General features: G+C 54.1%; 53 protein-coding genes and 1 pseudogene (1 of these 54 running past the window's edge). 38 read left to right on the top strand and 16 right to left on the bottom strand.

The window, feature by feature from the left end; genetic code table 11:
* A protein-coding gene (locus ACN0V1_RS14155) for an ATP-binding protein (RefSeq protein WP_417545609.1) crosses the window boundary here: on the bottom strand, window positions 1-420 show its 5' end (the start). It extends 915 nt beyond the left edge of the window; only the first 420 of its 1,335 coding nucleotides appear in the window; it begins with the start codon at window positions 418-420; its stop codon lies off the left edge, out of view.
* Entirely contained in the window at window positions 407-1,072 is a 666-nt protein-coding gene (locus ACN0V1_RS14150) for a response regulator transcription factor (RefSeq protein WP_417545608.1), read from the bottom strand. The genes ACN0V1_RS14155 and ACN0V1_RS14150 overlap by 14 nt, the downstream gene beginning before the upstream one ends.
* A 207-nt stretch (window positions 1,073-1,279) precedes the next feature.
* On the opposite strand from ACN0V1_RS14150, the gene ACN0V1_RS14145 reads away from it, so the two are divergent.
* From ACN0V1_RS14145 to ACN0V1_RS14090, 12 genes are all read left to right on the top strand, one after another.
* Window positions 1,280-1,873, top strand: a complete 594-nt coding sequence (locus tag ACN0V1_RS14145) for a cupredoxin domain-containing protein (protein ID WP_417545607.1) — start codon at window positions 1,280-1,282, stop codon at window positions 1,871-1,873.
* Between the two features lie 17 nt (window positions 1,874-1,890).
* Complete coding sequence (locus ACN0V1_RS14140) at window positions 1,891-3,606, top strand: copper resistance system multicopper oxidase (RefSeq protein WP_417545606.1); 1,716 nt, start codon at window positions 1,891-1,893, stop codon at window positions 3,604-3,606.
* On the top strand, window positions 3,603-4,352 hold the full coding sequence (locus tag ACN0V1_RS14135) for a copper resistance protein B (RefSeq protein ID WP_417545605.1): 750 nt from the start codon (window positions 3,603-3,605) through the stop codon (window positions 4,350-4,352). Before ACN0V1_RS14140 ends, ACN0V1_RS14135 begins: the two co-directional genes overlap by 4 nt.
* Before the next feature lie 157 nt (window positions 4,353-4,509).
* Window positions 4,510-5,649: a M14 family zinc carboxypeptidase gene (locus tag ACN0V1_RS14130; protein WP_417545604.1), complete on the top strand. Its 1,140-nt coding sequence runs from the start codon at window positions 4,510-4,512 to the stop codon at window positions 5,647-5,649.
* A 202-nt stretch (window positions 5,650-5,851) separates the two neighbouring features.
* A complete protein-coding gene (locus ACN0V1_RS14125) occupies window positions 5,852-6,205 on the top strand; it encodes a hypothetical protein (protein ID WP_417545603.1) in 354 nt (117 codons plus the stop codon).
* 11 nt (window positions 6,206-6,216) lie between these two features.
* Window positions 6,217-7,569, top strand: a complete 1,353-nt coding sequence (locus tag ACN0V1_RS14120; RefSeq protein ID WP_417545602.1) for an APC family permease — start codon at window positions 6,217-6,219, stop codon at window positions 7,567-7,569.
* Between the two features lie 30 nt (window positions 7,570-7,599).
* Window positions 7,600-7,827: a hypothetical protein gene (locus tag ACN0V1_RS14115; RefSeq protein ID WP_417545601.1), complete on the top strand. Its 228-nt coding sequence runs from the start codon at window positions 7,600-7,602 to the stop codon at window positions 7,825-7,827.
* A complete protein-coding gene (locus ACN0V1_RS14110; RefSeq protein ID WP_417545600.1) occupies window positions 7,820-10,171 on the top strand; it encodes a heavy metal translocating P-type ATPase in 2,352 nt (783 codons plus the stop codon). The genes ACN0V1_RS14115 and ACN0V1_RS14110 overlap by 8 nt, the downstream gene beginning before the upstream one ends.
* Before the next feature lie 36 nt (window positions 10,172-10,207).
* Window positions 10,208-10,594, top strand: coding sequence for a DUF302 domain-containing protein (locus tag ACN0V1_RS14105; protein ID WP_417545599.1), 387 nt, complete (start codon window positions 10,208-10,210; stop codon window positions 10,592-10,594).
* A 134-nt stretch (window positions 10,595-10,728) separates the two neighbouring features.
* Window positions 10,729-11,220 (top strand): hypothetical protein, encoded by a 492-nt coding sequence (locus tag ACN0V1_RS14100; protein ID WP_417545598.1) that lies wholly within the window; start codon window positions 10,729-10,731, stop codon window positions 11,218-11,220.
* Window positions 11,221-11,349: 129 nt separating this feature from the next.
* Complete coding sequence (locus ACN0V1_RS14095) at window positions 11,350-11,769, top strand: c-type cytochrome (protein ID WP_417545597.1); 420 nt, start codon at window positions 11,350-11,352, stop codon at window positions 11,767-11,769.
* Window positions 11,770-11,904: 135 nt separating this feature from the next.
* Complete coding sequence (locus ACN0V1_RS14090; protein ID WP_417545596.1) at window positions 11,905-12,363, top strand: ATPase; 459 nt, start codon at window positions 11,905-11,907, stop codon at window positions 12,361-12,363.
* Between the two features lie 265 nt (window positions 12,364-12,628).
* Here the strand turns inward: ACN0V1_RS14090 and ACN0V1_RS14085 are convergent, their stop codons facing one another.
* From ACN0V1_RS14085 to ACN0V1_RS14070, 4 genes and pseudogenes are all read right to left on the bottom strand, one after another.
* Window positions 12,629-13,069 (bottom strand): ion channel, encoded by a 441-nt coding sequence (locus ACN0V1_RS14085; RefSeq protein WP_417545595.1) that lies wholly within the window; start codon window positions 13,067-13,069, stop codon window positions 12,629-12,631.
* A complete protein-coding gene (locus tag ACN0V1_RS14080; RefSeq protein WP_417545594.1) occupies window positions 13,066-13,320 on the bottom strand; it encodes a hypothetical protein in 255 nt (84 codons plus the stop codon). The genes ACN0V1_RS14085 and ACN0V1_RS14080 overlap by 4 nt, the downstream gene beginning before the upstream one ends.
* A gap of 11 nt (window positions 13,321-13,331) precedes the next feature.
* A complete protein-coding gene (locus ACN0V1_RS14075; RefSeq protein ID WP_417545593.1) occupies window positions 13,332-13,766 on the bottom strand; it encodes a hypothetical protein in 435 nt (144 codons plus the stop codon).
* A gap of 25 nt (window positions 13,767-13,791) precedes the next feature.
* Window positions 13,792-14,025: pseudogene (locus ACN0V1_RS14070) on the bottom strand (DUF305 domain-containing protein); the annotation flags it as partial.
* A 655-nt stretch (window positions 14,026-14,680) separates the two neighbouring features.
* Between ACN0V1_RS14070 and ACN0V1_RS14065 the strand changes: the two are divergent.
* Genes ACN0V1_RS14065 through ACN0V1_RS14040 form a run of 6 tightly spaced genes read left to right on the top strand, consistent with a single transcriptional unit; the run spans window position 14,681 to window position 21,093 of the window.
* Window positions 14,681-15,751: a YncE family protein gene (locus tag ACN0V1_RS14065; protein WP_417545592.1), complete on the top strand. Its 1,071-nt coding sequence runs from the start codon at window positions 14,681-14,683 to the stop codon at window positions 15,749-15,751.
* Window positions 15,752-15,797: 46 nt separating this feature from the next.
* Window positions 15,798-15,995: a DUF2933 domain-containing protein gene (locus tag ACN0V1_RS14060; RefSeq protein ID WP_417545591.1), complete on the top strand. Its 198-nt coding sequence runs from the start codon at window positions 15,798-15,800 to the stop codon at window positions 15,993-15,995.
* A 16-nt stretch (window positions 15,996-16,011) separates the two neighbouring features.
* Complete coding sequence (locus ACN0V1_RS14055) at window positions 16,012-16,758, top strand: outer membrane lipoprotein-sorting protein (RefSeq protein ID WP_417545590.1); 747 nt, start codon at window positions 16,012-16,014, stop codon at window positions 16,756-16,758.
* A 9-nt stretch (window positions 16,759-16,767) separates the two neighbouring features.
* Window positions 16,768-17,454, top strand: coding sequence for an ABC transporter ATP-binding protein (locus ACN0V1_RS14050; RefSeq protein WP_417545589.1), 687 nt, complete (start codon window positions 16,768-16,770; stop codon window positions 17,452-17,454).
* Window positions 17,451-19,958, top strand: coding sequence for an FtsX-like permease family protein (locus tag ACN0V1_RS14045; RefSeq protein ID WP_417545588.1), 2,508 nt, complete (start codon window positions 17,451-17,453; stop codon window positions 19,956-19,958). Before ACN0V1_RS14050 ends, ACN0V1_RS14045 begins: the two co-directional genes overlap by 4 nt.
* Window positions 19,951-21,093: a hypothetical protein gene (locus tag ACN0V1_RS14040; protein ID WP_417545587.1), complete on the top strand. Its 1,143-nt coding sequence runs from the start codon at window positions 19,951-19,953 to the stop codon at window positions 21,091-21,093. The genes ACN0V1_RS14045 and ACN0V1_RS14040 overlap by 8 nt, the downstream gene beginning before the upstream one ends.
* Before the next feature lie 168 nt (window positions 21,094-21,261).
* Here ACN0V1_RS14040 and ACN0V1_RS14035 read toward each other — a convergent pair whose 3' ends face one another.
* Together ACN0V1_RS14035 and ACN0V1_RS14030 are read right to left on the bottom strand one after the other, a co-directional pair.
* A complete protein-coding gene (locus ACN0V1_RS14035; protein WP_417545586.1) occupies window positions 21,262-21,477 on the bottom strand; it encodes a hypothetical protein in 216 nt (71 codons plus the stop codon).
* Window positions 21,478-21,630: 153 nt separating this feature from the next.
* Window positions 21,631-21,963, bottom strand: coding sequence for a hypothetical protein (locus ACN0V1_RS14030; protein WP_417545585.1), 333 nt, complete (start codon window positions 21,961-21,963; stop codon window positions 21,631-21,633).
* Between the two features lie 256 nt (window positions 21,964-22,219).
* Here ACN0V1_RS14030 and ACN0V1_RS14025 point away from each other — a divergent pair, with 256 nt between their 5' ends.
* The 6 genes from ACN0V1_RS14025 to ACN0V1_RS14000 all read left to right on the top strand — a co-directional run bounded on the left by ACN0V1_RS14025 (window position 22,220) and on the right by ACN0V1_RS14000 (window position 30,618).
* Window positions 22,220-23,503, top strand: a complete 1,284-nt coding sequence (locus ACN0V1_RS14025) for a TolC family protein (protein ID WP_417545584.1) — start codon at window positions 22,220-22,222, stop codon at window positions 23,501-23,503.
* 5 nt (window positions 23,504-23,508) lie between these two features.
* Window positions 23,509-24,792 carry an efflux RND transporter periplasmic adaptor subunit gene (locus ACN0V1_RS14020; protein WP_417545583.1) on the top strand — a complete coding sequence of 428 codons (1,284 nt, stop codon included), beginning with the start codon at window positions 23,509-23,511 and terminating at the stop codon, window positions 24,790-24,792.
* Window positions 24,792-27,914, top strand: coding sequence for an efflux RND transporter permease subunit (locus ACN0V1_RS14015; RefSeq protein ID WP_417545582.1), 3,123 nt, complete (start codon window positions 24,792-24,794; stop codon window positions 27,912-27,914). Before ACN0V1_RS14020 ends, ACN0V1_RS14015 begins: the two co-directional genes overlap by 1 nt.
* Window positions 27,915-28,014: 100 nt before the next feature.
* Window positions 28,015-28,680, top strand: a complete 666-nt coding sequence (locus ACN0V1_RS14010) for a response regulator (RefSeq protein ID WP_417545581.1) — start codon at window positions 28,015-28,017, stop codon at window positions 28,678-28,680.
* On the top strand, window positions 28,677-30,005 hold the full coding sequence (locus ACN0V1_RS14005; RefSeq protein WP_417545580.1) for an ATP-binding protein: 1,329 nt from the start codon (window positions 28,677-28,679) through the stop codon (window positions 30,003-30,005). The genes ACN0V1_RS14010 and ACN0V1_RS14005 overlap by 4 nt, the downstream gene beginning before the upstream one ends.
* Before the next feature lie 124 nt (window positions 30,006-30,129).
* Entirely contained in the window at window positions 30,130-30,618 is a 489-nt protein-coding gene (locus ACN0V1_RS14000) for a hypothetical protein (RefSeq protein ID WP_417545579.1), read from the top strand.
* 61 nt (window positions 30,619-30,679) lie between these two features.
* Here the strand turns inward: ACN0V1_RS14000 and ACN0V1_RS13995 are convergent, their stop codons facing one another.
* Genes ACN0V1_RS13995 through ACN0V1_RS13985 form a run of 3 tightly spaced genes read right to left on the bottom strand, consistent with a single transcriptional unit; the run spans window position 30,680 to window position 33,801 of the window.
* Window positions 30,680-32,905: a PepSY domain-containing protein gene (locus ACN0V1_RS13995; protein ID WP_417545578.1), complete on the bottom strand. Its 2,226-nt coding sequence runs from the start codon at window positions 32,903-32,905 to the stop codon at window positions 30,680-30,682.
* A gap of 18 nt (window positions 32,906-32,923) precedes the next feature.
* Window positions 32,924-33,397, bottom strand: coding sequence for a DUF2271 domain-containing protein (locus tag ACN0V1_RS13990; RefSeq protein WP_417545577.1), 474 nt, complete (start codon window positions 33,395-33,397; stop codon window positions 32,924-32,926).
* Window positions 33,398-33,414: 17 nt separating this feature from the next.
* Complete coding sequence (locus ACN0V1_RS13985) at window positions 33,415-33,801, bottom strand: PepSY domain-containing protein (RefSeq protein WP_417545576.1); 387 nt, start codon at window positions 33,799-33,801, stop codon at window positions 33,415-33,417.
* Between the two features lie 173 nt (window positions 33,802-33,974).
* On the opposite strand from ACN0V1_RS13985, the gene ACN0V1_RS13980 reads away from it, so the two are divergent.
* The gene (locus tag ACN0V1_RS13980; protein ID WP_417545575.1) at window positions 33,975-34,640 is read left to right on the top strand and encodes a response regulator; all 666 of its coding nucleotides are present in this window, start codon (window positions 33,975-33,977) and stop codon (window positions 34,638-34,640) included.
* The gene (locus ACN0V1_RS13975) at window positions 34,630-35,967 is read left to right on the top strand and encodes an ATP-binding protein (protein WP_417545574.1); all 1,338 of its coding nucleotides are present in this window, start codon (window positions 34,630-34,632) and stop codon (window positions 35,965-35,967) included. Before ACN0V1_RS13980 ends, ACN0V1_RS13975 begins: the two co-directional genes overlap by 11 nt.
* A gap of 28 nt (window positions 35,968-35,995) precedes the next feature.
* Here ACN0V1_RS13975 and ACN0V1_RS13970 read toward each other — a convergent pair whose 3' ends face one another.
* Both ACN0V1_RS13970 and ACN0V1_RS13965 read right to left on the bottom strand, forming a co-directional pair.
* The gene (locus ACN0V1_RS13970) at window positions 35,996-37,219 is read right to left on the bottom strand and encodes an EAL domain-containing protein (RefSeq protein WP_417545573.1); all 1,224 of its coding nucleotides are present in this window, start codon (window positions 37,217-37,219) and stop codon (window positions 35,996-35,998) included.
* Window positions 37,220-37,235: 16 nt separating this feature from the next.
* Complete coding sequence (locus tag ACN0V1_RS13965; RefSeq protein WP_417545572.1) at window positions 37,236-41,600, bottom strand: CHASE domain-containing protein; 4,365 nt, start codon at window positions 41,598-41,600, stop codon at window positions 37,236-37,238.
* Between the two features lie 266 nt (window positions 41,601-41,866).
* Between ACN0V1_RS13965 and ACN0V1_RS13960 the strand changes: the two genes are divergently transcribed.
* The 12 genes from ACN0V1_RS13960 to ACN0V1_RS13905 all read left to right on the top strand — a co-directional run bounded on the left by ACN0V1_RS13960 (window position 41,867) and on the right by ACN0V1_RS13905 (window position 55,177).
* Window positions 41,867-43,153, top strand: coding sequence for a ferric reductase-like transmembrane domain-containing protein (locus tag ACN0V1_RS13960; protein ID WP_417545571.1), 1,287 nt, complete (start codon window positions 41,867-41,869; stop codon window positions 43,151-43,153).
* A gap of 44 nt (window positions 43,154-43,197) precedes the next feature.
* Window positions 43,198-43,536 carry a BON domain-containing protein gene (locus tag ACN0V1_RS13955; RefSeq protein ID WP_417545570.1) on the top strand — a complete coding sequence of 113 codons (339 nt, stop codon included), beginning with the start codon at window positions 43,198-43,200 and terminating at the stop codon, window positions 43,534-43,536.
* A 58-nt stretch (window positions 43,537-43,594) separates the two neighbouring features.
* Window positions 43,595-44,284, top strand: a complete 690-nt coding sequence (locus ACN0V1_RS13950) for a VIT1/CCC1 transporter family protein (protein ID WP_417545699.1) — start codon at window positions 43,595-43,597, stop codon at window positions 44,282-44,284.
* Between the two features lie 305 nt (window positions 44,285-44,589).
* Complete coding sequence (locus tag ACN0V1_RS13945; protein WP_417545569.1) at window positions 44,590-45,102, top strand: DUF1003 domain-containing protein; 513 nt, start codon at window positions 44,590-44,592, stop codon at window positions 45,100-45,102.
* Window positions 45,089-47,677 (top strand): bifunctional lysylphosphatidylglycerol flippase/synthetase MprF, encoded by a 2,589-nt coding sequence (gene mprF, locus ACN0V1_RS13940; protein ID WP_417545568.1) that lies wholly within the window; start codon window positions 45,089-45,091, stop codon window positions 47,675-47,677. The genes ACN0V1_RS13945 and mprF overlap by 14 nt, the downstream gene beginning before the upstream one ends.
* A gap of 154 nt (window positions 47,678-47,831) precedes the next feature.
* The gene (locus ACN0V1_RS13935) at window positions 47,832-48,221 is read left to right on the top strand and encodes a GtrA family protein (protein ID WP_417545567.1); all 390 of its coding nucleotides are present in this window, start codon (window positions 47,832-47,834) and stop codon (window positions 48,219-48,221) included.
* Window positions 48,205-49,233 carry a glycosyltransferase family 2 protein gene (locus ACN0V1_RS13930; protein ID WP_417545566.1) on the top strand — a complete coding sequence of 343 codons (1,029 nt, stop codon included), beginning with the start codon at window positions 48,205-48,207 and terminating at the stop codon, window positions 49,231-49,233. Before ACN0V1_RS13935 ends, ACN0V1_RS13930 begins: the two co-directional genes overlap by 17 nt.
* Entirely contained in the window at window positions 49,217-50,716 is a 1,500-nt protein-coding gene (locus ACN0V1_RS13925; RefSeq protein ID WP_417545565.1) for an ArnT family glycosyltransferase, read from the top strand. The genes ACN0V1_RS13930 and ACN0V1_RS13925 overlap by 17 nt, the downstream gene beginning before the upstream one ends.
* Window positions 50,706-51,425, top strand: a complete 720-nt coding sequence (locus tag ACN0V1_RS13920) for a response regulator transcription factor (protein WP_417545564.1) — start codon at window positions 50,706-50,708, stop codon at window positions 51,423-51,425. The genes ACN0V1_RS13925 and ACN0V1_RS13920 overlap by 11 nt, the downstream gene beginning before the upstream one ends.
* A complete protein-coding gene (locus tag ACN0V1_RS13915; protein WP_417545563.1) occupies window positions 51,422-52,711 on the top strand; it encodes an ATP-binding protein in 1,290 nt (429 codons plus the stop codon). The genes ACN0V1_RS13920 and ACN0V1_RS13915 overlap by 4 nt, the downstream gene beginning before the upstream one ends.
* Window positions 52,712-52,729: 18 nt before the next feature.
* On the top strand, window positions 52,730-53,014 hold the full coding sequence (locus tag ACN0V1_RS13910; RefSeq protein ID WP_417545562.1) for a hypothetical protein: 285 nt from the start codon (window positions 52,730-52,732) through the stop codon (window positions 53,012-53,014).
* Window positions 53,015-53,044: 30 nt separating this feature from the next.
* On the top strand, window positions 53,045-55,177 hold the full coding sequence (locus ACN0V1_RS13905; protein WP_417545561.1) for an LssY C-terminal domain-containing protein: 2,133 nt from the start codon (window positions 53,045-53,047) through the stop codon (window positions 55,175-55,177).
* A gap of 134 nt (window positions 55,178-55,311) precedes the next feature.
* Here ACN0V1_RS13905 and ACN0V1_RS13900 read toward each other — a convergent pair whose 3' ends face one another.
* From ACN0V1_RS13900 to ACN0V1_RS13890, 3 genes are all read right to left on the bottom strand, one after another.
* Window positions 55,312-56,139, bottom strand: a complete 828-nt coding sequence (locus tag ACN0V1_RS13900) for an LTA synthase family protein (RefSeq protein ID WP_417545560.1) — start codon at window positions 56,137-56,139, stop codon at window positions 55,312-55,314.
* A complete protein-coding gene (locus ACN0V1_RS13895) occupies window positions 56,106-56,486 on the bottom strand; it encodes a hypothetical protein (protein WP_417545559.1) in 381 nt (126 codons plus the stop codon). The genes ACN0V1_RS13900 and ACN0V1_RS13895 overlap by 34 nt, the downstream gene beginning before the upstream one ends.
* 140 nt (window positions 56,487-56,626) lie before the next feature.
* Window positions 56,627-57,671 (bottom strand): ABC transporter permease (locus tag ACN0V1_RS13890; RefSeq protein WP_417545558.1); only part of this gene is annotated, 1,045 nt, incomplete at its 5' end.

Genomic DNA, 57,671 nt, shown 5'->3' with positions numbered 1-57,671 from the left:
ATCCATTACTGAAAAGGATCTTCGATAGGCGAGAAGGTCGGTAGGCGCGCTGGATATCTTCGCATCATTTACTCTGATACTTGCCTGTTCATCAGACTGCAGTAACGGGATCAGCAGCGGGCGCCAGGATTGCGGAGATATGACCGTTTGAGTCGGGGACTGGATAGCAAAAGCATGATGAAAAACTTCCTCAAAATAATCGCCCGTCTCAAGCATGTCTATCTGGCCGCCGGCTTGCCGGATATGGTGTTCCAGAAAGGCCACTTCGTCTTTCAGGCGGCTCTCAACAAACTCCCGGGACATCCTTTCCAGCAGTAACCCGTGGACAAGCCACGCGATAGCCATCAGGCCAATGCCCGCTGGTAACAACAGGAGTAGCAGCCAGCCTTTTACGGATGCGGGCTTTCTAAACAGTGTCATTAAACAGGTATCCCTGGCCGCGCCTTGTTGCAATGGTATCTGGCCCAATCAGCTTTCTCAGGCGCCGGATGTAAGCTTCGATGATATTTTCGTTGGGGCTTTCGTTAAGATTGTAGAGCTGCTCCATGAGCTGCTCCTTGGAAAAAATATGACCAGGCCGGCCCATCAGGCAGCGCAGTAACCGGAACTCTGTGCCGGTCAGGCTGTGTTCTGTGCCATCGTTAACCTTCAGGCACTGCCGGTTCTCGTCCAGCTCAAAACGCCCCGCCTTTACCGAAGAGTTAACTCTGCCTTCACTTCTTCGCAGGATGGCGTTCAATCGGGCAATCAGCTCTTCGGTTTGAAAGGGTTTGGCCAGGTAGTCATCCGCGCCTGCCTTGAGACCGTTTACTTTATCTTGCCAGTCCCCCCTTGCGGTCAGTATCAGTACCGGAAAGGTTGCTTTGCTTGAACGCCATTTTCTTAGCACGTCCAGGCCATTTCCATCTGGTAACCCGAGATCCAGTACACCTGCTTTGTAGTCTTCCTGCTCACCTAAAATAACCGCTTCTTTTGCTGAGCGAGTGATATCCACGCTGAAACCGGCTTTCTCAAGTTGGTTGGTAAGCCCCTCAGCGAGCAGTCGGTCATCTTCTACCAGCAGTAATCTCATGTGTCGCTTCCTTTTTTTGGCCAAAACAGGCTGGAGCAGTGTCGCTTATCAACCTGAATCCAGCCTGAACTCCAAATAGTTCGATATTTTCAGAAAGAGTTCAGGTTCGTGCGCCATGGTAGCAAGCGTTTTAGCACAACACTCACGTTGCAGGACAAACCCATAGGTTTTGAACGCACGTTACGACGCACGACAGGAGAAGGTTTGATGAGTCTAGCAAAGTTCGCAGTTGCAACAGTTGCCATGTCAATTTCCTTAACAGCACTTGGCGCGGGTACCCACGGAGGTGGGCATGGCCACAGCGCCACGAGCGGCGAACCGGGTAAAGCCTCGGACGCCAGTCGCAGTATTACTGTGGAGATGTATGACAATTACTATGAGCCTGAAGCTATCGAGGTCAAACCAGGAGAAACGGTGCGCTTTGTTGTTCAGAACAAAGGGCAACTGGTGCATGAATTCAATATAGGCACCCCCGATATGCACGAAGCGCATCAGAAAGAAATGAAGATGATGGTAGAGCACGGCGTCATCCAGGGAGGCAGGCTCAACCACGACATGATGGAGATGGACATGGGAAACGGCCAGTCCATGAAGCATGACGATCCGAACAGCGTGCTGTTAGAGCCGGGTGAAAGCCAGGAAGTTGTCTGGACATTTTCCGAGAAGGGCAATATCGAATTTGCCTGCAACGTTCCTGGGCACTACCAGGCTGGTATGTATGGCGAAGTGAATTTCAACCAGGGAGACTCTGGCGTTCGCTCACTCGCAGGTGAGTTGAAACCTTTGAATACAACGCAGTAACTCGGGAGAAGTTGATCATGAAGAGAACCCTTGTTGCATGCGCTCTCGGTCTGCTATTGCCGACAATCGGTTTAGCGGGTGAATACAACCTGACAGTGGATCGGGTCGAAATCGATACTGGGGAATTTGTAAAAAAGGGAGTCGGGTACAACGGCAAATCTCCTGGGCCCGTTCTGCGCTTTAACGAAGGCGAAGAGGTTTCTATCAACGTTACGAACAATCTTGATGAGACGACCTCTATTCATTGGCACGGTTTGATTCTTCCGTTCCAGCAGGACGGTGTTCCGGGTATCAGTTTTCCGGGCATCAAACCGGGAGAGACGTTCACCTACAAATTCCCCATTACTCAGTCGGGAACCTACTGGTTTCACAGCCACTCAGGTTTTCAGGAGCCGGAAGGGGCATTTGGCTCCATTATCATCGAACCAGAAGGGCGTGAGCCGTTTCGCTATGATCGGGAATATGTCGTTCAGTTGACCGACAAACATCCGCATTCCAGCGAGCGGGTCATGCGCAACCTCAAGGTGACCCCGGATTACTACAACCGTGAACAGCAAACCGTCGGGGAGTTCTTTTCGGACGCTTCGGAAAATGGCTTTCTGAACACAGTGAAGGATCGGCTGGCCTGGGGCGACATGCGTATGATGAAAGCCGATGTCGAAGATCTGCAGGGCTTCACCGGGATGATTAACGGCAAAGGCCCGAAACAGAATTGGACAGGCATCTTTGAGCCCGGCGAGCGAATTCGGCTACGTTTTATCAACTCATCAGCGATGACCTACTTTGATATTCGGATTCCGGGCCTGAACATGACGGTTGTGCAGGCCGATGGCAATAACGTACAGCCTGTCAACGTGGATGAGTTCCGTATTGGCGTCGCGGAAACCTACGATGTGATCGTTCGACCCAAAGACGAGCAGGCCTATACGATTTTTGCCGAGTCTATGGGACGCTCCGGATATGCGAGAGCAACGCTGGCACCAGAAGAGGGGATGGAAGCTCCTGTTCCAGGATTACGTGAGCCCGCCCGATTGACCATGGCGGACATGGGCGGCATGCCCGGCATGGATCACGGTGATATGCCAGGTATGGCTCACGGCGACATGGACAGCACAAACGAGATGGCCGGAATGTCGGAAATGGATCATTCCCAGATGACGGGTATGGATCATAGCTCGATGATGATGCCCGAGGGCGGTGCAAGTGATCCCTTCTACGCAAAAGGCAGTGGGCTGGTTCCGACAGCAGCCAACGGAGGCAAGTTCCTCTCCTATGCCGATCTGAAAGCACAGAAGCCGCTTTATGAAGAACGGGAGCCAACACGTGAAATCGAGTTGCGCCTTACCGGCAACATGGAACGCTACACTTGGAGCATCAACGGCGTTAAATACGAAGACGCTGACGCCATCCGCCTCAAATATGGCGAACGAGTCCGCTTCAAATTTGTGAATGAAACCATGATGACGCATCCCATGCACCTGCACGGAATGTGGTCAATTCTCGATGTCGGTGCGGGCCAATGGAATCCGATCAAACATACCGTCAGTGTGCAGCCCGGCACCACGGTTTATATGGAAACCGAAGTCGATGCCCCAGGTCAGTGGGCCTTTCATTGCCACCTGACTTATCACATGGCCGCTGGCATGTTCCGCAAGGTGATTGTTGAAGGTGGGCCGGAATCTACTCAAGCCGCTACCAGTGCTCAGGCGGGCGATGTTGGAGGTGACGCATGAAGCGTTGGACGCCGTTGATTGTAAGTGCCGCTGTGAGCCTGAGTGTTATACCGGCGCTGGCATCCGCTCAAGAGCGGATGCCAGACACCACGGAGCGGAAGCAACCGCTAAATGTGTGGGGGGCGCAGTTTGAAGAGCTTGAATATCGTTACAGTGACAACGATGAAGAAATAGGCGTTTGGGACGCTGATTTTTTCTACGGTAGCGATAATTTTAAAGGTCGCTGGCTTACAAGTGGTGAGTATTCCTTCGAAGAGCAGGCCTACGAAAAACTCGAGAATCAGTTGGTGGGCCAGATCCCTGTATCCAAGTTCTTCGATGCAAAAGCCGGGGTACGATTCGATACACCGGAAGGTCCTGATCGTACATACGCAGTCCTCGGCGTCGCAGGCTTGGCACCGCAGTGGTTTGAAATCGATTCGAATCTTTACGTGAGCAAGGATGGCGACACCTCCGCTGATCTCGATGCGGAGTATGAGTTGCTGCTCACCAATTACTGGATACTCACGGCGACTCTGGATGCAACGGTTGCGTTCAGTGAGGACCGTGAAATTGGAGTAGGGAAGGGCCTGGTATCGACAGAAACCGGGTTGCGGCTGAGCTACGACTTGATTGACCGCGCTTTCTCGCCCTACGTTGGTATCGTTCACGAACGTAAATACGGCGACACAGCGGACTTTGCCAGGGCCGATGGCGGCAGCACAGAGGATTGGTTTGCAGTTGTTGGAGCACGGCTCTCCTTCTGAACTGAAGCGATAGACAGGCCCTGGGCATTAACCCTTGGCCTGCTTGACGATTCATCAGTCGTGGGCTTTAGTTCATGCTGAAGGGAGAATGTCATATTCTGTTAAATACGCGAACGATAAGACATCTCCTTGATAACCATTCTTGAGGAGATAGTCCATGGCACTGCGTATTGGAAAGATAGCACTGACTGGATTCGTGGCAGGTGCGTTGCTCTCGGCAACCGCACTGGCGGCGCCGCAAAGCAAACCTAATGGCCCTTGGATAACTGATTCGCAGAATGTATCGCTGGCCGGTCTTCGAAGTTACGAGCAGTTGTGGCATACCCTGGAGCAGATAGAGAGATCCGCTAAAGGTAATGTGACCCTTGGCAGTGCCCCCCGGGTAACCAACACGGGCCGGGAGATACCGGTAGTGACTATAGGTAGTGGACCCAGATCCATCATGATCATCGCACAACAGCACGGCAACGAGTATGTGGTCAGTGAGGCGATGGTAGAACTGGTGCGGAGTCTGTCGAGTAACTCGAAACAAGCCCGTCAGATCAGAGACGCGGTGACGCTGACGGTGGTTCCTCGGGTCAATGTCGACGGATTTGACGCTATCATTGAAGACGCTGATGGTAATACGCCACCTTGGCGTCAAAATTATGATCCCTTCTGCGTGACTGACGAGTGCCCGGCTTTTTACCGGCAAGGCCGAGGCTACGACATCAACCGCTACCATTCTTTTTTAGAGCTCTTCCCGGAAACCGATCCTTATGTAGGAGGGCCGAACCCGGTACCCGAATCTGTTGCCATGAGACTGCTGTTTGACGAGCGACAACCCTCTGTAGTGATAGACTTTCATCATCAGGGCTCATACGTTGATGCCGAGGGCGATCTGATTACCGGCTCTACGTTGTGGCCGAATGCGACGGCGGCAGCTGCGGATCTGGGTGTTGAGGATAAATTCGACCCTGCGGTCATTCTTGCAAAAAAAGTGGTCACTGTGATGGCCCTGGAGTTGGACCCTTACGGTTATGCCAACCTCACACTTTACCCTGGAACAACAACTCCGGGTATCGCCCGTAATGCGTACGGCCTGCTTGGGGCGGGGTCAGTCTTGTTCGAAATGCGTGGTGGTATTGGGGTGAAAAGCAACGGCTATATTACCAAAACTGCCTACAACGCAGCGAAGTCGGTGGTTGCCGCAATGGCCGACGGGTCTTTGTATGACGCAGATATCAGCGTGGCGGAAAATCTTCCCCCCAGAGGGCCAGGGATATCGGCACCAAATGAAGAGGAGGAAGGCGAATAACAGCCAGACCAAAAAAGATCCTCTCCAGTGATTTAGCTGCACGACAGCAGGCCTTGGGCATTAACCCTTGGCCTGTTTCTGCGTAATTTGATGTAACGCAAGTTTCGATGTACCCCAATCATTTGCACTCCAATTTTCAGTTGCAGTTCAGCTTGGGATGTTGTGATAGAGGCTGAGCACACAGGTTGAGAGGTGCAAGACTGTGACTAAAGCCCATAAAGCAACAAACCAGGCGCAATTTCTGCTTCGGCGCAAACTGACTGTCGAAGGCCTTTCTGAGAATCAGTGGGAGGACATCATCCAAGAGCTGAATCATCATCCGTGCGTGGACTTCGCCGAGGGTAAACCGAGAGGCAAACTTATCGTCACGTTCGATGGCACACATTGGTCCACCGACGAACTGGTTGGTCTTATAGAGACTCATGGCGGTCGTTTAAAGGGCGGCTGGTGGCAGCGTCGAAGGCTCGCGTGGTATCAATTTACGGACGACAACGTTCGCGCCAACGCCAAGCATGAACCTTTTTGCTGTTCTAAAATTCCACCCATGAAGAAATAGAAGGAGGTTGAATGAGCAAGGAGCAAGACAGAACCACTCGTTATCAGGAAGGAAGCCTGACGTTACCCGGAACGGTCATGCTGGGCACCGGTGTTATGATTGGCGCCGGTATATTTGCGCTTACCGGGCAAATGGCCCAGATGGCGGGTGCGTTGTTTCCGCTGGCCTTTCTGGCTGCAGCAATCGTTGTATCTTTCAGTTCCTATTCCTATATCAAAATTTCCAACGCATACCCGTCCGCAGGCGGCATTGGCATGTACCTCCATAAGGCTTATGGCGACCGTTTGGCGACGGCCTTTAATGCCTTGCTGATGTATTTCTCGATGGTGATTGCCCAGAGCTTCCTGGCTCGTACGTTCGGGTCATACACTATGCAGTTGTTCGGCGGTGATGAAAGCGGGCGCATGGTGTCTATATTGGGTGTATCGCTAATTTTGGCGGCATTCCTCATCAATCTGCTGGGTAATCGCTGGACTCAGGGCGTCGCTTCTTTTATTGGAATCCTCAAAATTGGCGGCATTCTTGTGTTCGGGCTGGTAGGCGTATGGCTGGCCGACAGCCTTGCGGTTGATTTTTCCAAAAGCGGTGAAACAGGTGCCTTCGGTAACTTCCTGGGCGCAACGGCTCTGGGCATATTGGCTTTCAAGGGGTTTACCACCATTACCAACAGCGGCTCCGAGGTGAAGAACCCGCATCGTAACGTTGGTCGCGCCATTGTCATCTCTATTGCCGCCTGCGTTGTGCTCTACACACTGGTGGGATTCGCTGTTGCGAGTAACCTATCCCTCGCCGAAATCATTGAAACTCAGGACTATTCTCTGGCGGCTGCAGCTCGCCCGGCACTGGGTGACTACGGCCTGTGGTTCACAGTGGTGCTTGCCATGATGGCAACGGCTGGAGGCATTCTCGCCAGTATTTTTGCAGTCTCTCGCATGCTGGCCATGCTAACCGAGATGAAACTGGTGCCCCACAGCCACTTTGGAATGCCTGGCAGCATCCAGAAACACACTCTTGTATACACCGTGGTGCTGGGCCTGGTTCTGACCGCCTTTTTCGACCTCTCAAGAATCGCGGCGCTGGGCATCGTGTTCTATCTGATCATGGATATATCCATTCATTGGGGCGTGTTGCGCTACCTGCATCAGGATGTGAAAGCCACGAGGTGGGTACCAGCGGTGGCGATCATCCTGGATTTGATGGTTCTGGGCGGCTTCGTCTGGGTCAAACTGAACACCGACCCCTTTGTGATTGGTGTGGCCGTTGCCACTATGGTTGTCATTGCCATTGCCGAACAGATATTCCTGAAGTCGTCTGCCAGAAAAGAGGCGGTGAAAAGTGACGAATCTCATGAACACCATCACTGATATTTAACACGTAAATCGGAGGATAACCCCATGATGGAAGGGAATATGTTTGGTAATACAATGTGGGCGGGGCATTGGCTATGGATGCTGGTCATTGCCATTGTCGTGGTCATACCCGCGTGGCGGATCTGTCAGCGTACCGGTTACCCGGGCTGGATGGGAATATTGATCCTTATACCGGTGGTGAACCTGGTTCTTCTTTACTTCATTGCGTTTGCGGAGTGGCCGGTAGACAAAGCAGGGGCCCCTAATGAGTGAGCATCAGCACACACATCACCACGAAAACGACATGCGTGAGCATCACGCTGAGCACGCGGTAAAGGACCCGGTTTGCGGGATGTCTGTAGACCCCCATGCCACAGAACATCGTAGCCGGCATGCGAGTAAGACCTGGTATTTTTGTTCTTCCCGATGCCAGACGAAGTTTGATGAAACTCCGAATAAATACCTCGGGGAGAAACAGGAGCCTGCGGAGCCGGTAGCCTCAGGAACCATGTATACCTGCCCGATGCACCCGGAGATCCGTCAGCAAGGGCCTGGCGATTGCCCGATTTGCGGCATGGGCCTGGAGCCGGAGCAAGTAAGCCTCGAGGATGGGCCCTCGGCAGAACTTACTGATATGACGCGTCGGTTCTGGATCGGCTTGTTTCTCGCTCTCCCTGTATTTCTACTTGAAATGGGGGGCCATCTTACCGGCCTTGATCATATCGTATCGCCACAAGTGTCTAACTGGATTCAGTTAGTCTTGGCAACGCCTGTTGTTGCCTGGTGTGGTTGGCCATTTTTTGTTCGAGGCTGGAAATCGATTATCAGCCGCAACCTGAATATGTTCACGTTGATCTCTATTGGTACCGGCGTTGCGTTGATCTATAGCCTTGTCGCGACCCTGCTTCCGCAGGTTTTCCCCGATGCCTTCCGGCAGGCGGACGGTTCGGTAGCTGTCTATTTCGAGGCCGCTGCCGTCATTGTGGTGTTAGTGTTACTTGGGCAGGTGTTGGAGCTGCGTGCTCGAGAGAAAACTTCAGGTGCGATAAAAGCCCTGCTGGATCTGGCCCCGGCCACGGCAAGAAAGCTGGACGATAAGGGGGGGGAGTCCGACGTCTCTCTGGATCAGGTGAAGGTCGGCGATCGTCTGCGAGTCCGTCCGGGCGATAAAGTACCGTTGGATGGTGAGATCCTGGAGGGCCGCTCCAATATTGATGAGTCCATGGTGACCGGCGAGCCCCTGGCCGTAAGCAAACAGACCGGTGACCAAGTGATCGGTGGCAGCATGAACCAGCAAGGCAGCTTCATCATGCGCGCTGATAAGGTCGGGCGTGACACCATGCTTTCGCAGATTGTGCAGATGGTGGCAAATGCGCAGCGCAGCCGCGCACCGATTCAGGGTCTTGCAGACAAAGTGGCCGGCTGGTTTGTCCCGGTGGTCATCGTCATTGCCGTTATTGCCTTTATTGTCTGGTCCGCCGTCGGGCCAACGCCTCCAATGGCTTATGGCCTTATCGCAGCTGTGAGTGTGCTGATTATTGCCTGCCCATGTGCCCTTGGTCTGGCGACGCCAATGTCTATCATGGTTGGCGTAGGACGGGGCGCCCAGAATGGGGTGCTGATCCGTGATGCAGAAGCTCTTGAGCGTATGGAAAAGGTCGATACGGTGGTGGTCGATAAAACGGGCACACTGACCGAAGGCAAGCCTCAGGTGACGAAGCTGGTTCCAGCAAACGGCTTCAGTGAGGAAGATCTGATGCGGTATGCCGGTGGTCTGGAGAAGGGCAGTGAGCACCCGCTGGCTCATGCGATTCTTGATAAAGCCAAAGCTATGGATCTTACCTTGCCAGATGCTGAAGATTTCGACTCGCCGAATGGTAAAGGGGTTATTGGTAAGGTTGATGGACGCAGAGTCCTGATTGGTAACAGGCTGTTAATGGAGTCAGAAAGTGTCGATACCTCCGCCTTTGAGGAAGAAGCAGACCGGCTTCGCACGGATGGCGCAACGGTAATATTCGCGGCGGTGGAGAACCAGGTGTGTGGTTTAATAGCCATTGCTGATCCGATCAAAGAAAACACCGAAGCAGCGATTACTGCGTTGCAGAAGGACGGTATCCGCGTGGTCATGTTGACAGGGGACAACCGAACCTCTGCCGAAGCCGTTGCCCGCAAACTCCATATTGATGAAGTGGAAGCGGAAGTGCTGCCGGAGGACAAAGGTAACATTGTCCAGCGGCTTAAGGATGAGGGCCGTATTGTGGTGATGGCCGGAGACGGTGTGAACGATGCCCCTGCGCTGGCTACGGCTGACGTAGGCATTGCTATGGGCACAGGCACGGACGTGGCTATTGAAAGCGCGGGCATTACCCTTCTCCGTGGGGATCTGATGGGCATTGTGGAAGCGCGTCATTTATCAATAGCCACCATGCGCAATATACGGCAAAACCTGTTTTTTGCCTTTGTCTATAACACGGCCGGCATACCAATTGCCGCCGGTGTGCTCTATCCATTTGCAGGCATTCTCTTATCTCCGATCTTTGCGGCTGCAGCAATGTCACTGTCTTCTGTGAGCGTCATTGCCAACGCACTGCGTTTGAGAATGATTAAACTGGATTAAGGCTGTTGAAACTCAACGAAACGGGAGGTTTTTTTCATGACTTACACAATTGATCGAGTTATTAAAAACGCAGATTTCGCGGAAGTGGATGAGCGAACACGCCAAGCCCTGGCCGACCGGGGCTTTGGAGTTTTGACGGAGATAGACGTCAAGGCGACGATGAAAAAGAAACTGGACAAGGATATGTCTGCCTACCTGATTCTCGGCGCCTGCAATCCGAACATGGCCTGGGAAGCGATCGGCGTGGAACCTCGGGTAGGTGCCATGCTGCCGTGCAACGTCATTCTTCGCGAGACAACCGAGGGTGTTGAAGTCAGTGCGGTTGATCCCGTTTTATCCATGGCTTCAATTGGTAATGAGCAACTCAAGGAGATTGCGGGCGAAGTGAGGGACATGTTGTCTGAAGTGATCAACGCCATCTGACGGTTGAACCGAGCCGCCGAGAAAATTGACGTAGATCAAACGCGAAGTGAATCGAAACATGAATTCAGTTTCGATTCAGATAAATGCTGTTTACTGAAGGCGTCGCAATTCGACTTCTTTAAAGGAGTTTCGCTATGAAGAGTTTTACCAGAGTAATCGCAATTTCTTTGATTATGGCCACCCCGGTGGTCTGGGCGCAGGGTTCAGGTAACCAGCGAGGACCCGGTGGAATGATGATGTCCACGGAGCAGATGCAGGAAATGCAGCAGAACATGTCCCGCATGCAAGAGATGGCGCCCAAAATGCGCGGGAGTTCCGGACAAAACCGGCAAAAACTCATGCAGGAGCATATGGAACTCATGCAAGAGCAGATGCAGATGATGCGGGGCGGTATGATGGGCAATCAAGGAATGATGAATGGCCAAGGAATGATGGATGGCCAGGGGATGAAGAATGGCAAAGGAATGATGGGTGGCCAGGGGATGGAGGGAGGTTCGAACCAAGGCAATCCTGCGATCAAATCAGAAGACCGTATTCAGTTTATGGAAAAGCGGATGAATCAGATGCAACTGATGATGGAGCAAATGCTGGAGCATCAGCAGGAGCTGCAAGATCGCGCAAAGTGACTCGTTGACCATTCCTGAGGATACCCGATGGGGGACTCCTCAGGTCTGGCATCTGAAGGCCACCTATGGTGTCTCATACCTATCGGCACCGGCTCATGGTGCCTCAGGAAGCCGAGGAACAAAAACACGATGCTTAGGACGAAATCCTCACTCGGCGTTCTTTTGGTTGCGTTGCTCAGCGCCTGCAGCGAAGGAACGGTGGAGGGCCGCTGGTACACTTCAGCCCAGATCGAGCGTGGAAAAACCGTATTCGACGACAACTGCGCAAGCTGCCATGGCACCAACGCTCAAGGTTCCTTCAATTGGAGGAAACGCCTGGGGGATGGCTCTTACCCGCCGCCGCCACTCAATGGAAGGGGGCACGCCTGGCATCATCCATTCAATATGTTGATGGGCACGATCAATCAAGGGGGTGCTCCCATGGGTGGGCAAATGCCGGCCTTTGGAGATGATCTCTCCAAGGACGACCAAAAAGCCGCTATCGCCTACTTCCAGAGCAAATGGGACAAACGGATTTATGATGCCTGGTTTGAAAGGAGTGGGCTTTAACATCTCCGGGTAACCGACTGGCCAAATAGACTCGGATCAGCTGTAATGCCTTTACAGCCTATGGTTTCATCTTGAATTCAGGTCATTATGGGTCACTTGGTTTGAAGCCAAACACGTATCAAAGGTACATCCAACATGGAAATAAAAACATTTAGGGAGTTAATCCATTGGACAAGTGATTTGCATGCACACCTGGCGCGCTGTCTGTCCCATTGTGCGACACGGAATGAGGAGGAACGCGCCCGGGCGCTTCTGGATTACTTGGCAGCTCATGAGTCCGAAATTGAACGTATTGTGAATGAGTTTGAACGACAAGCCGACACCAATGCTCTGGAAACGCGAGTTTATGACTACCTGTCCCACCACCCCATAAAAACGCACCGAACCTGTGATGAGCCCTATGCAAAACTTGATTTCAGCGGCATCTGTCGGGAGGTGTTCGACTTCCACGATCAAATTATTGACCTCTACCAAACACTGATTGGAAAAGCGGAAATTCCGGAGGCCAAAGAACTGCTGGAGTCACTCTTGACGATGGAGAAAAACGAATCCATGCGCCTGGCTCGTCAGGTTGGTCGGATGGATGATCTCTGATACAGCGACTGCTGCTGGCAAATGGCAGCGATCCTCAAACGGTCAAGTAAGCCATGGTGTCATGACTGGGCACACTCGACTTGGGTCACGTAACGCGGCCGCCATTAATCTGATTTTCCACACCAGACCTTTATGCGGCTTCATATCGATGGCCTTAAGGCCTAGGTTAGACAGAGTCAGCGACCCATTGCTTCCCTTACGGTTCGGAATTTGCAAACCGTTTATTTAGCGCTGCGCGGAGACGTATAATCGAGATGGCACTTTGCTAGCTTGCGAACGGTTTTTTGCCGCCCATGATCTGCAGAACGAAGGCCCCGGATGCCGTGATCAGCAGAAAGCCGTGAAAGGCCTCCATCGCGGTTAAGAATCGTAAGTGTCCAGCCGGGGTGAGATCGCCCCGCCCGAGCGTCGTGAAATTGACCAGCGAGAAGTAAAAGTAATCCATAAAGGTGAGGGGGGTGCCGTCGCTAGATGCAGACGACACGAGGTCGCCGACGTGCAGGTCATGCGCGGCAACCCAGAAGGCGGCCGCATAGAGCAGTGCCTCGGACGTGTGGGCAAGCACGATCGCGGCGACCGCCACGGCAAGACAGTGTCCCGGATGGCGGGATGGCGTCACGAACTGTGAGGCGAACCGCAGTGCGCCGTAATGTATTGCAGTGCAGACGGCGATCAGAATCGCCGCCAGCACAATCGCCAAAATCATCGGTTGCTCGCGTCCTGATGACGGCGCCACGGCCGGAGGAGCGGCACTAGGTGAAAATCACGATGGTCATCACTACCGCCATGCTCGCCCATGAATGCGTCGGTATCTCCGCGAGTCTCCAAAGCGTGATCTTCAACCTCAAAGCCCTCACGCTCCAGCAAGTCCTTGGATTTCAGGCCATAAGGGCAGGTGTGTCCGGGCATATCCATCCGGTACAAGACGGCGTTCTTTGTTTGAGTATCGCTGGGCATCACAGCCTCCTTTAATTGCAGGTCCAGTAGCCGTCGAAGCCTACGCGCAACGGCGGTTCGGTCATCAGATCAAAGATGAGATCGACGCCTTCGCCCGCATCGGTTTCCGGGGGCGTCAGCGTCATACGGACACCTTCAGTCTCCATCATCGACCTGTCGCCTTCCAGCATGATCAGCGAGCCGGAAATCTTGGCAACGCCACGTCCGTCCACCGTCGCCAGAATTGGGTCGGCGTCAACAGCTCGCTGGAAGCGGCAAGTCGCATCTCTGCCAAGAGTTCGGGTGATTTCGGCCTCGGTCAGCGGAGCTGGGCGAATGCCAGCAATAACAGGTGTCGCCAGCGCATCCGCTACTGTCTCCACCCGAGCTTGTTCGTTCGATTTCCCAAGGGCAGCGTCGGCACCGGCTTTGCCATTGCGTTCGATGTCTTCAATCAGGAACCGCATCTCGGAAATCTCGCGATCCTGCGCCAGCGAATAGAAGAGCGCTCCCCGCAAAAATGGCGATGTTAACAATCTTGTTTGAATACATGCTCAGCATGAAGGAAAGCATGATGACGGCCATTGCGGCGCCCATATAGAACGCCATGTAGACACGGCTCTCGCTGTAGTACAGGTGCTCCCATGCATAGGAATTTGCGTACATCAGACCGAACATTACGATTGTGGAGGTGGCGATCATGCCGAAAAAGCGCCAATATGACATGCAGACTCTCCTTTGATTGCATTCGCAAACAATGTTCCCGCGCCGGAAGTTCCGTCCGGTTTGAGTTTAGAAAGTATAGGCGGCCTTTTTCATAGATCAACCACCTGATGTGATAGATAAGAGGCAAACAATTACAGCTGAAACACCGGCCGGAAACCACCACCAGGCGTACGAAAGTTGGTGGTCTGGCCCTGGTACACACGGGCAGCGGAGAGCAAATTTTTTTGCGTAGGTGTAAAGGCGTTTTCCGTTAGGCTTTGAAAGGGTTGGGTGTAGATGACGCGACGCTTATTCCGGAGATCGACCCGGTAGATAATAGGTTTGTCTCGGCCATCGGCCATCGGATGCAGGGGTACGCGGTTGTCCGAATCCCTTAAACAAAAAATCGGTTGTTGCTCTGCGAGATGAAGTTCACCTAGAGATCCGCTCGTCAAGATTGATCGCCTAAAAGGTATGGTCGTGAGCAATTTCTGCTCGATAACCTTTCCTATCTTTGGCCTTGATTCCGGTCAAGTAAATACATGTTTAACGGCTGTGTTCAGGCCCGTTTCAGTTTTGTGTGTTGGACTGCCAGGTAATGACCACGCACGGGCGAAACCCTTGTCAGCCGGATCGGAAAACTGTACTGAAGCCCTCGTACTAAAAAGGTGACGCAATGAAACATCCGTTTTGCAAACATTGGCTTGTTGGACTGACCATCAGCGTTACGATGAGTTTGCCGCCGATGGCGGCCGCGGATACTAGCCGGGCATATGTTCCCATGGGAATGGCCGATTCCGTGGACGTTATTGATTTGGAAAGTCGTCAGGTGACGGCGTCAATTACCGGAACAGTGAATACTCACGGTTCCGCACTGACCCCGGAAGGGAGGTATCTGGTTGCAGGCAGTCTGTCTGCTCATGAAGGCCAGGAACCGGTAAGCCGCCCCGAAGGCGTAACAGAAGACGAACACGCGGCCCATCATGGCGGCGGCACCACTGCAGTATCGGAAGACTCGAATACCGGGCTGCTCTATGTGGTGGATACTGCGACGAATGAAATTGTTCGAAAACTGGAGGTTCCAGGGCCGGTACATCATGTTGTGGTGACCTCGGACGGTCGCTATGCCGTTTCGACTCATCCCATGGGAGGCGGTATCAGTATTGTTGATCTGGATTCCGGAAAACTGGTTAAAAGCGTGGCGACGGGACCTGCTCCCAATTACGTGGTGGAAACGGAGGGCGGGAAGTCTCTTCTGGTCAGCAATAGTGGCAATGGCACTATCAGTGAAGTGGACACCGGGCACTGGTTCGTCAAACGCAACCTGCGGGTTGGTGGTGGCCCCGAACATATGGTGCTCGCTCCCGACAACAAACGGCTCTATGTCAATGACGTTGCGTCTGGCCAGGTTGCTGTCGTTGAGCTTTCCGGTGGCACCGTGGCAGCAACGTACGAAGTCGGGTACGAGCCCCACGGCGTTGGGTTGAGCGAGGACGGCCAGATACTTTACGCAACCAGTAAGGGCAGCAACCGGATTGTCCGCATTGAGCTCGCCAGCGGAGCCCGACGCAGCGTAACGCTGGCCCCGGCACCCTATCACCTGGCTGTATCGCCGCATGATGGCCAGCTATTGGTTACCAGCCGTGCAGAGAGCAAGCTTTGGATACTCGACCCGGAATCCCTCGACATAATTGTTGAGATTCCGCTGAAAGGCATAGGCCACCAAATATCGCTTGGGTCCCATTAATATCGTGTTTTTGCCGCTGTTGCCTTTTCCCTAAAAGGAATTACTCATGGATCGACGTTTCGAGATCACTTTGGCAATTTTTGCCGGGATCGCGATGGTTTTGCTCTGGAGTGACCACAAAAATCACCTGCTTGGCGCGCTGCCCTGGCTGATACTTCTTGCCTGCCCTTTGCTCCATAAGTTTATGCATGGGGGGCATGGTAAGCATGACCATGGACGTCAATCTGACGAAGGTGACAAGTAGCGCAAGGAAACAGTGTATGAAATGCTTACCAATGATTACTTTTCTTGGTGTTTTTCCGAGCATTGCGCTTGGTGCTGCCCCCTCGGCCGAATCATTGATTGAAGGGATGGAAAACACCCTGTGGTCGGACAGCAACCACGGTCGATTTACCATGCGCATCGAAACCGAATATTGGGCCCGGGAGTTGAACCTGGAAGCCTGGATGGATCGACCCGAAAAGGCACTGATCCGCATTCATGCTCCCAAAAAGGAAGCCGGGATTGGTTCGCTGCGCATTGGCGACGCCATGTGGAACTACCTGCCCAAGGTGGATCGCACCATCAAGATTCCCCCCTCCATGATGCTCCAGCCCTGGATGGGGTCCAACTTCAGCAACGATGATCTGGTCAAGGAAAGCTCCTTTGTCGACGACTATATCCACGAAGTGACCGGTAGTGAAGAGGCCGGCGGGGTGACGGTGTATCGCGTGGTTTCAACCCCGAAACCCGACGCGCCTGTGGTCTGGAGTCGCCTGGAGTTTCAGATCCGTGAGGATCATATTCCGGTCGCAATGATCTATTACGGAGAGCGAGATAAGGCGGTCAAGACAATGGCCTACAGCGCCATCGACTCCCTGGGCGGTCGGCAAATCCCCACACGCTGGACCATGGTGGACGCGGACAACCCTGAATCCCGTACCGTGATCGAGATCGATTCTATCGAGTTTGATCTTCCGCTGGACGACGACCTGTTCAGCCTGCGCCGCCTGCGCAACCCACAGTAAGGCATCCTCATGACACTCGTGAATGTCGAACACACCTCCCGCGTCTACCGACAGAACAGTATGGCGGTGAAAGCCCTGGACGATGTGTCCGTGACCGTCGGGGCAGGGGAGTTCACCACGCTGGTGGGGCCGTCCGGCTCCGGCAAGACCACTCTGCTTAATCAGATCGGCGCCCTGGACGAGCCGTCCTCCGGTCGCATCGAGATCGACGGCCAGGAAATCACCGGCCTGAGCCGCAAAAAACGTACCGTTTTGCGGCTTTGGAAGATAGGTTTCGTGTTTCAGGAATACAACCTGATCGGCGTGCTCTCGGCCCAGGAGAACGTGGAGTACGTGCTGATGCTGCGCGGTGTCCCGTTTCGCGAACGCCGCCAGCAAGCCCGAGCCACTCTCGCCGAAGTGGGGCTGGAGGGCCTGGAAACCCGCCTGCCCAATGAGCTCTCTGGCGGCCAGCAGCAGCGGGTGGCGGTGGCCCGAGCCATTGTCAGCAAACCGGCGATTGTGTTGGCCGACGAGCCCACGGCCAACCTTGATTCCAAGACCGGTGCGGCCCTGTTGGATATGATGCGTCGGCTCAACGAAGAGCACGGCGTCACCTTTGTGTTTTCCACCCACGATCCCATGGTCATGGAGCGGGCCCGGCGCGTGATCCATCTCAAGGACGGTCGAATTGAACGCGACGAGCGCCGCACATGATGGCTTGGCCACGCCTGGCCCTGGGCAACCTGCGGGCTAACCGGCGACGCACTGGGGTCACCCTGCTGTCTCTGATTGTCGGCGTGGCGGGTCTGGTGTTCCTGTGGGCCTTCATCGACGGCATCAACACCCAGATGATCAATAACATGACCGGTTACGTTACCGGTGATCTGAAGGTTCACAAGCGCGGGTTCCACGACGAACGGGAAATGAACATTGCCATACCGCAGAAATGGGATCTTACGCAGGCGGTGGCGGAGACCGAAGGAGTAGCGGCCGCGGCCCCGCGCCTGACCGGCTACGCGCTGGCCAGTCTGGCCGAGCAATCCCGGACGATACAGTTGATCGGCGTTGATCCCGCCAGAGAAAAAGCCGTGACGCGCCTCGACCGCTCGCTGGTGGCGGGCCGTTACCTGCAGTCCGGCAACGAGATCGTCCTCGGCACTGGTGCGGCCCGAGCTCTGGAAGCTGGTATGGGTGACGAATTGGCTCTGGTGGTGCAGGCCGCCGACGGTTCCATCGGTGCCGACCGTTTTACCGTGGTGGGGCTGTTCGAAACCGGCGTTAAACGCATCGATGGCCGGGTGGCTCAGATTCCCCTGGAGGCCGCCCAATCCCTCTATGCGTTCCGGGGCCGGGTCACCGAAGTGGCTGCTCGGGTAGATGATCCCGACCAGTTGAAGAGTGTGATTGCTCGCTTGCAACCGCAATTGCAAACGCGGCAGGTGGAAGTGCTGGGCTGGCCTGAGCTGATGCCCTCGCTGGTGCAGATGGTGGACTTTCACAATGCGGTGACCTACATCGTTATCTTCGTAGTGTTCGTGGTGGTGGCCGCTGGTATCGTCAACACCATTTTAATGTCGGTGATGGAACGCGGGCGGGAATTCGGGGTCATGATGGCTGTGGGCACCTCCGGCTCGCGCATCGTGCAACTGGTGTTGCTGGAAACCTCGCTGCTGGCCCTGGTGGGCTACGCCCTCGGCCTCGCCCTGGGGCTGGCGGTGACCGCCTACTTTGCCAACCATGGCCTGGACTTCAGCGCCTACATCAAAGCCATGGACACCATGCCCGGCCTGAGCGGCATCGTCTATCCGACCACCAGCCCTGATCGCTGGGTGATCATCGGCGTTGTAGTGATCGTGGTGGCCCTGCTGGCGGCGATACTCCCCGCCTGGATCGCCAGCCGCCAGACGCCTCTGGAGGCCATGGATGCCCACAAAAGCGCCATTAACCGGTTGCGTCGTATCCACACCGAGGTGACCTCCAACCGGACGTTCGTGATCTTCGCTCAGATGGCCCTGCGCTCGGTTTTCCGCAACCCGCGCCGTTCGCTCATCACCGCCTCGGCTACAGCCTTTGGCTTGGCCGCCTACCTGTTTTTGTACGGTTTTGCCGACGGCTTCTTTGAGCAGATGATCCGCAATTCCACCCAACAACTGAGTGGCCACGTCCAGGTGATGGCGAAGGACCACGAGGTGGATCTCTCGCCCCAACTGCGTATCGACAACGTGGCTCGGCGGTTGACGACGCTGGCTGAGCAACCGGAAGTGCAGGCCGCCACTCCGCGTGTTGTGCTTAGAGGTATGGTTGCCAATTCGAAGACCAGCCAACCGATGGAACTGGTGGGCGTAGCACCGGGTCAGGAACAACAGGTTACCGATCTGGCCCGCTACATGGTGGAAGGCCAGTACGTTCAGGCGGGCGGGGATGGTATCGTCATCGGCCGAAAGCTGGCAGACGAACTGGATGCCCGCCTGGATGACAAACTGGTGGTAACCGTCCAGCAGGCCGGCGGAGACCTGGCATCCAGTGCATACTCGATCCGTGGAATTTACCGCACCGGCAGCGACCTGTTTGACAGTGAATATGTGTTTGTAAGCATTGCTCAGGCACGTCAGTTAGTGGACTTCTCCCCGGATCAGGCATCGCGTATTGTTTTGCGCCTGCAGGACCGTGCCCAGAGTACGCCGCTGGCCCAACGGCTCAATCGTGAGTTTGCCGGCACGCCGCTGGTGGCTCAGGACTGGGAAACCCTGCTGCCGATTGTGGTGCAGATGATTGAAATGAGCCAGATTGACTTCTACCTGATCCTGAGTGTTGTGTTCGTGGTGGTGGCCATTGGTGTCATGAACACCATGGTGATGTCGGTTATGGAGCGAACCCGGGAGTTCGGTGTCATGTTGGCCTTGGGTACCCAGGGTCAGCAACTGGTACTCACTATCCTTTTCGAGGCCTTGTTCCTGTCGCTGATTGGTATGGTGGGCGGGGCGCTTTTGGGTGTGCTTATCGTCGCCTGGCTGGCTCGCGACGGCATCGATCTCTCTGCTATCGCAGGTTCTTTCGAGACAATTCCCGGCATCACCGACAAAGTGTATCCAGTGCTTATTCTCGATCATGTCTGGTTGCCCAGTCTGTTGCTGTTTCTCTGCTCGGTTCTGGTGGCTTTGTACCCTGCGCGGCGAGCGGCCAAACTGGATCCGGTGGAGGCCATCCGCCATGGTTAAACTTACGGGCCTGATACTGATTATGATGTCAGCGTTTTCGGCTCCGTGGGTACAGGCAGGTTTCGGTACTGGTTTCGATACTACTTGGACCCTCAAGAACCTGACCCTGGGTTCGCGTTCGTTGATCAACGACAACCCCTATGTGTCCAATGTCACTCGGATGCGCCTGGAGCCGCAATACCGGCAACAGAACTGGAGCTTTCAGGCGGCCTATGACCTGGAGTTTCTTTCTGGCAGTTTTCTCGATTCACCGGAGTTTGCCCTTCTCAAACAGGCCCGGGATCCTCGTTACTGGGCGCTACAGGACAAGCTTCTCGAGTCAGGCGAGCTTGTCATTCGCCACCAGCTCTATCGAGGAACACTGCAATGGCGATCGCCGGTGGGGGACTTCAGGTTGGGGCGCCAGCAGATAAACTGGGCCACGACCCTGATCTGGAATCCGATGGACATCCTCAACCCAGTGAGTCCGCTGCAATTGGAGCCGGATGAGCGAATCGGAGTGGATGCCTTGTTATGGGACAAATCCTGGGGTGCACTGGGGCGCATCAGTGCAGTTTACGCCCCACAACATAGTGCCAATGAGTCAAGCAGCGCGTTGCGGGTCAAGCGATTTATAGGTGGAATCGATGCCAGCGTGATGGCCGGGGAGTTCGCTGACGTGACCAAAGTGGGCATCAGCGGCAGCGGTTCAGTGGCTGGTACCGGATGGCGTACCGAAACGGTCTGGAGCGACCGTGAAGAGGCGGTCGGCTACTGGCAGGCGGTCGCCAATCTCAACTGGTCCCTGCGCAACGGTGTCAATCTGGCCCTGGAATACTATTACAATGGGAATACGGTGCAGCCGCGAACGCTTGAGGTGAGTCGTTTGACGTCTGGCGAACCCCACGACGCAGGGCGTCACTACACCGGTGTGCTTGTCTCGCAGACTATCAATCCACTTTGGGATTATCGGGTCGTGGTGATACGCAATGCTGATGACGCCAGTTGGGTGCTCTATCCCCGGTCAACGTGGACTCTGCCGATGACGCAGGAAGTTTATCTTACCGCTGCAGCGCAATGGTTTGGTGGTGACGACGACAGTGAATTTGGGAGGCTGGAGCCCTTGGCTCTGCTGGACGTCCAATGGTTTTTTTAGTATCTCGCGTAAACCAGAGACCTGGGCCGAGCCCTTCGATGCGCGCCGAGGAGAACGTTCAGCGTATGTTCGGGAAAAAGCAATAAGCCACGTTCCCCAAGCGTGGCTGTAAAATGCTTCATAATATCAACGCTCATCGTTTTTGAGTGCAATGCCGTTATAATAGTTTCAGTTTTTTGAATTTTGATGATCCATTAGTTCAGATTTGCTCATTTTCATGTGCATCTGTTTGTGGTGGGTACTTAGAGTCTCCGAATTTACACGCTCGGCTGTTTTGTTCGGATAGCTTCGAGCTTCATTTATTCGATCTGCCAAACCAGAATTGGCATACGCCATAGTAGAGAACAAGGATGTTATTGCTGCTGCGATAATAAATTTCTTCATTTTGAACTCCTCACTCCGAATTACCGAAAATTACTATAGTAATTCAGTTTGGTTTCAGGTTTATGTGTTGTAATCCGCATTGCTAAAGGCGTCATCAGCGCGAAGTTGCACTAGTGATCCTTTAGCTTTTGCGAGTTAATTTAGCCGCAGGAGTTATCCTGCGGTGTTTTTTTGACCCTGTTCCACCGCTTGGTGGTATGCTTTGCCTGCTTCTGTTCCTATCATCATCCGTCGAGCTTCCATACCCTGTTCGGACAAGCCGTTGAGCATCATCTCTTTGTGAAGGCGCTGCATATCCTTATTTTTCAGGATATTTGCCTGCGTCGTTTCTTTGTCCATACCGTTATGCATTGAATTCATGTTTTTTTGCATTGATTTCATATTGCCGTGCATTGGATTTCCACTTCGGCTTTCATTTGGCATATTGCCAGCAAAAACTGCGGTGGATAAAGTAACTGCGGCTAAGAATATAATCGCATTTTTCATATCGTACCTCCTGATTGGTTAGTGGATTTATTTAATCACCTCTTCCTGAACTCATCCTGAAATAAACTATAAAATAATCGTAATTATTTTTGATATTTATCAGTGATTAAGGATATTTGATTCAGATCAAAAAAACATAATAGGTTTTTAAATTTCAGTTTGAGTTCAGATAATGATTCTAAGATTCTTCTCTGTGCGTAAAGTTACTGGAGAATGAAACTTGAATAATTTTCTTCGTGTATATAAGGCAGCTGTAATGAGTGCTTTGTTTTTAACCAGTCTTGGTATTTCTGCTGAACCGAGACTCGCTCTTGAAGATGCCATTGATATTGCGATTCGGGGAGACCCCTGGTCAGCCCAAAGCATCCAATTGCAGAACGCACTACTCGATGAGTCTGTCGCAGCAGGCGCCTTACCGGATCCACGGGTTACGCTAGGCGCCGCAAACCTTCCCACGGATACCTTCAATACCGGTCAAGAGAGCATGACCCAAGCCACTATTGGTCTCAGCCAGCGATTTCCCCGTGGTAATAGTCGGTATCTTGCCCGCGACAAGAAGAAAGAGCTCGCGGAATCCCAGTCGTTTCAGCGGGAGAATCGACAGGAATTGGTGGTCAGGTCGGTAACTTACCTGTGGCTTGAGCTTTGGAAAGCTCAAGAGAGTGTTCGATTGATTGAAAGCAATCGAGGGCTTTTTGAACAGTTGGCAGACGTTGCGGAAGCCGGATACACCTCAACGATGAACGGTTCACGGCAGCAGGATATCATCCGTGCGTCTCTTGAGTTGACGCGTCTTGATGACCGCTTAACGGCGCTTCATTCCCAGATGGAAACAGCCCAGGAAGAGTTGGGAGAGTGGGTTGGTACTGACACCTTCCGTTTGCAGGTAAGCGAGCGTATCCCCCCGAATCTGTTAGCCCGGCTTCCGAGCCCAGCGCTTGATGTCAGTGATAACTCCGTGATCACTCACTCTTCAATTCGCGCCACAGACCAGTTGATTGATGCCGGGTCTATCGATGTTGAGCTGGCGCGCCAGGCTTACAAGCCGGAATGGACACTGTCCGCACAGTATGGATATCGGGATAAAGCCCCGAACGGGCAGGATCGGGCGGATCTCTTTTCATTCGGGATCGGGTTTGATCTGCCTATCTTCACTGGCAATCGCCAGGATCGCACCGTGAGCGCGGCAATCGCGCGCGTGGAAGCTGCGAAGTCTGATCGGATGCTGCAAGTTCGGCGAATTAGAGCCGAAGCTCGTGCGGCGGCCGCCCGAATTAATCGGCTCGACGACCGCATCAGGCTTTATGAGCAGACGCTGCTTCCGCAAACAGCGGAGCAGGCCAATGCAGCGCTCTCAGCTTACAACAACGATGATGGCGATTTTGCCGAAGCCGTACGTGCGCGCATCGCGGAACTCAACGCACAAGTTGATTTTATACAGATGACGGCTGAACGTGCCAAAAACCTTGCGACCTTCCGCTATCTCACCGTTGGTACTTCTGGCCCCCCCTCGTTTTCACTGAAAAATTCCCAGGATTAACAATCATGGCAAATGTTATGCGCCCATTGGGCTTTTTGTTGTTAGGCGGCGTGGCCGGGGTGGCAGCGACTTATTGGCTTGCCTCTGACGTTCCAGAGGCTGCTGTGGTTGAGTCCACCAGCAATGCAAGTAAAGAACCCTTGCACTGGGTAGCGCCCATGGACCCCAATTTCAAGAGTGACAAGCCGGGTAAATCACCCATGGGGATGGACCTGATTCCGGTCTATGCCGATAGCGGATCGGGTAAAGACGCCCCTGGTACCGTTCGCATTTCTCCGAGTGTGGTTAATAACCTGGGCGTGAGGACTGGCCCGGTCACCCAGGGTCGGCTGCCGAATGACATAACGACGGTGGGGTACGTTCAATATAGTGAAGATGATATGGCTCATGTCCATCCTCGGGTTGAGGGTTGGATCGAGAAGCTCTATGTGAAGGCGGAAGGCGAACCGGTGGAGAAGGGCAAGCCACTCTACACACTCTATTCGCCCACATTGGTCAACGCTCAGGATGAACTGATCCTGGCGTTAAACCGGGGCAATGAGCGTTTGGTTAATGCTGCCAGGGAACGACTTACGGCTCTCAATGTACCGACAAGCTTGATCCGCAAAATCGCGAAAACCCGGGAAGTACGGCGTACGTTAACGGTGTATGCGCCCACCTCTGGTGTTATCGATAACCTCAATGTACGTGAAGGTATGTTTATCAAGCCGGGAGATCGAGTTCTTTCCGTCGCTGCACTGGATGAAGTTTGGGTTATTGGCGAGGTATTTGAACGTCAGTTGTCTTCCGTGGCATCCGATAATCGCGTGGTAATGACGCTGGACTATTTGCCCGGGCGTCGATGGACCGGGAAGGTGGACTATGTGTACCCGGAGGTTAATCCCAAGACCCGAACAGCCCGGGTGAGAATGCGTTTTGACAACACCGATGGCACCTTGCTGCCGGGCATGTTTGCAGAGCTGAACATTCAGGGCGCCCGTACCGGCCGGCAACTGCTGGTGCCTCGGGAATCGGTTATCCGAACGGGCCAGAGCGATCGACTGGTGCTGGCATTGGATGGCGGCGCGTTCAAATCCGTCACTGTGAAGGTCGGTCGTGTTGGTGAGCAGTACGCCGAAATCCTTGAGGGTGTAATGTCGGGCGATACGGTGGTGACATCCGCCCAGTTCCTGATTGATTCCGAATCCAGCAAGACCTCGGATTTTCTCCGTATGTCGGCCATGCCCGCTGATTCGATGGATCACGGCAATATGGATCACGGTAATATGGACCATGAGGGGGCCAACTGATGATTCAGTCGATTATCTATTGGTCTATTCGAAACCGCTTTCTGGTGCTGCTGGCGAGTTTATTAATAACAGGGCTGGGGCTGTACTCACTCAGTAAAACCCCGGTCGATGCGCTTCCGGATCTGTCCGATGTGCAAGTTATCATTAAAACCAGCTTTCCGGGACAGGCTCCACAAGTAGTAGAAGACCAGGTCACCTATCCCTTGACGACAGCCATGCTGTCGGTTCCTGGTGCGGAAACCGTGCGTGGCTATTCGTTTTTTGGGGACTCCTACGTTTACGTGATTTTCGATGAAGATACCGATATGTATTGGGCTCGCTCCAGAGTTCTGGAGTATCTGTCCCAAGTGGCACCCAACCTGCCTGATTCAGCGCGGCCTCAGTTGGGCCCGGACGCCACCGGTGTTGGCTGGGTTTATCTCTATGCGCTGGTTGATAGGACAGGGCAGAATGACCTGAGTCAGTTGCGCAGTCTCCAGGACTGGTTTCTGAAGTACGAACTGCAAACCGTGCCTGGTGTTTCAGAGGTTGCTGCGCTTGGCGGCATGGTGAAGCAATATCAGGTCAAGGTGAGCCCGGAAAAGCTCCGCGCCTTGGGGATTCCGCTGTCTCTTATTCAGACGGCGATTAAGCAGGGGAATCAGGAAGTCGGGGCGTCGGTCATCGAAATGGCGGAAGCGGAATACATGGTTCGTACCTCTGGCTACATTCAATCCCGGGAGGACCTGATGGTGATTCCGCTTGGCCTGGATGTGAATGGCACGCCGGTTCTGCTTCAGGATGTGGCCAGTGTAGAAGTCGGGCCACAGATGAGGCGCGGTATTGCCGAGCTTAACGGCGAAGGGGAGGCCGTCGGTGGCATCGTGGTGATGCGCTTTGGCGAAAATGCTCAGGAAACCATCAATGGTGTTAAGGCCAAGCTCGGCGAACTGCAATCGAGCTTGCCTGATGGCGTTGAAGTAGTCACGGTTTACGATCGCTCGGGCCTGATTGAACGGGCTGTCAATAATCTCTGGTTCAAGCTGCTGGAAGAGTTTCTGGTGGTCGGCCTGGTCTGTATCGTCTTTCTGTTCCACGTTCGCTCTTCGCTGGTGGCAATCCTCAGCTTGCCGGTGGGTATTCTGACGGCGGTTATCGTCATGTACTGGCAAGGCATCAATGCCAACATTATGTCTCTGGGCGGTATCGCCATTGCTATCGGCGCCATGATCGATGGGGCCATCGTGATGATAGAGAACATGCACAAGCATATGGAGCGAACGCCACTCACACCGGAGAATCGATGGGAGGTTGTCGCCAGGTCTGCCTCTGAAGTTGGCCCGGCGCTGTTTTTCTCACTATTAATCATTACCGTCAGCTTTGTACCGGTGTTTGCGCTTGAGGCACAGGAAGGGCGAATGTTTGCGCCATTGGCGTTCACTAAAACCTACGCTATGGCAGCCAGTGCCGCGCTTGCGGTGACGCTGGTTCCGGTACTGATGGGCTACTTTATTCGGGGTAAAGTGTTACCCGAACATAAGAATCCCGTAAACCGTCTGCTGGTCGGTGCCTATATGCCGGTGTTGAAGCTGGTGCTCAGGTTTCCCGTTTCGACAGTGTTGGCTGCAATACTGGTGTTGGCTATAGGCCTGTGGCCTGCAACCAAAATCGGTAGTGAATTCATACCCCCGCTGGACGAAGGGGACTTGATGTACATGCCCACGACCTACCCGGGAATCTCAATCGGCAAAGCCCGTCAGTTACTCCAGCAAACGGACAAACTGATTGCGACGGTACCGGAAGTGGAAACTGTATTCGGCAAAGTAGGGCGCGCGGATACGGCGACAGACCCTGCACCTTTGACCATGATTGAAACCTTCATTCAGCTCAAACCTCGAGATCAGTGGCGCGAGGGCATGACCACAGACAAGCTCAAACAGGAACTCAACACACTGATTCGTTTTCCTGGTGTGACCAATGCCTGGGTAATGCCCATCATCACCCGCATCGACATGCTGGCGACGGGCATCAAAACACCCGTAGGCATCAAAATCGCCGGCCCGGATCTGGCTACCATCCAGAATGTCGGAAAACGCCTTGAGGAAATTCTGGCAGACGTGCCCGGCACGGCTTCGGTTTATTCAGAGCGCGTAGCGGGTGGTCGATACATTAAAGTGGATATCAATCGCGAACGTGCTGCACGTTATGGCCTGAATATCGCGGACGTACAGCAAGTGGTTGCCTCGGCGATCGGTGGGATCAATGTCTCCAGAACCATCGAAGGCCTTGAGCGCTACCCCATTAACCTTCGTTATCCCGAAGACTATCGGGATTCGCCGGAAAAGCTGGAACAGCTTCCCATAGTCACGGCCTCAGGCCAGAGGATTGCGCTGGCTGATGTTGCCGATATCCGAATAGAAGATGGGCCGCCGGCGATCAAAAGTGAGAACGCTCGTCTTAACGGTTGGTCCTTTGTGGATATAGAGGGTGTCGACGTGGGCACGTATGTTGAACAGGCAATGGCGACCGTGCAAGCAGAACTGGATCTGCCAGCAGGTTACTCCATCGCCTGGTCGGGCCAATACGAATACATGCTCCGCGCTAAAGAAAAGCTGACCTACGTGGTTCCCTTAACACTGGCGATTATCATCATCCTGCTGTTTCTGAACTTCAGAAACTTTACGGAAGTGGGCATCATCATGGGCACGCTCCCGTTCGCAATGATCGGGGCTGTTTGGCTGATGTATCTGTTGGGTTATAACTTCTCCGTTGCGGTGGGTGTTGGTTTCATTGCGCTGGCCGGTGTCGCCGTAGAGATCGGTGTCATCATGCTGGTGTATCTCAATCAGTCCTACCAGGCAATGCTTGAAACCTGTGAGAAGAAAGGCCTGACGCCCAGAAGGGAAACGCTCCGCCACGCGGTACTGCACGGCGCCGGTATGCGAGTGCGACCTGTGATGATGACTGCCGCCGCGATCGTCGGTGGTCTGGTTCCGATTATGGTTGGCACCGGAACGGGTTCTGAGGTGATGGCGCGTATCGCAACGCCCATGGTGGGTGGCATGATCACTGCCGTCATTTTGGCGCTGTTGGTGATTCCGGTATTGTTTTATCTGTGGAGGCGGAAGGCTCTGTCCAACTAAATTGTCATCAAAGTGTAAGGGCTCTCAATCAATTACGAGCTCTTGTACTTTTCGAATCAGGTTTGACGGCGCACTGCATCAGCCAGCATGAAGGTCAGCCATGAAAATTCTACTCGTTGAAGACGACAAGCTACTCGGTGACGGTATTGCTGCGGGCATTGCCCAATCGGGCCTGGCTGTCGATTGGGTATTGGATGGGCAGCAGGCTGATACTGCGCTCGCTACAGGCAACTACGATGCTGTTGTGCTTGATCTTGGCCTTCCCAGCCTGCCTGGTATGGAGCTTTTGAGGCGAGCCCGCGCCATCGGAAAAACCTTACCGATTCTGATTCTGACCGCTCGTGATGCCGTGGAGGACCGGGTGGCCGGCCTGGATGCCGGTGCCGACGATTACCTGGTGAAGCCTTTCGATCTTACTGAATTACAGGCACGACTGCGGGCATTGCTGCGTCGCTCCAAGGGACATGCCGAACCCGTTATCAGCCACGGAAACCTCCGGGTCGATTCCGCCAGTCATTCGGTGTATTGGTCTGGAAACCCGGTTGATCTCTCTGCACGTGAATTCACGATTCTGCACACATTATTGCTCAATGCCGGACGAGTCATGTCAAAGGCACACATCGAAGAGCAGCTTTACGGCTGGGGGGAGGAAATCGAGAGCAATACGATCGAAGTCTTTATACATCATCTGCGCCGAAAGCTGTCGCCACAACTGATCCGTACTATCCGCGGTGTCGGGTACATGATTGAGAAAATCACACCATGAGGTCATCGCTACGTTGGCGTCTTTTTACAATTCTTGCGGTATCCGTACTGCTCGCCTGGATTGCGACCGCGTTATTCACCTACCTGGATGCGCGCCGTGAAATCGGCACCACGCTTGACGCCCGGCTGGTGAAAGCGGCTGAGCAGATCTCAGTGCATCTCGACAACACGGAAAATGTCAGTGCGAACCCACAACAAATTCGTGACTATACCGGCACCATCCTGCAGGTCTGGCAGCGTGACGGTTCTTTACTGCTCGACTCAACTACGGCTCCTGAAGAACGATTGGGCACACAGCGTGATGGTTTTGAAAGCACCACTCTCAAGGGTGTTCACTACCGTATCTATAGCCAATGGGACAAGGCCGGTCGTCTTAATGTGCGCGTAGCTGAGCGCTATGAATTACGCGATGCACTGGCCGAAAGCGTTGCGAGCCACCTGCTGCATCCCCTGTATTTTGCTGTACCAGCGCTGGGCATACTGATTTGGTTATCAGTTGGTGCCGGGCTAGCGCCTTTATCCCGTTTTACTCGTGAGGTAAAGCAGCGTGAACCGGACAAGCTTGAACCACTTGATCTCTCTGGTACCCCCCGTGAAGTTATGCCATTGCAGGATGCGCTCAATGCTCTTTTCGCCCGCCTGCAAGTGTCACTTGAGTACGAACGACGCTTCACGGGCGATGCGGCTCATGAATTGCGCACACCGTTAGCAGCCATAAAGACCCAAGCACAGGTGGCACTTGCTGCGCGCGATTCGGAACAATTGGAGCATGCGCTGAACAGGATAATCCATGGCACAGATCGCGCCGCTCATCTGATTGAGCAATTGCTTGTGCTTTCGCGTCTTGATCCGGAACAGACATCAGTTGACCAACAACCAATCAAACTTTATGCAGTGGTGAATGAATGTGTCGCTTTGCATGCACCGGTGGCGATGCGTAAGGGTGTGGACTTGGGATTTGAGGCAGATGATGATGGGTTGGTACTTGGCGATGCAGCCATGCTTGCGATTCTTATGCGTAACCTCGTTGATAATGCCGTCCGTTACACGCCTGCTGGTGGGCAAGTGGATGTTCGAATTAAGCGCACCGGTAATGAAGTATTGCTTCAGGTTGTTGATACCGGCCCAGGAATCCCGGAGGAAGAGCGAAATGTGGTGGCGGCGCGGTTTTATCGCTTGCTTGGCAGTGGTGAGGACGGCAGTGGACTGGGACTTTCGATTGTAGAGCGTATAACGAAGTTGCATGGAGCTTCGTTAACGTTTGACGATAGTGATGCCGGAGAGGGTCTGGTTGTAATCGTGCGTTTTGGCGCAGTGTCAGTATAACAACGGTCGATCTTTCAAATTACGAGTTTATATTGGCTGTAACCGGCTTCCTTAAGCGGAAATTAAGGTAGGTTTGAGATACTCCTTTCCAGCCGAACAAACGGTGACCTCAAAGGAGAATTTCATGAACATCAAATCCGGACTTTCGACGTTTGCAACCATCACTGGCATGGTGTTCAGCCTGACTGCAGTCACTACGATGGCAGCACCGGCGAATAACGAACACGAGCACGACGGCCATGGTTCGATGGAGCTGAGGCTTGATAACGGTAGTAAGTGGGCTGTTGATGCACCGCTTAGTCGTGCCATGAACAACATTGGAAGCGCCATGCATAAAGATATAGGCGCCATTCATTCTGGCGAACTGGCAGAGGAAAAATATGCCGCACTGGCCAAGAAAATCAATAATGAAGTCAATTACATGGTTGAGAATTGCAAGCTTGAGCCTGAGGCGGATGCCCAGCTCCACCTGGTTATTGCCGAATTGGTGGAAGGTTCAACCGCAATGGAAAACAAAGCCAATGCGCGGTATGGCGCGGTGAAAGTCATGGGCGCGATCAAAAGTTACGTTACCTATTTTGATGATCCGAATTTCAAACCGATTGAGCATTGATCATTAGCCTGGTACACCAGCCCAATAGAGGGTCTGGTGTACCAGTGATACGCCTCACCCGTCAGTAAACATCTTCCAGGTAGCGCCCTTCGGCTCTTAACTCATCTACGTCCATGCATAAGGGTTCGAGAATCGAGTCAAATACCTGTTTTACACCCGCGGCCATATCCCGGCCGCCGCATACCAATATCTGTGCGCCTACCTCAATCAGTTGTCGCAACGAGGCTTCATCAGCAACGATGGCGTCCTGAACGTAGGCATTTTCTGCCGATCTTGAAAACGCAGTATTCAACCTGGTAAGCCGCTGGTCATCCAGATAACGGCCAAGCTCTGGCTGATAGAGAAAATCCGATTGCGGATTACGGCCGCCCCAGTACAGGTACATGGGGTTGCGTTCCGTATTTTTTCGGATGAAGCCGGCAAGTGGTCCGATGCCCGCACCCGCCCCAACCAGAATAGTGGGTGTAGTTCCTCCTGCTGGGCGAAAGCCGGGGTTATGCTGCACAAATCCGTTAATCCGATCTCCCGGTTTGAGGCTGTGCAGATACCCTGAACAAAGGCCATTAGTCTGTTTTCGGACACAGATTTCCAGCTGGCCGTCCGACGAAGAGGACGCCAGCGAATAAAACCGTGCGGCTTGATCTCCGGGGGGCGCAACCCCGAGCAGGTCGCCAGCCTCAAAATCCGGTAGGTGTTGCCGGTTTCGAAAGGACAGTCTCTGCCACAGGTTTCTGTCACTTTGTACCGGCTTGAAGCGCAATATGCTGGTAGGCGCATTCACAGCAACGCCGTAGTCCACACGCTCAACAAGCTCGAACTCCGATGTAACGGCAGGCGCGGGATTATGAGTCAGTGCCAGCGCAATGCCCATGTGCTCGCCAATCACCTCGCCCCATTCCCGAAACTCCAGTGTGGAACCACGATTAATTTGCCTAACGGGATGCATTTGCTGCAGGCCTTTGCTGCCAAGGGCCACATCCACATCCAGCGCATACTGGCAGAATTTCGGGAACTGTTGGTCGCCAAACCCGAGAACCACATACTCCAATCCGTCATCCGCCTTAAACTGTTCAAGCCGAGTCATGAAGTGACTGGCGGAGGAGGGCGCGTCACCGTCACCATAGGTTGATGTCAGAACGAAAAGCACAGAGGCCTTCGGGTAATGCTCCGCCAGGTCATTCATGGGTGCGCAGAGCACTTTCTTACCTGCCTGATTGAGTTTGTTCTGGAGGTCTTTGGCAAAACCCCAGGTGGTATTGCCTTCCGAGCCCACCAGAATCACGGCATCAGCTGCTTCGATGCTGGCGCTTTCATCCAGGCGTATGGATGATGAGCGCCGCTGCCACCAGATTCGTAGCCCAGTAAACGACAGCACCGGCACTGTCAGCGCGACTATCCCAAGAATCGGACCCAACCACCACAAGCCTTCACCCGTATGCAGCCGAATCATCCAGTGATGAAACTGGCTGCCGTCAGAGCGTGGCTGGTACTGCAGCAGTTCACCGGTTGACTGATCAACGAACCCGGAACCCGCGGTGGTGCTCAGGGAATAGACGTCAGTGGGGTCATCCGGATAGGGGAACACCAGCTCACGCAGCTCATTGATATCCAAATTCTTTAGCGCGTTCAAAGAGCCTGCCGGTGCCCGCGTGCCGCCTGAGACCTGCGCCGGAAACGATGGCTCCGTATTGGCGGCCTCTGGTAAAAGGCCAAACCTTACCGCAGACATATAGCTGCCGGTCAGCGCCGACAGCAACAAGCCAATCACGGCAAATCGTGCCAGCTCGGCGTGAATCCGCGGGCTACCGGAACCGGCAATAGGCCGTAACATTGCCTTCCAGCCCCCCAGGCGTCGAGCCAGCAGAAGCGTTCCGGACAGACAGATCAATACCATCAGTGCCGCCAACACTCCAGCCAGCATTCGGCCGACATCATCCATAAGAAAAGATCGGTGCAGGTTCTTTACCCAGCGCAAAAATGCCGATGGCTGGTAGGGGGCAATGCCTTCACCCGTCAGGGGGTTAACCAGGTCGGCACCTGGCTGGCCATCACGATTGTAATAAACGACGACTTCGCCTGAGAGAGAACTTTCGATCTGTTCCGTGCGCGGATATTGGGCCACTACGCGCTCGGCCAGATCAGCCACGCTCAGTTGACCGGCAGTTGGGACAATCGCGGCCGAGCGCTCAAGTGCCGGCACTACGGAAAGAACAACTCCGGAGGTCGCCAGCACCACCAAAAACAATGCGGCGACCAATCCGGGTAAACCATGGAGCTTGCGCAACATAAATCCGGCTCCTGTCAATTACTTGAGGGTATAGACAAAGGAGTGGACATAGCCACGGCCAGAAACCGTCTTTCCAGAACCTTCAGTGGTCAGAGGCACTACCACATCCGAACGGTTGTCACGCATATCTTCAACTGAGGTATCAACACGAACCTGGTAGCCCGAATCAATCAATGCGTCTTCAAGCTCCAGGGTCACTTTCAGGGCACGCCCACTGGTCACACTGGCACCGGTCAGGCCATCGTATTCAGCCTGGTTCAGACCGCTGCCCCGTGCCCAGTCACGCAGGTGCTTGTAATATTTGCTCTTCTCACCAGCAATCCAGAGAGTCCCCTGGTACTTGCCATCGGCATCGGTAAGGTAGAGCGCAAGGTAAGCCCCGTCACCACCATAATCACTCAGTTGCGTGGTAAAGGTGACTTCCCGGGCCTGCGCGTAAGCCGGCAATGCCATTGCAGTCGTAAGCCCCAGAGCAAACAGAAACTTTTTCATGATGTGATCTCCTTTGGTTACTCAACAGTCACGCTGGGACGGCCTTTGACGATGCCCTTGCGCGGAACCCGCTCTGCGTTGGTCGGCTCGCTGTCGTTCCGCGATTTGCCACGATGGTCGTCATCGTCATCGTCGTCATCCTCCCGCTCGATTTCCATCAGCTCAAAGGTCGCTGGAGAGTACTCAGCTTCCACGCGATCTCCATTTGGATCCCTTCCTTTAACCTCGTAACAACCGTCGTCCACCTTGATGCGGAACACTGTCCACCCTTCGGCTTCCAACTGTTTCCGGAGGTTTTCGCGTGGCTGCCATCCGGCAACCGGATCATCGCAATCATCGTCAGCCAAGGCGCTGCCGCTTATTAACAGCAGTGACAGGCTGATCACAATAGGTTTGATATTCATGGCATGTCTCCCGTTGAATCGGTTTAATCAACCCTAAGGTTTTTACCTGACACTGGCCTGAACAGGCGTCCAGACAACAGGATGACTACCGGGTAGTTGAGCGCTTCAGGCTGCGGTCAGGTAACGGCTGTAGTATCTTTTGATCATGATCATGGTCAGGTAAAGGATAAAACATGCGGGTATTGTTGGTTGAGGATACAACCGGACTGGGTGAAGCAGTGCGGGACCAGATCAGCGAAGATGGTCATGCGGTGGATTGGGTGCAAAGCCTCGGTTATGCGGATGCCAGCGTGAAAGCCACCACTTATAACCTGGTTTTGCTCGATTTGATGTTGCCAGATGGCCACGGTTTTGATTTCTTAAAAAAACTGCGGGCACGCGGTGATGCAACACCCGTGATTATTCTGACCGCCAGGGATCAGGTGTCAGACCGCATTGCAGGGCTTAATGCCGGTGCCGACGATTACCTGGTGAAGCCTTTTGATTTATCAGAACTGTCCGCCCGGGTGGCCGCCGTGGCGCGACGCTATCGTGGCAACCCGAACCCCTTTGTGCATATCGGAGATCTTTTGGTGGATCTTGGTGACCACCGCATCAGCCGCAATGGCCAACCGGTCGAGCTTACCGCTCGGGAATGGGCATTGTTTGAGGGCTTTCTGCAACGTCCCGGAATACTGCTATCGCGAGCTCAGCTTGAAGACCGGCTGTACGAATTCGGGGCCGAAATTGAGAGCAATACCATCGAAGTCTACATCAGCCGTATGCGCAAAAAACTGGGGCGCGATTCCATAGTGACCGTCAGAGGAATGGGATACAGGCTGAGGTCTTATGACCACTAAAATCAGTTTACACAAAACCCTTGGCACCTGGCTCACCCTCGGCGTGACCTCGCTCTGGCTCGCCGGCGTCATAGCTTCAGGCCTGGTCGCCCGGCACGAAATGAACGAGGTGTTCGACAGCGCATTGAAGGAAACCGCGCAACGTATACTGCCATTGGCGGTGACCGATATACTGAACAGGGAAGGGGACGCGGGCCTGCAGCGGGCATTGGCCCTGAAAGAGCACGATGAGTATCTCACCTATCTGGTTCGCGATGCATCAGGCAAGCTCCTGCTACAATCCCACGACGCAGATCCCCGAACTTTCGGTGCCAAACCCCGAGAAGGATTTTCTGAAACGCCAACTCACCGGATATACGGGGAGGGCGCCATCAGCGATACCCTGTACATTGAGGTTGCCGAACCTATGGCCCATCGTCGCGAAGCCGTTCTGGAAACGAGCCTCGCATTGCTCATTCCACTCATAGTGCTGATTCCGATCAGCCTGATTGGGGTGTGGTGGGTGATAAAACGGTCACTTCGTCAGGTCGTTCTATTGCAGCAATCGATAGAAGCCCGTGGTGGTAGTGACCTTTCTCCCGTGGCAGTGAACCGTCTGCCAGAAGAGTTTGAACCTATCATGGTGTCGGTCAATCGCTTACTGGAGCGTTTACGCAGAGCGCTTGAAGCCGAGCGAAGCTTTACCGCTAACAGCGCCCATGAATTGCGAACCCCACTGGCGACAGCGCTGGCAAAACTTCAGCGGTTAAAGACGGAAACGGAGGACGCCAGAGTTAAAACGCGAGCCGGTGAAATCGAAGAATCTCTTCGCACCCTGTCCAGGTTATCGGAGAAGCTACTCGAACTGGCAAAGGCTGAGGGTGGCAGCGCGCTGTCAGAAACCTGCAACGACCTTGTGCCCATACTGCAAATGATCGTCAATGACTACGAGCGTACTGCGCCCGGCCGCCTCAAGCTGGAACTGCCTGACGACAGCGTAACGTCGGCACTCGATCCCGATGCCTTTGCCATCCTGGTAAGAAATCTGCTGGAGAATGCGCTCAGACATGGTGCTAGCGACCGGCCAATAAACATCAGCCTTACAGGCGATGGCACCTTAAGGGTGGCCAATGAGGGTGAGGTTGTGCCGCCAGAGAAACTCGCCTTGTTGCGCAACCGCTTTGTGCGTTCCGATACAACAACTGTAGGATCCGGCATCGGGCTTGCAATTGTCGACGCCATCGCTGGTGGTGCAGGTATTACTCTGAATCTCCGATCCCCGGCCTCGGGTCAGTTCGACGGCTTTGAGGCTGAACTTAATGTTGCCATGGTCGACATGGACAGTTGAAGGCTCGCGTGGCATTCAGGGAAACTATTCAGTGGCGTGCCCCCATGTCTGAGGAACTGACTACTTTTAAATCGAAAAAGCGTCCCTCCCACTCGGCAACCCAATCCACTAAAGCCTCTGCAGGCATGGGCCTGGCGATAAAATAGCCCTGCGCCAAATCGCAGCCAGTGGCGCGCAGGAAATGCCAATCGTCCTGATTTTCCACGCCCTCAGCCACCGTCTTCATGCCCATTTTTTTCGCCATACCGAGGCTCGCTTCGAAAATGGCTCGTAGCGACGCATCCCGACAGGCACCGTGAACGAAGCTCTGGTCTATCTTGAGTTCGTCGAAGGGAATGTCGCGCAGCTGCTTAAGCGAGGAGTGACCGGTACCGAAGTCATCGATGGACAGGCTAATGCCCTTGAGACGCAGGCGTGAAAGGATGTCCAGAGAGGCCAGGGGGTCATTCGTTAACCTGCTCTCGGTCACCTCAAGTATCAGGTTTTCCGGGCTAACTCCCGCTCCGGCCGCGGCACGTACTACTAAATCCGGGAAATCCAGGGAAGCAAGATTGACCATGGAAATGTTCACTGCGACGTGCAACATCAGTCCCTCTTCCTGCCAGTGGCGAGCCTGATACAGGGCGTTTGACAACACTGCTTGCGTCAGATCGTCAATGAGCCCGTGTTCCTCTGCCGTGGCAATAAACTGGTCAGGAAAAACCAGCCCGTCCTGAGGATGCAGCCAGCGAACCAGCGTTTCCACACCGGTCACCCGACCGGAGTCAATGGCTACCTTGGGCTGATAGTGATTGACCAGCTGTCTATTGGTGATAGCCTGCCGTAGTTCATCGGGGCCATAGAGCCTGGGTAGGGGGCGGGGCGGCCTGATGGTATGGCTGAGCTTATCTGCCAGTATCGATTTTAGCTGTTCGGGTGCAACGGGTTTATTCAGGATTCCAAACACATTGAGCTTATGGGACTTGGCGAGGTTTTCCACGGTCCTGAGAATGCGCTGGTCCTCGCCACTTACCAGCACCAGGCCGCCAGCGTAATGGGTACGCGCTAAATGGCGCACGAATTCCACACCGTCCATCTCCGGCATTTGCAAGTCACAGAATATCAGCTCGACAGGTTCGGTGCTGGCTTCCAGCGCCACCAGGGCGTCTTTAGCGTGCTCGTGGGTGATAACCTCCGCAAAACCCAGATTTGCCAGTTGCTGTTTAAGCAACTTGAGCAAAAAGGGGTCGTCATCAATGAGTAGCGTTTTCACGGTTCCTGCTCCCTGTCTAAACTTTCTGCTGGTCGAGAAAATCGGCGATCTCAACCGCCACTGCTTTCCAGGTTCCTTCGATTTTCGACATGTGCTGCGCAGTGGATTCCTTGTCTTCGGCCCTACAGGCATTTTCCAGTTCCGTGCACAGATCTCCAAGCGCCAATGCGCCAACAGAACGTGACGAGGATTTGAGTTTGTGGGCGATGGACGCGACACGACCGGTATTACCAAGGCTAAAATCTGCATACAGGTCGCTGACCTGTTGCTCGGCTGACGCGAGATAGTCGCCGAGCAAGTCTCGCACAATGTCATCGTCATCCCCCACCAGGTTTTTCAGTGTCGCCACGTCGATTGCGGCGACAGGCGCTTGTTTGTCGTCCACTGAGGGCAGTAATGATGCACCGGTTTCGTCAATTTCAGGCATCCAGATCATCAGCGCATCGCTGAGGATGTGGAGCTGCAGCGGCTTGGTTAGATACTCGTTCATGCCCGCTGCCTTAGCGCGTTTTGCCTCACCCAGGAGCGCGTTGGCAGTCAGTGCCAATATTGGCATATGCTGTCCTTTTGCCTCTTCCTGTCGAAGGGTTTTTGTCAGAGTGTAACCGTCCATTTCCGGCATGTGCAGATCGGTTAGCAGCAAGGCATAGTCACCTTTACGCCACATTTCCAGGGCTTCTACACCGTTACTGGCAATTTCCGCCGCATAGCCGAGTAAACTGAGCTGTCGCAGAATAACCTTCTGGTTAATCGAATCATCTTCGGCGACAAGGATCAGACGGCCCTGGGTACGCGCCTCCGCGACAGAGGGAGGGGGTAGCTGCTCAGTGGCTAAAAGATCCGTAACAGCGGCCGGGTAGATTGTTTTGGGAGAAGCCCTACCTGCCGCCACTGCCACGGCGTGCAACAGGGACGCCTGTCGCAAAGCGTCACCATCCAGGGTAACTACACCGGGGGCCTCCACCCGCAATCGCCGGCGCTGCCCCCAGGTAATCAACAGATAACGCGTGTTAGGAGCAACATCGAAAGCCGCGTGCAGTGCATTGAGCGGAATCGACACGGCTTTACGTCCCGTGTCCTGAATGATCACCACTGCCTTGTCCAGGCCCGCCGCCCGTTGTGCCGCTGCGTTCAGATCCGTGGCTCGCTGCACGTGTGCGCCAGCATATTCCAGATAGAGACATAGATCATCGGCGTTAATATTGGAGCCAGCGACCAGGATGCAATCCAGTCCGCTAAGGTCTTGCTGGAAATGGTCCGTACTTTCTACCGTTTCTTTCACTGCCTCAATCGGCAAAGTAACTGTGAAGGTGGAATGTTTACCCAGCTCACTTACCACCGTGATATCGCCCTGCATTATTTCCACCAGGCGCTTACTGATAGCCAGGCCCAGCCCAGTGCCCCCAAAGCGCCGCGTGGTGGAGGTCTCGGCCTGATTGAAAGAGGTGAACAGATTGGCCAGTGTCTCGGGGGTCATACCGATACCGTTATCACTGATCGCAAAGACCAATCGATCTGAGGCGATATCAGCCATTTCCACTCGCACTTCCACCCGGCCCCTTTTCTGCTGTCGTGCGCTACTGAATTTGACGGCATTGCCCACCAAATTATAGAGCACCTGGCGTAACCGGGTAACATCGGACCAGACCTGTTTGGGTATATGGGGGTCGATGAACAGCAAGAGGTCAACATCTTTGCCATCGGCCACCGGCAGGAGTGAGTTGCAGACACCTTCGACGACACCCCTCACGTCAACCGGTACCCGCTCCAGCTCCAGGCGGCCGGCATCGATTTTGGAGAAGTCCAGGATATCGTCAATCAATCTCAGCAGAGAAAAAGCGGAATCGTGGATGGTGTTCAGTGCATCGGCCTGGTCTTCGGTTAGTTGACTGCGTGAAAGTACCTCTACCATGCCGATGACGCCATTCATCGGGGTACGGATTTCGTGGCTCATCGCAGCCAGGAAGGCTGACTTGGCACGGTTGGCCTGTTCGGCCTCTACCTTGGCCTGCTCGAGTTGCTGGTTGGTTGCTCTGAGTACCGCTGTGCGTTCGGCGACCCGCTGCGCCAGTAGCTTGCGTTCTCCTTCGACCACCAGATTAGCTGCCTGCCGTTCTTTCACTTCCTTTTCCAACTCGTGCAGGACGCGTTTGCGCTCCGACACATCACGCACCATGGCGATGCAACGCCGCCGCTCCGTGGACGACACCATATACTGAATGGTGATCTCTACAGGGATGTCGTGACCGTCGATGTGGCGGTGCAGTGTGTCGAGGTGAAGGCTGTTGTGTTCACCTTGCAGGAGCGGTGCCAGCATCTCCCGGAACTGAGTCTCGTTGAATGCGGGCTTGATATCCACGGGGGTCATGGTGAGTAACTGCTCGCGCGAATAGCCAATTTGGCAGATTGCTCCCTCATTCACGTAAATGAAGCGCAATGATTCGGGGTCAAAAATAAATGCGCCATCATCAGTCGCATCCAGCATGCTCATTGCCTCGCGCATGGCTTGTTCTGCATGCACGCGCTCGCTGATATCACGCACGGCAGCGGCGACCAGCGAGCCATCCTCCGATTCCACCGGGCTCAAACTGATTTCCACAGGAAATGTCGTACCATCCTTGCGCAACGCGCGCAGGCCTTCCTGAGCCCGGCCCCGGCCCATACTGCGGGACGTAGCGGATTGCAGGAATCCGTCGAGTAGTTTGCCGTGTGCGGCCCGGGAATGCATTGGTATGAGTAATTCCACTGGTTGCCCCAGTAACTCTGCGCGCTGCCAGCCGAACAATCTTTCGGCCTGACGGTTCATCTGCACGACGGTACCGTTATGATCGGACATCAAAATGGCGTCGGGCGCGAGCTCGAAAAGATCGGCGAGGCGCTGCGCGCTGCGCCGTTCTTCGGTAACATCGCGCATGACAGCCACCGCCCCTAAACTTTTACCACTGTCATCACGTAAGGGACCGCCGTTGGCGAGCACGAGGCGCGGTTTTTTACCGCCGACGCAGATCGTCATCTCCGCGTCGGTCACCTGTTCGCCGCGCAGGGCGCGCAGTAGCGGAATCTGCTCCGCCTGCAAGGGCGTGACGCCATCTGCTTTGAAGAGTCCGTAATGCTCGGCCCATTCGTCAGGGGGGATTGCACGCAGGTCTGCGCCATGCCACTCCCGCGCGCTCTTGTTAAACAATGTCAAGATGCCGTTGGTGTCGCAGGCTACTACGCCTTCATTCAGGCTCTCCAGGAGCACGTGATTCAGGTGTTCCTGGCGCTGCAACTCGGCGGTGCGTTGTTGCACACGGTGTTCGAGATGGGTATTGAGTTGATGGATTTCAGCATCGGCTTCCTTGCGCAGGATGACTTCTTTCCGAAGACTTTGAGCGCGCTGCCGGGTGGTGACAAGCATCCAGCTAATAACAAACAGGAGTACGCTGAGAAACAGCCCCCCGAAAATAGTGCTGTGGGCGAGGGTAAAAACGAACCCGGCTTCGAAAGAGGGGGTCGAATGGTAGGTGATCGTCCATGATCGACCTGCGATGTCAATTGAGGTGGCCGAAATGAACATCGGCTCGCGACCCGCAGTGTCGAGTTTAAGCTCGGCATCACCTTCGTAAAGCAGCGCGTTGTTAGCGGCCTGCTTGCCATCATAAATGTTAAAGCTAACCCTTGAACCGCCCTTCGGCAGGATGCCGTGCATCAGATCGTTAGCGCGAAACGGGCTGTAGACGTACCCGAGCAAGGTTTCACGGCGCGCATCCAATGCGGCTGGTATGCCCGGCGCTGCGTAAACAGGGAGGTAGAGAAGAAAACCAGCTTGCTTGTCTTCGCTGATTTCCTGAACCAGCTCAACCTTTCCCGACATCGCGGCAGCCCCTGTGTCACGCGCTCTTTCCATGGCCTCTCGGCGGGTCGGTTGTGAAAACATATCGTAGCCCAACGCCTGACGATTGCGTTCATCAAAGGGTTCAAGGTAAATAATCGACGTGTATTCCTCCCGTTCACCCGCCGGCTTTACCCTGTAATCGGGAAATCCCTCAGCCTGGATCTGACGAATATGTTCCGCCTTATCGGCTGAAGGGATGCGCAAGGAAAAGCCTATGCCCTGGATTCCCGGAAAGTGTTGGTCAAGCTGCAGTGAGAAGACGTAGTCGCTCCATTCGTCTCGGGTGACCTGCGAAGAGGCGCGAAAAAGCGCTGTCCCGCCCCGCAGAGCCAGCTCGTAGGCCAACATTCGGTCCTTGATACGGGATTCGAGCAACTGTGTTTCGGCATTTAAACGCTGCGCTGCGTACTCGTTGACGTGGCGCTCGACGAAATACCATACGCTTGTGGTTACGGTCAAAGACAGGAGTAGAACGGTTAGAGGAACGAAGAAATGTTTTGGCACATTATAACCCACTATTTTTTATTCTGGATCCTTCCTTGTCGCCCTTCAGAATGACGTCGACCCCGGTATAACTCGGCAACGAAAGGTATCTTTTAATAAAACACGATACGCAAAAATTGTTCTCAATTCAGGAAAACTATACGTCTCCACTTCTGGCCTGGATCAAATTAGTTACACAGAGCCTCTAAAGAGGGGAATGCTGGACTTTTAAGGTTGGTGTCAGGTTAACCCTGCAGAATTCAAACAAACCCAACCGGAGTTTGTTCGTGCCTAACTTACGTACCAGTGTCGCGCTTTTACTGCTTTTGACGGTTCAGCTCAGCTTCTGGACCCCGGGGCTGAGCTATGAGCAGTTGCTGACACTCAGTGGATACCTTGCCATCAATTTCATGTCCATCACCATGGTGTTGGCTACCCGGCCTGCATGGCTGGAATGGCCGTTGGGTGGCCTGGACGGCATGTATCAGTTACATAAATGGACCGGCATTCTGGCTGTCGTTTTCGCGCTGGCACACTGGCTGGTCGAAATGGCGGATGATGGTCTCGAAGCACTATTTGGTTCGGATCGCAGTTTGAAGGAAGCACACTTTTCGGGCTTGCTGGACAGTCTTCAGGATGGCGCTGAAGACCTGGGCGAGCCCGGCCTTTATCTGCTGCTGTTTCTGGTTGTCATTACCCTGACCCGATGGGTGCCCTACTATTACTGGCGCTACCTGCACAGGGTGATGCCACTGATTTATCTGGTACTGGCCACCCATGCGCTGTTGCTGGCCCCGCTGAAATGGTGGCAACAACCCACCGGTTGGCTGATGGCGCTGTTGATAGCAGGTAGTGCCGTCGCAAGCCTGCAATCACTGACTGGACAAATCGGAAGAAGTCGCCGCTACAAAGGGTTGGTTCAGGCTATCAGGCAGACATCAGCCAACATCACGGAAGTCGTCTGTGACATGGGCAAGCGGTGGCCGGGGCATCAAGCCGGACAATTCGCCCTGGTGACCTTCGACAGTATGGAAGGGGCGCACCCTTTCAGCCTGTCCAGTGCTGACAATGATAGCGGCCAGCTCAGTTTTCACATCAAGGCACTGGGAGACTACACCGGCAAGATCCCGCAGAAGCTGCGCAGTGGCCAGGCCGTGACACTCGAAGGCCCTTATGGACGCTTTGATCCCGACAGCGGCAGAAAAAACGCCCAGCAAATCTGGGTGGCGGGCGGCATCGGAATCACACCGTTTCTGGCGGCGCTGGAAAACCGCCTGATCAATTCCGAACAAGAACGTCCTGCGGTCACACTGCATTACTGCACCGCCGGAGCCGTAGATGACCCAATGCTGACTCGCCTGCAACAACTGACGGAGCGGCTCCCAGATGTATCACTGCACATCCACGACAGTATGCAGGGGCAGCGATTGACCGTGAATCAACTGCAAATCCATGACTCCAGGGTGGATGTCTGGTTTTGCGGGCCGCAGAGTCTGGCAAACGCCCTGCGAAGCGGACTGAAACAACAGTCCATTTCATTACGATTGCACCAGGAGAGTTTCGAGTTTCGCTGAAACAGGGCTCGTCTTTCAGCCCTGCCAACAATGAGTAGAGTCCAATGAAAAAATATAGTGGAACAAAATTCTTGAGCATCACTTTGATCACCGTTGCGTTGTTGACGGCTTGCAACAAGCCCGCCGGAAATTTCGAAGGTATACAGCGAACCACCTCGAACGCCACCAACGTGGCGGATGCCGACGTGACCGAAAACGTCAAGAAGGCTCTGCAGGGGGATCCTGCCCTGAATGGCTTTGATATCAGCGTGACTACTCTGAAAGGTGATGTGCGTCTCGTTGGCGTCGTCGACACGCAGAGACAAATCGATATTGCCATAGAGCTCACTCAGGGGGCGGATGGCTTCCACACCATCCATAATGAGTTGAGCATCAGGAAGTGAGGGTGCTGTGAAGGTTTTTCTACAGCCTCGTTTTCAATTCGATTTACTGGGAAAGCATATGAGTCATAGCGAAGTCCATCGCTCACATCGCGTGGGTTGGTTACGTGCAGCAGTACTGGGTGCAAACGACGGAATAGTTTCTACGGCAAGTCTAATTATTGGTGTAGCTGCTGCTAGCAGTACTCATCAAGGCATTCTTCTGGCAGGACTTGCTGGTTTGGTGGCAGGCGGTATGTCTATGGCGGCTGGGGAGTACGTGTCCGTTAGCTCGCAGTCCGATACTGAAAAGGCAGATCTGGCTATTGAAAAAAGGTCATTGGAACAGGATTTTGAGTTTGAAAAAGAGGAGCTCGCTTTAATATACGAACACAGAGGGCTTGAGTCGGCTCTGGCGAAGCAAGTTGCTGAGCAGTTAATGGCTCATGACGCACTTGGTGCCCACGCCAGGGATGAAATAGGAATCTCGGAAAGTGTTAGCGCCCAGCCCGTTCAAGCGGCGTTCTCATCGGCAGGCAGCTTTACCATTGGTGCCGCACTTCCGTTGGCGGCGGCGTGGGTTGTACCGGGTAGCCAGCTTATTTCTGTTGTTGCAGTATCCTCACTGGTTTTTCTCGCGCTTCTAGGCGGAATTGCTGCAAGTGCAGGCGGGGCCTCGATAGCTGTCGGCGCAATCAGAGTTACATTTTGGGGTGCACTCGCAATGGCAATTACGGCAGGCGTAGGTCGAATATTTGGTGTGGTTGCATAGTGGGGCTGGGCTTCACAGGCTTCTGGATTTGAGCTTCCTGTAAACCTGTCTTTCACTCATTATGTTGCCATGAGCCGCGAGAGAAGGCCTCGAATATGATAACCAAGCCTGTTCCGTCCAATGCCGAACAACGATCTGTCTGCCATATCTGCGGGCAGGCCTTTTCGACGTCAAAACTACGCCCCTGGATTTCAGTCCGGCCGGGAGTATCAGATCTGATCTCCCGTGCCGCACCGGGCTGGGCCGAAGGAAAGCAAATTTGCAAGCGCGACCTTGCCCGGTTTCGACGTCAGTATGTCGAGCAGTTGCTTGAAGATGAACAAGGTGAGTTGAACGAACTGGATCGACAGGTTATTGAAAGCCTTGAATCTGGACAACTTGTCTCCCGCAACCCTTTGGACGAGATTGAGAGGAAGTACACGTTTGGCGAGCGCACCGCGGACAAGGTCGCCAAATTTGGTGGCAGTTGGACATTCATCCTGTCGTTTTCTGTCGTTTTGATTGCGTGGATCACGCTCAATGTCGTGGGGCTGAGCGCCAAACCTTTCGACCCCTATCCGTTCATTCTGCTGAACCTCGTACTGTCATGTCTTGCCGCGATGCAGGCTCCTGTGATCATGATGAGTCAGGGTCGACAGGCAACCAAGGATCGGCTGCGGGCTGAAAACGATTATCGTGTGAACCTGAAGGCTGAACTTGAAATCCGCCAGTTGCACGAAAAAATTGACCATCAGCTTGCTCATCAATGGCAGAAGCTCGTTGAGTTGCAGCAGATACAGATCGATTTGTTAGAAGATAACTCTGATGGCCGTCGCTGAAGGCACGCTGCCTCAAGGCAAATGGCTGCGGATCGTCAAGCACCCCATTGTCAGGATTGCAGTTCCGCTTGTCATTGTGGTGATTGTCGTTTTCGCTCTACACAGTTTGGCGTCCCATGTAAAATGGATCGACGTGAAAGCCGACCTCGTCGCGGCGTCTCCGGTTTCATTGCTCACGGCACTCGCCTTTACAGCGCTCAGTTTTGTTGGTATTTCGTTTTATGACGCCCTTGCCGTCCACTTGGTGGCGCCATCTAAGGTTCCTTTCCGCGTTGCCGCGCTGGCTGGCGCGGCAGGTTATGCCATATCCGGATTGCTAGGCGTCTCCTACCTGACAGGCACTGCCGTCCGCTACCGAATTTATTTTTCCTTCGGCCTCAATCTAGCATCGGTCACGGGGGTCACCGCAATAGCCTGGAGCGGGTTTTGTTCGGGGTTGGCGCTTATAATAGGCGGTCTGCTGACCTTCCATCCGTCGAGTTTAAGCGCGGTGTTGCCAATACCCCCGGCACTCGAAACGGGGACCGGTCTCGCAATTCTTGGAGGGCTGGCTGCCTATCTCCTCTGGCTGGCAACTGGCAAGCGCAAACTGAAGGCGGGAAATTTCGGAATCACCCTGCCGGGCGCGAAAATTGGCACGGCCCTGACGGGTGCGGGGGTGCTCGATCTGGCGAGTGCAGCGATGGTTCTCTACGTCCTGATGCCCGCTGATTTAGTGCATAATTTGCCCTATTTCATGACTGTTTTCTTTGCTGCGGTCGCGTTAGGCGTCCTCAGTCACTCCCCGGGGGGATTGGGCGCGTTTGAGGGGACGATTATTGCCGGATTGGGCGCTTTGGGTAGAGCGGACGTTCTGGCGGCACTTTTGCTGTACCGTGTAATCTATACGGTCGTCCCTTTCATCGTCGCGGTATTGGGCCTAAGCCTGATGGCTGCGATAGCGCGTCGGCGTGAACTGACCGGTGGCGCGCAAATGATCTGGCGCGCTTTCCAACCACTGGTTCCTCCCATTGCAGCGGGCATCGCACTGCTTACCGGAGTTCTTCTTCTCATATCAGGCAGTCTCCCAGCCGAACAGTCGCGGCTGGGAGTGTTGCGCGATTTGTTGCCTCTGTCTTTTGTCGAAACATTTCATCTGGTGGGTAGCATCACCGGACTTTTTTTGATTGTTGTGGCACGGGGCCTCTATCGCAAACTTTACCGCGCTTGGGCTGTGGCGATGGGGCTAATTGCCTTGGGGTTGGTCGCGTCGCTGCTAAAAGGACTTGATTGGCAGGAGTCCCTGTCGATGCTGGGCACTCTGGCTATACTGGGGCTGTTCCGTCCGGCCTTCTATCGGGCGGACAGCGCATCGGTGTTCCGGTTAAATAGAACTTGGCTCGTCAGCGTGCTCGCCCTTTTGGCTGCGGTCATCTGGATCGGGTTCTTCGCCCATTCCCATATACCTTATCGCAATGCGCTCTGGTGGGATTTTACATGGCACGGTGACGCCTCACGCTTTCTGCGGGCCAGTCTAGCTGCGGCAGTCATCCTGGCTGTGATCGCGTTCAACTCCCTGATGACCGGGAGGGCCAGCCGTAAGCAACTGGAGCCGATTCCCGACGCGGTGCGCAGGCTTGTCACGGCAAGCGAAGACACCGAGGCGAGCATCGCGCTAATGGGGGACAAATCATTTCTCCTTTCTGACGACGAAAGCGCTTTCATCGCTTATGCCGATACCGGCCGTTCACTGATCGCAAAGGGCGATCCGATAGGTGATGCGGAAATGGCAAAGAAACTTATCTGGCAACTCCGCGAAATGGCCGACCGACAGGGAAAACGATGTGCTTTCTATGGTGTATCGCTGACATACATGCCGGTTTTTCTCGATCTTGGCCTGTCAATTCTCAAGATTGGCGAGGTGGCTCGGGTCGATCTGAGCGCCTTTACGCTCGACGGCTCGAACAGGAAAGCTCTGCGCCAGGCACGCAACCGCTCCGCCCGTGACGGTTATGTGTTTGAAGTGGTTCCAGCGGCCAGTCTCGCTTCGTCAATGGCGGAATTGCGATCGATCTCAGATGCATGGCTCAGGAGTAAGCAGGGAGAGGAAAAAGGGTTTGCGCTGGGGGCCTTTGCAGAAAGCTATATCTCCAATTTCGACGTGGCCGTCTTGCGTAGCAATACGGGCGAGATTGTCGCTTTCGCCAACCTCTTTAAGGGCGCTAATTTGCACGAGTTGTCCTTTGATCTGATGCGCCATCGCCCGGGTGGTCCTGGGTTTGCGATGGATGCACTGCTTGCGGAGCTCATGCTCTGGGGTGTGGGCCAAGGCTATCACTGGTTCTCATTGGGTGCTGCGCCCTTTTCGGGCATAGAGAACCGCCAGTTGGCGCCAATCTGGAATCGCATCGGCGGCTTCGTATACGAACACGGCGAACATTTTTACAATTTCGGAGGACTCAGGGCCTTTAAAGAGAAATTTGACCCGGAGTGGAGTCCGATTTATCTGGCCACCCCCGGTGGACTAGCTACCCCCCGAATCCTTAACGAAATAAATGTGCTGATTTCGGGAGGATTTCGTAGATTGATGAATTAGGGCGTTATCGAAAAAACCTCGTGGGATAAACCCCAACCTGCCAAGTTTTGACATATTCCTGATGAAACCTCCACAAAGCCGTGACACGGGGTAGGCCATTATACCCACTCGATGTCAGGTCGACTTTTTCAGTCGCCAATGTGGTGGTTTTCTCATGAACACACTCTTACCTCGCCAATTGCAAGGATTTGTGACGGCCGGTGGCCTTGCCACGCTGTGTCACTGGCTTGTTATGGCAGCGCTGGTCGGCGTCGGGCTTGAGCCGGTGCTGGCAACCGCGAGCGGAAGCGTGTCTGGCGCGGTGCTAAATTACGGCCTCCAGCGGCGCCTGGCGTTTCGCAATGCCGGTCCTCACAGGGTCACGTTGTGGCGCTATGTCGGTTCCTGCTTTGTCGCCTGGTTCTGCAATCTCGTCTTTTTTTTCCTGCTCAATAACGTCCTGGCACTTCCTGTCACGCTGTCACAAGTCGTGACCACAGGGCTTGTCGCTGCACTGAATTACATTGTTTATCAGAGGCTGGTTTTCCATGAACAAACGCGTTGAAATCCCCGCCGTACCGTTTGATAACACGCTGTTATCACTGGTGGTGCCGCTCTACAACGAACGTCCGATGCTGCCGCTGTTCTTTGAGCGGGTTCTACCTGTGCTTGCCACCTTGGACCTGCATTGGGAAATCGTGCTGATTGATGACGGCAGTGACGACGGCAGTGCCCAATACATTCGCAGTGTTATTGACCGAACGTCCGGCATCCGATTGATCAAGCTGAGTCGTAATTTCGGCAAGGAAGCCGCGATGACTGCAGGGCTGGAACACGCAAAGGGCGATGCGGTGATCGTGCTGGATGCAGACCTGCAAGATCCGCCTGAGCAAATCCCGGCCATGGTCGAGTGCTGGCAGTCGGGTGTTGACGTTGTCCTGATGCAGCGTCGCTCACGGGCTGGCGAAACCGCGTTCAAACGCTGGAGTGCGCATCTGTTTTATCGACTGCTGAATCGGACCAGCCGAACGAATATTCCCGTAGATACCGGTGACTTTCGGTTGATGAGCCGCAAAGCCGTTAACGCACTGTTGGCGCTGAAAGAACGCAACCGTTATATGAAAGGCTTATTTGCCTGGATCGGTATGCCCTCCCAGGTCATCCAATACGATCGCGAACCCCGAGCGGCGGGTGAAACGAAATGGGATTACCCCGGATTGGTGGGTCTGGCACTGGAGGGGCTGACTTCGTTTTCTGTATCTCCGTTGCGTTGGGCGACAATGATCGGGCTTATTGCAGCCAGCATGGGCGCGGTATTCGGGGTGTGGATTGTGGTCAAGGCTTTAATGCTGGGCGATGCCACCAGTGGTTATCCATCGCTCGTCGCCATCATCAGCTTTCTGGGCGGTATTCAGCTGATGAGTGTGGGCATTGTGGGTGAATACGTCGGCAAGACCTACATGGAATCAAAGCAGCGCCCGGTGTACCTGACAGAAGAGGTGATCGAAAACCTGAATGGCATACGCCAACAGGCGCACCGTAAAACACCGGGGGCGCGACATGTCAAAGCGGTTTAATGTCTTGCTGCTGGTACTGGCTGCAGTGATGGTTAGCCGTTTTATCGGTATGGCGTTTTTTCCTTTTGCCGATACTACCGAGCCGCGCTACGCGGAAATTGCCCGCCTGATGGCGGAAACCGGTGACTGGATTACGCCGTGGTTTGAGCCCGGAGTTCCTTTCTGGGGTAAACCGCCCTTGTCGTTCTGGGCACAGGCGGCGGCCATCAAGGTATTTGGTGTCTCGGAGTTTTCGCTGCGGTTTCCCTCCTGGCTGGCAACGCTCGCCATGGTGTGGCTGGTCTGGCGATTGGCGCGGCAGCTGTGGAGTGTCCAGGTGGCTCAATGGAGTTGCCTGGTTTTCGCAACCATGGCACTCACCTATATTAGCGCGGGCGCCGTGATGACCGACGCTTTCCTGGCACTGGGCACTACCCTGACTCTGGTAAGCTTTTGCTTGGTAATGGCAGGAGAGGGCGGCTTGTGGCGGTGGCTTTTTTTTCTTGGATTGGTAATCGGACTCCTGTCCAAAGGGCCGTTAGCCATAGTCCTGGTCGGGATTCCCATCGTGCTGTGGTTACTCCTTTCATGGAGGGAAACGACCAACAACCTGCGACGGTTGCCCTGGTGGCGAGGAACCCTGTTGACGGCCCTGCTGGTCTGTCCTTGGTACATACTGGCGGAACTCAAGACACCAGGCTTTCTGGATTACTTTATCGTAGGGGAGCATGTTCGCCGGTTTCTGGATCCAGGGTGGGCAGGTGATCTTTACGGCAACGCCCACAATCAGCCTAAAGGCATGATCTGGATGTACTGGTTATGGGCCTCGTTTCCCTGGGGCGTTGTTGCGCTGGTGAGTCTGGTGCTGGCATGGTTCAGAGGGAAAAGAAGCGGCATCGTTAGCAGGACGATATCAAATCCGGGCGTTAGCTTTTTATTGGTCAGCGCGTTGGCACCGATGCTGTTTTTCACGCTCGCAGGTAATACACTCTGGACTTACATATTACCCTCGTTACCGTTTACGGCTATTTTGATCGGCCGTTGGGCGTCGGAATGCCAGTCTTTCCGGTTGGTCCGGTTACGGGGCGGTTTGGTGGCGTTGGTCCCGGTTTTACTGACTGTGTTCGTAGGTCTTTCCGCCACGGGTTGGCAGTCACTAAAGACAGAGAAAGAACTGGTAAGCTATTATCAGTTGGCCAGGACAGCCGACGACAGCCCGTTGATCTATCTGGATGACCTGCCATTTTCAGCCCGATTCTACTCAGACGGAACCGCTCTGGAAATGACAAAGAGCGGGTTGAGCAACTTGCAGACGGCCGAGGCGTACCAGCGTTTGTATGTTGCGGTTCCCAGAACCTGGCCAGGCGAAAAAGTGGCTGGCTTCGCTACTTCCGCTCGAAAGGTCATGGAAAATAGACGCTATCAATTGTTAGTCATTGCCGGATTGCGGCGCGATCAGCAACCGGTGTCTGACGCCAATGGAGTTCGCTCGAGTGACATCTAACCAACCACAGCTCAGACTATTAATCGTTGAAGACCAGGTGGATCTTGCGGAAAACCTGTTCGAATTTCTGGGTGAAGATCGCTACGTATTGGACTTCGCTGCTGATGGCTTGACCGCGTTGCATCTGCTGGCCACGCAAAGCTATGACGTTATCGTACTCGACCTGATGCTCCCGGGCGTCAGTGGCTACGATATTTGTAAACGTATACGCAAAGACCTGCAGTGCCAGACTCCCGTTATTCTGATGACGGCACTGAGTGGCCTGTCCGACAAGGAAAAAGGGTTTGATTGCGGTGCGGATGATTACATTGTGAAGCCGTTCGAGCTGCGTGAGTTACAGCTACGGATTGAAGCTCTGCATCGACGGTATTTGCCACAGCGACGGGTCTTGTCAGCGGGTGATATTCGCTTCGATCCGGGTACGTTGGAAGTAGAACTAAACGGATTGAAAACGGCTTTGTCCGGCACGCCGGCTCGCCTGTTTGAATTACTGGTACGAGCGTATCCGAGCTTTCTCAGCCATGAAGCACTGAGTGATGCCCTATGGGGAGCTCGTCACGGCGAAACGGAAGGCAATAGCCTTCGTACTCACATTTACACTCTCCGAAAATCGCTGCAGGCCGGCCTGGGCAGTGGGCTGGTAAAAACAATCCACGGGCGAGGATACAGTTTGGAGGTTCCTGCGAAAGGAAACACCGACGCCCCATGAAATCATCGTTAACCAAACGCCTCGCTCGAACGCTTTTTTTCCTGATTGCCGTCACAACCGCAACCTCGATGTTTATCGTCGAGCTGTTCGTTAATGATGTTGAGGACACCATTCTTGGTCTTGAACTGAAGGCGGATGCGGAGTATTTCACCGAGCAACTTCAGCAAGGGACTTTTCAACCCATAAAAACGGCCCAGTTGGAGGCCGTTTTTCTCCCGGAAGGCGAGGCCGACCTTGTATTGCCTGAATATTTCCGTAGCCGCTCGCTGCCGTTTTCCCAGGAAATCGAGATAGGTGAGACAACGCTGCTGATAGTCGGCGAGCAGTTGGACCAACCAGACGGCAAGCTGTTTCTGGCCCAGGACATTACTATCATGGAAAACCGTGAGTCCTTGGTGCAGCTAGCTCTGGTCGGCGTGGCGGGCTTCATGCTCCTCGTCGGCTTTTTTATTGCCCGAACAGGCGCCCAATACCTGGTGCGACCTTTCAGAAAGCTAACCCATGAAGTCATGAACACGAGCCCCGGATCGTCCATGCGGCAAATTGATACGGACTACCGTGATCAGGAGTTTTGCGACATTGCCGAAGCGTTTAACCGGTTTCTGTCAGCGCTGGAACATCACATTGAGCGGGAGAAATCATTTGTAAAGCTCGCCAGCCATGAGCTTCGCACGCCGTTAGCCGTGATGAGTGGCGCCCTGAATGTGTTGGAACAACGGCAAAGTTTGTCGGCAGCAGATCAGAAAACCCTCGCCCGTATTCGCCGGGCCATGCAAACCATGCGCGACGATACGGAGGTTCTGCTCGAGCTTGCGCGCAGTGAAGCGTCCGAAAGCGATGCGAGAGCCATTGTGCTGCAAGAGGTCGTCCAGAACACGATTGATGATCTCGAACATGGACATCCGGATCATGCCGGACGAATCACGGTTTACAACAACAGCCCGGGGTTGAGAGTCACAACTCATCCCGCTTTGGTGCGCATGTTGATGCGCAATTTGTTGCAAAATGCGCTTCGCCACACTCGTGCTGAAGTAGAAGTTCGAATGATCGAAAACCGAATCTCAGTGCGAGACTTTGGATCCGGGCTTCCAATCAACGTAACCGAGCACCTCGGCGCTGTGGGAGCACCCAGTGCTATCACCTCGGCAACCGGAGAGTCCGGTAACACTACCTTTGGGTTGCTGATCGTTCGGCTGGTTTGTGAGCGGTTAGGCTGGGATCTGGAGATAGCCCAGTCGGACAGCGACGGCACTGAGTTTCTGATTCACGTTCATAACCTGGTCTGATCCTATTAATCAGGTAGCATGGCAGCCCAATGGGAAAGGGTTGCGACTCCTCCGGCTGCAATAAACCTACTAATCCTTGTGAAAGGAACCTTCTTCATTCTGGCCGAAGCTCAAGGGGACAAAATGCTGGGCGCGGAATTCGAGCATGAGGATGATACGCTCGCCATCGAACTCAAGGTCGCCTACGCCGCAGGCGTGGTAACTGAACGGATGGTCGCTGCCGACACTGGCACTGTCATCCCGGGTGATCAGAATGACGGCGAAAACGAAGGTGGCAAATTAGGTGAAGAAAGCAACGGCTAACAGTCACACTTCCGCAATCAGGGCCCTACGATGATGGATTCGATCACTCAGGCAACCCTGTCTCTGGCTCAGAGTGCCGGGGTATGGGGCTATTGGTTTGCCTTGCTCGCGGCACTGGCAGAGACGGCGTTTCTGCTCGGCCTTCTGGTTCCTGGCTCAGCATTGCTGCTGTTGATGGGGATGCTGGCTGGACAAGGCGTTTTCGATCTTGGCGACCTGCTGTTCTTCGCTATCGTGGGCGCCATCCTCGGGGATAATCTTAACTATTTTCTGGGGCACCGTTATGGGCGGCACTGGTTGCGCCAGGACCGCTGGTTCCTGAAAGCTGATCACATGGGAAAAGCGGAGGCGTTTTTCCATGATCACGGTGGCAAGAGCGTGTTTCTGGGGCGTTTCGTGCCTTCGGTAAAAGAGATCATGCCCTTCATTGCCGGCATGGCTGGTATGGAACGGCGTTCTTTCATGATCTGGAACCTGGCCGGTGCCGTCGGCTGGAGCGCGCAGTGGATCCTGCCTGGTTATCTGTTCTCCCAGTCCCTGTCCCTTGCCCAGGTCTGGCTCTCCCGTATTGGTATCATGGCGCTGATTCTGGTTATCGCGCTGGTCCTCATTTATGGTCTGCGCTGGTCCCTGTTGCGCTATGGCCCCAGTGGCTTTCAGTTTCTCCGGTCGATTGTTCTATCGGTGGGCGCCGCAATACGTCAGAACCCGGAGGTTGTCGGCCTGGCGCGGCGCTTTCCCACCACTACTCGTTTAATCCAGCAGCGCTTCAACCGCGCCCGTTGGTTTGGGCTACCGATGACGCTCACTAGTGTCTGTGGACTATATCTTCTTTTCGTTTTCAGCGGGTTGGCGGAAGACGTTGTTACCGGCGATGCTGTTACCGAAATCGATGCGCGGGTTAATTCGCTACTGGCCAGCGTTCGCACACCATTTTTCAACCATTTATTCTACGCCATAACTTCACTTGGTTTCTGGCCATTGGTGGCCAGTGGTATGTTCGCCACGACTTGCTGGCTCTGGTATCGCCGACAGCCTGCGCTTATTCTTCCGCTGGTTGTCTCCGTCGGGAGCGGTGAGCTGCTGACCATGCTCAGCAAGCTGATGTTTCACCGTCCCAGACCGGAGGGTGGCCTGATAGACCCGGCGGGCTTTTCCTTTCCCAGCGGGCATGCCAGCATCAGCATTGCGTTTTACGGTTTTTCCATTTACCTGGCGATGCGTTTTGTTCGACTCTGGCGTACACGCCTCAATCTGCTGTTATTGGGCGTGTTGGTGGCGTCTTTGATCGGGTTTAGCCGTCTCTATCTGGGAGTCCATTATCTCAGCGATGTGGTTGCCGGTTACCTTGTCGGCGCCATGGGGTTGATGCTGGGCATTTCGGCCACTTACCTGAGCCCGATTCCTGAGCGTTGGTTTGGCTGCAGGTTCGAGCTTGCTCCAACGCTGAGGCTGATTGGCGCTGTTGGCGGTTTTGCCGCCTTTATGGTTCTGGCGCTAATGTTCAATATGGGCAAGGCACCTGTAATTGCAGCACCGCCTGGAGAGACAAACCCAACAATTATTCAGTCCCAGTTAGCGCAAGCAGTGTTGCAGGATAGCTCCAACCAGGCTAGTTCTGTATTTGGCAATCCTGAAGCGCCGATCAACGTGATTCTCGTGGCCCATAGTCTTGACCAGGTTCGCACCTGTCTGGCGGCTGCTGGCTGGTTAGAAGCGGACCCTATTCAGTGGTGGAGCGTTACCAGTGCTTATCTGAAGGCGTTTCAGAGAAGAGATTACCCGACAGCACCGCTGTCGCCCTGGTTCTGGGGCGCCAACTCGCAAACTCTGGGGCTGGTTCAGCCAGGGCAGCAGGGCCAGGTTTTCGACCGGAGTTTTCTTCGGGTCTGGAGTACGAGCCATGCACTGAATACCGGCGAACGGCTATACGTTGCGACAGTTGGCCGGGAAACACGAGAGCGCTGGCATCTCGTGCCGCACTCCCTCCCGCGTTTCAACCAGGAACGCGAGATACTGGCCCGGAAGCTACGCGCAGAGCAGTGGGCGACCCGCATTTACGAGTTGTTTTATCCAGAAACCGCCAGGAGCGTCCCGGGTATCAACAACCCGCCTTATGATGGCGGTGTCAGTGTGATCACACTGGCAACAGGTTGCCAGTAAACACACTTGAAGAGCTCAGTCGGCGCGCCAGGACATGGACATGAAGCAACCATCGGAGGTCCCTTCTGCGTAGCTCAGCGTGAAGGCACCAAGGGTTCCTGATTCACGTTCATAACCTTGTCTGATCATTTGAATCAGGCAACCCGTAGGCTTGTTCCCGATACAGTTTCAGAGGAAGGAGGGCATGAGCCAGGGCCTTCCATATCCGCTCCGAGTATCAGCCCCGGAATCTGAAAATTCTTGAGGGGAACCAACTCATCCCCCCAAACCCTGGCGTCGTGATCAGCCACAATCAAAAACAGAGTATCCTTCCAATAGTCGCTGTTCCGGGCAGTGTCTATGAAGTCACCCAAGGCATGGTCCGCGTATTTGACGGCATTATTGACGGTGTTTTTCTCTTCGTCGTACCGCTCAATTCGGTTATCCGGGTATTCGAACGGTGGGTGATTGGAAGACGAGAAAACCAGGCGGAAAAAGGGTTCTCCGGAGGCGTGGAGCTTTTGGAGGTCTTCGTGGGTTTTTGCGAAAAGATCTTCATCGCTGACACCCCAGCTTCCGGTAAAAGCGGGATTTGTGTAGTTCTGTTGATCCAGGATCCTGTCAAAGCCATTGCCCGAGAAAAAACTGCGCATATTGTCAAAATGCGCTTCCCCACCATAGATAAAACCTGTGTTGTAGCCTTGGTGCTTTAACAGGTCAGCCAGTGTGAAAAACCCGGTTTGGGACAGTGATAGTTTAACCACACTACGAGCAGGAGATGGCAGGAACCCGGAAACCACAGCCTCGATACCCAGAACTGATCTTGTACCCGTTGCATACAGATTCTCAAACCACCAGCCAGAGTCTTTCAAAGCTTCCAGTCGCGGTGTAACCGGAGTGCCGCCCAATGATTCAACAAAGGTTGCGCCCAGACTTTCCTCCAGAACGATCACCAGATTAAGAGGACGCAGTCGTTTTTGCACAGGGATTTGATGGTGCAGTGTCGGAAATTTCTGAGGCCGGTTAATCGCTTCCACACAGTCCAGCTGAAACGATGGCCAAGAATCGGCAGGAACAAAACCAACGGTGCCACTGCCATGCCGGCCATGATCAGATCTGCCCTTAGCCCATGGAGAAAAATGCCAGGCCATACTGAGGTCTCCGCAACTCGATCAAACTGCCACGCCACCAACAGAGCCCTGGACAGGCTACCGACGAGAAGTATTGCGAAAAACAGCATCAATAACGGTGCGTAGGCACCGGCCCAACTGAACCAACGGTACACACGTTCGGGCAACGAGTGATTATTGAAGGAAAGGGGTAAACGCATATCTGCACTCTCATTTGAAGAATTCGCCCGAGCGAATCATTAATGGGAGTGCAGAATAGGGCAGGTTGCGTCAGTAACTGATCAGTAAAACATCAAGGAATTGTCCAACGGCAGCGCGAATCGAACCGGGTGAGATCCGATTAAGCGATTCCTAACGCTGTCTTACGCTGCTCTGCCCACGTATGGATCAAATGGTCCACAGCCAAGCCGATAAAGGCAACGCATAAGCCGAGCACAATACCTTGGCCCATACCGTTGGCTTGAGATAACGCTTGCATGATGAGCTGGCCTAAGTCGTCGGTGCCGATAAAAGCACCGATGATAATCATAAACAAAGAGAAAATGACGGTTTGGTTTATACCCAACATGATGTGTGGAAATGCCAAAGGCAGTTCAATTTTTAGTAGGCGCTGTGTACGGTTAACCCCTGACATGGAGCCTGCTTCTTGCAAGGACTGAGGCACGTTGCTCAATCCTTCTACGGTGTAACGTGTGGCCGGGATGGTGGCGTATACGATAACCGCTATAAGCACTGATAAGTCACTCACACCGAACAACATGATCACTGGAATTAAGTAAACGAATGATGGGAATGTCTGGAACGTGTCACAAACCAGTAATATGACTTTCGTTGCTCGGGGGCTTCGAGAGCACAAAATGCCGACACTGCAACCAATAATAACGGAAATGAAGACCGCGAAGGTGGTCATGTAGGCTGTAATGAGGGCGCGATCCCACCATGGAGTTAACGCAATAAAGGCAATGAGACCGGTCACAACAATAGCCGAGCGAAGGCCACCAACAATGTAGCCCGTGCCTGCAACCAGAAACAAAGTTGCAGCGACTGGCATCGCCAAGTAAGCCTCTTTCATGGGCATCAAAATTGAGGTGGTCATGAAGAAGTTGAAGCTTTGTACGCTGTCGTAAGTGTTGGTGATGATCCAGTCAACGATAAAGTCCCAGAACTTCTCGGTAGTCAGCCCTTGTGATTCATCGATGAAGTAGAAGTAGTTGGTCTTCCCCGGAAAAACCACCGACACAAGATAGGCCAGAGCCGAGGTGAGTACCAAAACCCCCAAAAAAGCTAGCGAATACTTATGTCGCACATTGTAGTGGTTCAATGATTCCGGACACCAACGTAGGTGGTAATATCGCCACCATAAGTGAGGTGTCTGATGACCAGGA

The sequence above is a fragment of the Marinobacter sp. genome (genome assembly GCF_048266785.1).
In the GTDB taxonomy this organism is placed as follows: Bacteria; Pseudomonadota; Gammaproteobacteria; order Pseudomonadales; family Oleiphilaceae; genus Marinobacter.
The sequence above is the reverse complement of the archived record's forward strand: the minus strand, read 5'-3'. Positions and strand labels throughout refer to the sequence as shown.

What these genes read in the sequence shown, in the direction of transcription:
- ACN0V1_RS14035 (WP_417545586.1), bottom strand. Translation starts at nt 21,477, where the DNA reads ATGAAGAAATTTATTATCGCAGCAGCAATAACATCCTTGTTCTCTACT.
- ACN0V1_RS14040 (WP_417545587.1), top strand. Translation starts at nt 19,951, where the DNA reads ATGGTTAAACTTACGGGCCTGATACTGATTATGATGTCAGCGTTTTCG.
- ACN0V1_RS14130 (WP_417545604.1), top strand. Translation starts at nt 4,510, where the DNA reads ATGGCACTGCGTATTGGAAAGATAGCACTGACTGGATTCGTGGCAGGT.
- ACN0V1_RS13975 (WP_417545574.1), top strand. Translation starts at nt 34,630, where the DNA reads ATGACCACTAAAATCAGTTTACACAAAACCCTTGGCACCTGGCTCACC.
- ACN0V1_RS14005 (WP_417545580.1), top strand. Translation starts at nt 28,677, where the DNA reads ATGAGGTCATCGCTACGTTGGCGTCTTTTTACAATTCTTGCGGTATCC.
- ACN0V1_RS14015 (WP_417545582.1), top strand. Translation starts at nt 24,792, where the DNA reads ATGATTCAGTCGATTATCTATTGGTCTATTCGAAACCGCTTTCTGGTG.
- ACN0V1_RS13990 (WP_417545577.1), bottom strand. Translation starts at nt 33,397, where the DNA reads ATGAAAAAGTTTCTGTTTGCTCTGGGGCTTACGACTGCAATGGCATTG.
- ACN0V1_RS14090 (WP_417545596.1), top strand. Translation starts at nt 11,905, where the DNA reads ATGGAAATAAAAACATTTAGGGAGTTAATCCATTGGACAAGTGATTTG.
- ACN0V1_RS13950 (WP_417545699.1), top strand. Translation starts at nt 43,595, where the DNA reads ATGAGTCATAGCGAAGTCCATCGCTCACATCGCGTGGGTTGGTTACGT.
- ACN0V1_RS14145 (WP_417545607.1), top strand. Translation starts at nt 1,280, where the DNA reads ATGAGTCTAGCAAAGTTCGCAGTTGCAACAGTTGCCATGTCAATTTCC.
- ACN0V1_RS14150 (WP_417545608.1), bottom strand. Translation starts at nt 1,072, where the DNA reads ATGAGATTACTGCTGGTAGAAGATGACCGACTGCTCGCTGAGGGGCTT.
- ACN0V1_RS13980 (WP_417545575.1), top strand. Translation starts at nt 33,975, where the DNA reads ATGCGGGTATTGTTGGTTGAGGATACAACCGGACTGGGTGAAGCAGTG.
- ACN0V1_RS14085 (WP_417545595.1), bottom strand. Translation starts at nt 13,069, where the DNA reads ATGATTTTGGCGATTGTGCTGGCGGCGATTCTGATCGCCGTCTGCACT.
- ACN0V1_RS14110 (WP_417545600.1), top strand. Translation starts at nt 7,820, where the DNA reads ATGAGTGAGCATCAGCACACACATCACCACGAAAACGACATGCGTGAG.
- ACN0V1_RS14105 (WP_417545599.1), top strand. Translation starts at nt 10,208, where the DNA reads ATGACTTACACAATTGATCGAGTTATTAAAAACGCAGATTTCGCGGAA.
- ACN0V1_RS13925 (WP_417545565.1), top strand. Translation starts at nt 49,217, where the DNA reads ATGTCAAAGCGGTTTAATGTCTTGCTGCTGGTACTGGCTGCAGTGATG.
- ACN0V1_RS14100 (WP_417545598.1), top strand. Translation starts at nt 10,729, where the DNA reads ATGAAGAGTTTTACCAGAGTAATCGCAATTTCTTTGATTATGGCCACC.
- ACN0V1_RS14010 (WP_417545581.1), top strand. Translation starts at nt 28,015, where the DNA reads ATGAAAATTCTACTCGTTGAAGACGACAAGCTACTCGGTGACGGTATT.
- ACN0V1_RS14025 (WP_417545584.1), top strand. Translation starts at nt 22,220, where the DNA reads ATGAGTGCTTTGTTTTTAACCAGTCTTGGTATTTCTGCTGAACCGAGA.
- ACN0V1_RS14135 (WP_417545605.1), top strand. Translation starts at nt 3,603, where the DNA reads ATGAAGCGTTGGACGCCGTTGATTGTAAGTGCCGCTGTGAGCCTGAGT.
- ACN0V1_RS14000 (WP_417545579.1), top strand. Translation starts at nt 30,130, where the DNA reads ATGAACATCAAATCCGGACTTTCGACGTTTGCAACCATCACTGGCATG.
- mprF (WP_417545568.1), top strand. Translation starts at nt 45,089, where the DNA reads ATGGCCGTCGCTGAAGGCACGCTGCCTCAAGGCAAATGGCTGCGGATC.
- ACN0V1_RS13915 (WP_417545563.1), top strand. Translation starts at nt 51,422, where the DNA reads ATGAAATCATCGTTAACCAAACGCCTCGCTCGAACGCTTTTTTTCCTG.
- ACN0V1_RS13955 (WP_417545570.1), top strand. Translation starts at nt 43,198, where the DNA reads ATGAAAAAATATAGTGGAACAAAATTCTTGAGCATCACTTTGATCACC.
- ACN0V1_RS13930 (WP_417545566.1), top strand. Translation starts at nt 48,205, where the DNA reads ATGAACAAACGCGTTGAAATCCCCGCCGTACCGTTTGATAACACGCTG.
- ACN0V1_RS14140 (WP_417545606.1), top strand. Translation starts at nt 1,891, where the DNA reads ATGAAGAGAACCCTTGTTGCATGCGCTCTCGGTCTGCTATTGCCGACA.
- ACN0V1_RS14115 (WP_417545601.1), top strand. Translation starts at nt 7,600, where the DNA reads ATGATGGAAGGGAATATGTTTGGTAATACAATGTGGGCGGGGCATTGG.
- ACN0V1_RS14030 (WP_417545585.1), bottom strand. Translation starts at nt 21,963, where the DNA reads ATGAAAAATGCGATTATATTCTTAGCCGCAGTTACTTTATCCACCGCA.
- ACN0V1_RS14065 (WP_417545592.1), top strand. Translation starts at nt 14,681, where the DNA reads ATGAAACATCCGTTTTGCAAACATTGGCTTGTTGGACTGACCATCAGC.
- ACN0V1_RS14020 (WP_417545583.1), top strand. Translation starts at nt 23,509, where the DNA reads ATGGCAAATGTTATGCGCCCATTGGGCTTTTTGTTGTTAGGCGGCGTG.
- ACN0V1_RS14080 (WP_417545594.1), bottom strand. Translation starts at nt 13,320, where the DNA reads ATGCCCAGCGATACTCAAACAAAGAACGCCGTCTTGTACCGGATGGAT.
- ACN0V1_RS13905 (WP_417545561.1), top strand. Translation starts at nt 53,045, where the DNA reads ATGATGGATTCGATCACTCAGGCAACCCTGTCTCTGGCTCAGAGTGCC.
- ACN0V1_RS14095 (WP_417545597.1), top strand. Translation starts at nt 11,350, where the DNA reads ATGCTTAGGACGAAATCCTCACTCGGCGTTCTTTTGGTTGCGTTGCTC.
- ACN0V1_RS14120 (WP_417545602.1), top strand. Translation starts at nt 6,217, where the DNA reads ATGAGCAAGGAGCAAGACAGAACCACTCGTTATCAGGAAGGAAGCCTG.
- ACN0V1_RS14055 (WP_417545590.1), top strand. Translation starts at nt 16,012, where the DNA reads ATGAAATGCTTACCAATGATTACTTTTCTTGGTGTTTTTCCGAGCATT.
- ACN0V1_RS14045 (WP_417545588.1), top strand. Translation starts at nt 17,451, where the DNA reads ATGATGGCTTGGCCACGCCTGGCCCTGGGCAACCTGCGGGCTAACCGG.
- ACN0V1_RS13895 (WP_417545559.1), bottom strand. Translation starts at nt 56,486, where the DNA reads ATGCGTTTACCCCTTTCCTTCAATAATCACTCGTTGCCCGAACGTGTG.
- ACN0V1_RS14050 (WP_417545589.1), top strand. Translation starts at nt 16,768, where the DNA reads ATGACACTCGTGAATGTCGAACACACCTCCCGCGTCTACCGACAGAAC.
- ACN0V1_RS14075 (WP_417545593.1), bottom strand. Translation starts at nt 13,766, where the DNA reads ATGCGGTTCCTGATTGAAGACATCGAACGCAATGGCAAAGCCGGTGCC.
- ACN0V1_RS13985 (WP_417545576.1), bottom strand. Translation starts at nt 33,801, where the DNA reads ATGAATATCAAACCTATTGTGATCAGCCTGTCACTGCTGTTAATAAGC.
- ACN0V1_RS13995 (WP_417545578.1), bottom strand. Translation starts at nt 32,905, where the DNA reads ATGTTGCGCAAGCTCCATGGTTTACCCGGATTGGTCGCCGCATTGTTT.
- ACN0V1_RS13935 (WP_417545567.1), top strand. Translation starts at nt 47,832, where the DNA reads ATGAACACACTCTTACCTCGCCAATTGCAAGGATTTGTGACGGCCGGT.
- ACN0V1_RS13910 (WP_417545562.1), top strand. Translation starts at nt 52,730, where the DNA reads ATGGCAGCCCAATGGGAAAGGGTTGCGACTCCTCCGGCTGCAATAAAC.
- ACN0V1_RS14060 (WP_417545591.1), top strand. Translation starts at nt 15,798, where the DNA reads ATGGATCGACGTTTCGAGATCACTTTGGCAATTTTTGCCGGGATCGCG.